This window comes from Streptomyces sp. WAC03905, from assembly GCF_057371075.1.
Genome location: NZ_JBXYDZ010000003.1, coordinates 5,926,131 through 5,981,820, shown reverse-complemented (window position 1 = coordinate 5,981,820; position 55,690 = coordinate 5,926,131). Strand labels below are relative to the sequence as shown.

Genomic DNA, 55,690 nt, shown 5'->3' with positions numbered 1-55,690 from the left:
GGCCGACGTGGGCACCGTGCTGGACCCCGCCGCCCATCTCGACCACGCTCGGCTGATCGAGGCGATCCGGCGCGGGGACGGGGACGCGGCCGCCTCGGAGGCCGCGGGCTACCCCTTCGCCTGCCTCGGCAAGGACGGCGGGGGCGCCGACGGCGCAGGCCCCGACGACGGCGGGAGCGGTCGGGTCACGGGGTCCGGGGGCGGCACGGACGCGCGGGGGGAGCCGGTCACGCCCGTCGGTGGCTGACCCAGGCCGCGCGGACCTCCTTCCAGCAGCGTCCGGTGAGCTCGACCCGGCCGGTCGGGCCGACGGCCACGGCCGCGCCGTCGCCGTCCACGTCCCACCAGCGGTCGCACTCCACGTGCAGGCTGACCAGGTCGGTCTCCGGGTAGACGTTGTGGCAGTGCGCGGTGACCTGGGATCCCTCGATCGAGGTGGCGCAGTCGGCGCCGAAGAGTTCACGCGCGGCGGGCGGCGGGGGCTGTACGGGGGGCTCGGCGGGGATGTCGGAGAAGTCCACGACGGCCGGGCCGGCCACCTCGGGGCCTGAGGCGGCCTCTTCTCCGGAGGGCTGCGCGGCCACGGCCGGGATCAGGAGTCCGGTCACGATCACCGATGTGACCAGTATCGATACCGCTCGGCTCGGCCTGGTGCGCACTCCTGCCTCCTCCCCGCCGGAGCCGGGAAGATCCCGACCTGGCCAGTTTGCAGGCATCTGTCCCGGTTTTCGACTCGGGAAGATCCGGTCAGCCGGTGAACATGCGAGCGAAGCGGCCCCGGGGCGCGGGGGCGGCCGGGGACCACGAGAACGGCGGCGGCCGCGCCTCCCCCGAGGGGAAGCGCGGCCGCCGCCGTACGGGCACGGGGTCCTGACCGGGGGTCAGGCGCCCATCGCGTGCACGCCGCCGTCCACGTGGACGATCTCGCCCGTGGTCTTCGGGAACCAGTCCGACAGCAGGGCGACGACACCGCGGCCGGTCGGCTCCGGGTCGCTCATGTCCCACGACAGCATGGAGCGGGTGTTCCAGACCTCGGCCAGCTCGCCGAAGCCCGGGATGGACTTCGCGGCCATGGAGCCGATCGGACCGGCCGAGACCAGGTTGCAGCGGATGTTCTCCTTGCCCAGGTCGCGGGCGAGGTAGCGGCTGGTGGCCTCCAGGGCGGCCTTGGCCGGGCCCATCCAGTCGTACTGCGGCCAGGCGAACTGCGCGTCGAAGGTGAGGCCGACGACGGCACCGCCCTCCGCCGGGAAGAGCGGCTTGCAGGCCATGGTCAGCGACTTCAGCGAGAAGGCGGAGACGTGCATGGCGGTGGCGACCGACTCGAACGGCGTGTTCAGGAAGTTGCCGCCAAGGGCGTCCTGCGGCGCGAAGCCGATGGAGTGCACGACGCCGTCGAGGCCGCCGAGCTCGTCGCGGACGAGACCCTCCAGGCGGGCCAGGTGCTCGTCGTTGGTGACGTCGAGCTCGATCACCTTGACCGGCTTGGGCAGCTTCTTCGCGATGCGCTCCGTCAGGGACGGGCGCGGCCACGCGGTGAGGATGACCTCGGCGCCCTGCTCCTGGGCCAGCTTGGCCGTGTGGAAGGCGATGGAGGACTCCATCAGCACACCCGTGATGAGGATGCGCTTGCCCTCGAGAATTCCGCTCATGGTGATCAGTGACCCATGCCCAATCCGCCGTCAACGGGAATGACGGCTCCGGTGATGTACGCGGCGTCGTCGGACGCCAGGAAGCGGACGGCTGCCGCGATCTCCTCGGGCTGCGCGTAGCGGGCCAGCGGCACCTGCGCCACGATGCCCGCACGCTGCTCGTCGGTGAGGACCTTCGTCATGTCGGTGTCCACGAAACCGGGCGCGACGACGTTGAAGGTGATGTTGCGGGAGCCCAGCTCGCGGGCGAGCGAGCGGGCGAAGCCGACCAGCGCGGCCTTGGAGGCGGCGTAGTTGGCCTGCCCCGCCGACCCCATGAGCCCGACGACCGAGGAGATCAGGACGACGCGGCCCTTCTTGGCGCGCAGCATGCCGCGGTTCGCGCGCTTGACCACCCGGAAGGTGCCCGTGAGGTTGGTGTCGAGCACCGAGGAGAAGTCCTCCTCGGACATGCGCATCAGCAGGGTGTCCTTGGTGATGCCGGCGTTGGCCACGAGCACCTCGACCGCGCCGTGCGCGTCCTCGACCTGCTTGTAGGCCTGCTCCACCTGCTCGGAGTCGGTGATGTCGCACCGCACCGCCAGGACACCGAGTTCGGTGAGGGCCTGCGGCGGCTCACCCGACCGGTACGTGATCGCGACCTTGTCGCCGGCCTCCGCGAAGGCTCGGGCGATGGCGAGGCCGATGCCCCGGTTTCCTCCGGTGACGAGAACCGAGCGGCTCAACGGATCACCCTTTCGCTAGCGGTCTGAATACCGAAAACCTATAGGTCGCAGCGCTCGTACGGAGAATCGAGCCCCGACAGGGCCTCGCGGCGGGCTCTGTCGAGTCCCTACAGAAAGATGTAGGCACAAGGGCCCCGATCGCGACATGATCGGGGCGACCGTCCCCGACCCCGGGAGGACTTCCGTGCCCCATTCCATCGACGCGGCCTTCACCGCGCTGCCCCTGCGGGCGCTCGCCGACGCGGCGCTCGCCCGGGCCCGCGCGCTGGGCGCCGACCATGCCGACTTCCGGCTGGAGCGGATCCGCAGCGCCTCCTGGCGGCTGCGCGACGCCAAGCCCTCGGGCGGGTCCGACACCACCGACCTCGGCTACGCGGTCCGGGTCGTGCACGGGGGCAGCTGGGGGTTCGCCTCCGGCGTGGACCTGACCATGGACGGCGCCGCCAGGGTGGCCTCGCAGGCCGTCGCCATGGCCAAGCTGTCCGCCCAGGTGATCAGGGCCGCGGGCTCGGACGAGCGCGTGGAGCTCGCCGACGAGCCGGTGCACGCGGACAGGACGTGGATCTCGTCCTACGAGGTGAACCCCTTCGAGGTGCCGGACGCGGAGAAGGCGGCGCTGCTCGCCGACTGGAGCTCCCGGCTGCTGGCGGCCGACGGCGTCGCGCACGTGGACGCCTCGCTGCTCGCCGTGCACGAGAACAAGTTCTACGCCGACACCGCGGGCACCACGACCACGCAGCAGCGGGTCCGGATCCACCCGCAGCTCACGGCGGTCGCCGTCAACGGCACCACCGGCGAGTTCGACTCGATGCGCACGATCGCCCCGCCCGCCGGCCGCGGCTGGGAGTACCTGACGGGCACCGGCTGGGACTGGAACGCCGAGCTGGAGGAGATCCCGGGCCTGCTCGCCGAGAAGATGCGGGCGCCGAGCGTGCAGGCCGGGCGGTACGACCTGGTGGTGGACCCGTCAAACCTGTGGCTCACCATCCACGAGTCCATCGGCCACGCCACCGAGCTGGACCGGGCGCTGGGCTACGAGGCGGCGTACGCGGGGACCTCCTTCGCCACCTTCGACCAGCTGGGCAAGCTCCGGTACGGCTCTCCGATCATGAACGTGACGGGCGACCGGACCGCCGAGCACGGGCTGGCCACCGTCGGTTTCGACGACGAGGGCGTCGAGGCGCAGAGCTGGGACCTGGTCAAGGACGGCACCCTGGTCGGCTACCAGCTGGACCGGCGGATCGCGAAGCTGACCGGTCTCGGACGGTCCAACGGCTGCGCCTTCGCCGACTCCCCCGGGCACGTGCCGGTCCAGCGGATGGCGAACGTGTCCCTCCAGCCGGACCCCGGTGGCCTGTCCACCGAGGACCTGATCGGCGGCGTGGAACGCGGCATCTTCGTGGTCGGCGACCGCTCCTGGTCGATCGACATGCAGCGCTACAACTTCCAGTTCACCGGGCAGCGGTTCTTCCGGATCGAGAACGGCCGGCTGGCCGGGCAGCTGCGCGACGTCGCCTACCAGGCCACCACCACCGACTTCTGGGGCTCGATGGAGAAGGTCGGCGGCCCGCAGACCTACGTCCTGGGCGGCGCCTTCAACTGCGGCAAGGCCCAGCCGGGCCAGGTCGCGGCGGTCTCGCACGGCTGCCCGTCCGCGCTGTTCCGCGACGTGAACATCCTGAACACCACGCAGGAGGCCGGCCGATGAGCCGATCGACCAAGCCGCACGAGATCGTCGAGCGGGCCCTGGAGCTGTCCACCGCCGACGGATGCGTCGTCATCGCCGACGAGGAGTCGAGCGCCAACCTGCGCTGGGCCGGCAACGCCCTGACGACCAACGGCGTCACCCGCGGCCGGACCCTGACGGTCATCGCCACCGTCGACGGCAAGGAGGGCACGGCCTCGGGGGTCGTCTCGCGCGCCGCCGTCACCGCCGAGGAGCTGGAGCCCCTCGTACGGGCCGCCGAGGCGGCCGCACGGGGCGCCGGTCCCGCCGAGGACGCCCAGCCGCTGGTCAGCGGGACCCCGGTGTCGCCGGACTTCACCGACGCCCCCGCCGAGACCACCTCCGCCGTGTTCGCGGACTTCGCCCCGGCCCTCGGCGAGGCCTTCGCCCGGGCCCGGGCGGGCGGCCGGGAGCTGTACGGCTTTGCGCACCACGAGCTGGTCTCCACCTACGTCGGCACCTCCACGGGCCTGCGGCTGCGCCACGACCAGCCCACCGGCACCCTGGAGCTCAACGCGAAGTCCCCGGACCGTCAGCGTTCGGCGTGGGCCGGCCGCTCCACCCGGGACTTCAAGGACGTCGACCCGACCGCGCTGGACGCGGAGCTCGCCGTACGGCTGGGCTGGGCCGAGCGGAAGATCGACCTGCCCGCCGGGCGGTACGAGACGCTGCTGCCGCCGACGGCCGTGGCGGACCTGCTGATCTACCAGATGTGGTCGGCGTCCGCCCGGGACGCGGTGGAGGGCCGTACGGTCTTCTCCAAGCCCGGCGGCGGCACCCGGCTCGGCGAGCGGCTGACCGACCTGCCGCTGACGCTGCGCAGCGACCCGAACGCGCCGGGCCTGGAGTCCGCGCCGTTCGTCATCGCCCACAGCTCCGGCGACGACGTCTCGGCCTTCGACAACGGCTTGCCGGTCCCGGCGACCGAGTGGATCCGCGACGGCGAGCTGGCCCGGCTGTCGACGACCCGGCACACGGCCGGCCTCACCGGCCTGCCGGTCTCCCCCGGCTTCGGGAACCTGATCCTGGACGGCGGCGGCGAGAAGTCCCTCGACGAGATGGTCGCGGACACCGAGCGGGGCCTGCTCCTGACCTGCCTGTGGTACATCCGCGAGGTGGACCCGGCCACGCTGCTGCTGACGGGGCTGACCCGGGACGGCGTCTACCTGGTGGAGAACGGGCAGGTCGTGGGCGAGGTGAACAACTTCCGCTTCAACGAGTCCCCCGTGGACCTGCTGTCGCGAGCGTCGGAGGCGGGCCGTACGGAGAAGACCCTGCCGCGCGAGTGGAGCGACTGGTTCACGCGGGCCGCGATGCCGGCTGTCCGCATCCCGGACTTCAACATGAGTTCGGTGAGCAAGGGCGTCTGACCCACCTAGACTGAGCACGGCATTTCCACAGAACGTAAGGAGTCGAGAGACCGTGACGGACATCGTCGACGAACTGAAGTGGCGCGGGCTCTTCGCCCAGTCCACCGACGAAGAAGCGCTGCGCAAGGCCTTCGCGGACGGTCCGGTCACGTTCTATTGCGGCTACGACCCGACCGCCGCCTCGCTGCACGTCGGCCACCTGGTGCAGGTGCTCACGATGCGGCGGCTCCAGCTGGCGGGCAACCGGCCGCTCGCGCTGGTCGGCGGGGCCACCGGTCAGATCGGTGATCCCCGTCCGACCGCCGAGCGCACCCTGAACGACCCCGCGGTCATCGCGGAGTGGGTGAACCGGCTGCGCTCGCAGATCGAGCCGTTCCTGTCCTTCGAGGGCGAGAACGCCGCGGTCCTGGTCAACAACCTGGACTGGACGGCGGGCATGTCCGCCATCGAGTTCCTGCGTGACATCGGCAAGCACTTCCGCGTCAACAAGATGCTGACGAAGGACTCGGTCGCCAAGCGGCTGGAGTCGGACCAGGGCATCAGCTACACGGAGTTCAGCTACCAGTTGCTCCAGGGCATGGACTTCCTGGAGCTCTACCGGCGCCACGGCTGCACCCTCCAGCAGGGCGGCTCGGACCAGTGGGGCAACCTGACGGCCGGCCTCGACCTGATCCACCGGGTCGAGCCGGACGCCCACGTCCACGCGATGGCGACCCCGCTGATGGTGAAGGCGGACGGCACCAAGTTCGGCAAGACCGAGGGCGGGGCCGTCTGGCTGGACCCGGAGATGACCACCCCGTACGCGTTCTACCAGTTCTGGCTGAACGTGGACGACCGGGACATCTCCACCTACATGCGGATCCTCTCCTTCAAGTCCCGTGAGGAGCTGGAGGAGCTGGAGGCGCAGACCGCCGAGCGGCCGCAGGCGAGGGCCGCCCAGCGGGCGCTGGCGGAGGAGCTGACCACGCTGGTGCACGGCGCGGACCAGTGCACCGCCGTGATCGCGGCGTCGCGGGCGCTGTTCGGCCAGGGCGACCTGGCCGAGCTGGACGAGGCCACGCTGGCCGCGGCCCTGTCCGAGCTGCCGCACGCCAAGGTGTCGGAGCCGGCCCCGGTGGTGGACCTCTTCGCGGAGACGGGTCTGGTCGCGAGCAAGTCGGCCGCCCGCCGGACCGTGAAGGAGGGCGGCGCCTACGTGAACAACGCGAAGGTCACCGCCGAGGACGCGGTCCCGGCCAAGGAGGACCTGCTGCACGGGCGCTGGCTGGTGCTGCGCCGCGGCAAGAAGAACCTGGCCGCGGTCGAGGTCACCGGCGCCTGACGCGCCCGGGCGCGTCACACCCCGGCAGGCGGCGGAGGGGCCGGTTCGGACCGTAGGGTCCGGCCGGCCCCTCCGTCATGCGCCGGGGGTGACGCGGACGGGCTCAGGTCATCTGGCGGCTGCCTCCGCGCATCGCCTTGTAGGCCATCTCGCCGAGGAAGACGAAGAGGACCGCTCCCGCGAGCTGCAGCAGGTGCCGGGTCCAGTCGATGCCGCGGGTGTCGGCGACCCCGATCCAGGCGGCGACGGCGTTGCCGAGGACGCTGCCGATGATGCCCATCAGCGTGGTCAGCCACAGGGGCTGGTGCTGTTTGCCCGGCAGGATGGCCTTGGCTATCAGTCCCAGCACGAAACCGACGATGATCGCCCACAACCAGCTCATGTCCAGCCTCCTCCTGGCGCGGTCTGCGCACGTGCGCCCAGTGTCGGCCCGTGCGGCACAGTGCGCATTTCGGGCGGCACCGATGGGGGTCCCCCCTGTCCCCGCTTCGGCGGAGGCGGCGTACCGTGGAAGGGTCCGGGCCGGGGAAGGCCCGGCGGGCGATCGGGTGGTAGGACGTGGAACGGGTGAACCGACAGAAGCGGAACGGGGCCGAGGTCTTCCGGATCACCGGCGCCCGGATGGGGCTCGCCGAGGACGTACGGGGCCGTCAGCGGCGCTACGTCATCTCGATGACGGTCAGGACCCTGTCGGTCATCGCGACCGTGCTGTTGTGGAACGTGTCCCGCCCCGTGGCGATCGTGACGCTCGTCGCGGGCGCCCTGCTGCCCTACGTGGCCGTGGTCATCGCGAACGCGGGACGGGAGTCGACGCCGTCGCTGCCCTCGCACTTCGTCCCGGCTCCGGTCCGCCCGGCGCTGGACGCGGGAAACCTCAAGAAAAGCTCAGATCAATCATGAAGTTCCGGTGCACTGCACCCGGTCCTGCGTGACATACTGCTCACGCGCTCCGCATCCCCCGTCGGAGCGACGGACCGACGCCGGGCAGCTCCCCCCGTGGCTGCTCGGCGTCGCCTTTCCGTTCGAGACACCCTCTAGGGTGAGGTCGTGACTTCCTCCGACTCCCCCGCTCCCGACGAGATCCCCAGTTGCTCGGCCAAGGGCTGCCGCGACGCGGCCGTCTGGGTCCTCGCGTGGAACAACCCGACGCTGCACACCCCGGAACGGCGCAAGACGTGGCTGGCGTGCGAGGAGCACCGCGAGCACCTGTCCCAGTTCCTGGGGGTCCGCGGCTTCCTCAAGGACGTGGTGAAGCTGGAGGAGTGGGTGCAGCCGGAGGGCTCGGAGCGCCCGCGCTGACCTCCCACCGGGTGGGGCCGGCCCGCATCGGTGAGGGCCGGCCGTGCCGGGCCCGTACAGGGCAGCCGTCGGCCGGTGCGGGTCGGCCGCCGTTCAGCCGCCGATCGCGGACATGGGGCGGTCGGGCTGCAGGAACGAGGGGTCGTCGAGGCCGGAGCCGGCCTTCTTCCCCCACATCGCCACCTTCCACAGCCGGGCGATCTCCTCGTCCGGGGCGCCCGAGCGCAGGGCGGAGCGCAGGTCCGACTCCTCGGTGGCGAACAGGCACGTGCGGATCTGGCCGTCGGCCGTGAGCCGCGTGCGGTCGCAGGCACCGCAGAACGGGCGGGTGACGGAGGCGATGACGCCGACGGTGGCGGGACCGCCGTCGACGACCCAGCGCTCGGCCGGGGCGGAGCCGCGTTCGTCGGCGCCCTCCTCGGTGAGCGTGAAGCGCGTGCGCAGCGACTCCAGGATGTCCCCGGCGGTGATCATGCCGTCGCGCTTCCAGCCGTGCTGGGCGTCGAGGGGCATCTGCTCGATGAAGCGGAGCTCGTACTCGTTCTCGACGGCCCAGGCCAGCAGGTCGGGGGCCTCGTCGTCGTTGAGTCCGGGCATGAGTACGGCATTGACCTTCACGGGGGTCAGGCCGGCCTCGCGGGCCGCGGCCATGCCGTCGATGACGTCCCTGTGCCGGTCGCGGCGGGTGAGGGTCTTGAAGACCTCGGGACGCAGGGTGTCCAGGGAGACGTTGACCCGGTCGAGGCCGGCCGCCTTCAGGGCCTGGGCCGTGCGCTTGAGGCCGATGCCGTTGGTGGTGAGCGACATCTTGGGGCGGGGTTCCAGCGCGGCGCACTGTTCGACGATCCCGACCAGGCCGGGACGGAGCAGCGGTTCGCCGCCGGTGAAGCGGACCTCGGTGATGCCGAGCTGCGTGACCGCGATGCGGATCAGCCGGACGATCTCCTCGTCGGTGAGGAGGTCGGACTTGCCGAGCCACTGCAGACCCTCTTCGGGCATGCAGTAGGTGCAGCGCAGATTGCACCGGTCGGTGAGCGAGACGCGCAGGTCAGTGGCCACGCGGCCATAGGTGTCGAGAAGCACTGTGGGCCCCCTCCCCTGTCCGGAAGTAGACATACGCGCGACCTTGGATCTACTGCACGCGTTCTATTTCGAGACTACGGGACGCGCGTGCCGTTGCGTGATGCCCGAATGAACGAGACGTGACGTGGCCGCGTCGTAGGGAACTACGACACGGCCACGCTGGGTGTTCGGACGATGTCAGTGCGCCCCTGTTCCGGTGAGGGAGCGGACCTCCAGCTCGGCGAACTTCTGCGGGTCCGCCTTCTCCTTGGTGAGGACGGTTCCCAGCCATCCGAGGAGGAAGCCGAGGGGGATGGAGATGATGCCCGGGTTCTCCAGGGGGAACCAGAAGAAGTCCGCGTCCTTGAACATCGAGGTGGGCTTTCCGGACACGACCGGGGAGAACAGCACCAGGCCGACGGCGGAGACCAGGCCGCCGTAGATGGACCAGAGCGCTCCCTGGGTGGTGAAGCGCTTCCAGAACAGGCTGTAGAGGATCGTCGGCAGGTTGGCGGAGGCGGCGACCGCGAAGGCGAGCGCGACGAGTCCGGCCACGTTCAGGTCGCGGGCCAGCGCGCCCAGGCCGATGGCGACGGCGCCGATGACGACGGTGGACCAGCGTGCGGCGCGTACCTCCTCCTGCTCGGTCGCCTTGCCCTTGCGGATCACGTTCACGTACAGGTCGTGGGCGAAGGACGAGGAGGAGGCGAGGGTGAGTCCCGCGACGACGGCGAGGATGGTGGCGAAGGCGACCGCGGAGATCACGGCGAGCAGGACGGCGCCGCCGGTGGAGTCCGCGCCGCCGCCGACCGCCTGGGCGAGCAGGGGGGCGGCGGTGTTGCCGGCCTTGTTGGAGGCGAGGATGTCCGCGCGCTCCAGCAGGGCCGCGGCGCCGAAGCCGAGGGCGATGGTCATGAGGTAGAAGGCGCCGATGATGCCGATCGCCCAGTTCACGGACTTACGGGCGGCCTTCGCGGTGGGCACGGTGTAGAAGCGGATCAGGATGTGCGGGAGGCCGGCGGTGCCGAGGACCAGGGCGAGGCCGAGGGAGAGGAAGTCCAGCTTCGAGGTGGAGTCCTTGCCGTACTTCAGGCCCGGTTCGAGGAACTTCGCCCCCTGTCCGCTGTTCTCGGCGGCCTTGCCCAGCAGGTCGGAGACGTTGAAGTCGAACTTCACCAGCACCAGGAAGGTGATCAGCAGGGCGCCCGCGATCAGCAGGACCGCCTTGATCATCTGCACCCAGGTGGTGCCCTTCATTCCGCCGATGGTCACGTAGACGATCATCAGGACGCCCACGAGTGCGACGACCGCCACCTTGCCGCCGTCGCTGGTGATACCGAGGAGCAGCGAGACCAGGACGCCGGCTCCGGCCATCTGGGCGAGCAGGTAGAAGATCGAGACGACGATGGTGGAGGTGCCGGCGGCGGTGCGGACGGGCCGCTGGCGCATCCGGTAGGCGAGGACGTCGCCCATCGTGTAGCGGCCGGAGTTGCGCAGCGGCTCGGCGACGAGCAGCAGGGCGACCAGCCAGGCCACGAGGAAGCCGATGGAGTAGAGGAAGCCGTCGTAGCCGAAGAGGGCGATGGCTCCGGCGATGCCGAGGAAGGACGCGGCGGACATGTAGTCGCCGGAGATGGCGAGGCCGTTCTGGAAGCCGGTGAACTGGCGGCCGCCCGCGTAGAAGTCCGCGGCGTCCTTGGTCTGGCGGCCGGCCCAGACGGTGATGATCAGGGTGGCGACGACGAACAGCCCGAAGAGCGTGATGATGAGCGGGCGGTGCTCGGAGGCGCCCGCGGCGAGCGTCGTGAGGCCGGGCGTCGCCAGGTGGTGCGTGCCGCTCATTCGGAGCCCTCCATCCGCGCCTTGATCGCCGCCGCCCGGGGGTCGAGCCTGGCCGCGGCGTGGCGCGCGTAGAGCCAGGCGATGAGGAAGGTCGTCGCGAACTGGGCGAGGCCGAGCACGAGGGCGACGTTGATGTTGCCGAAGAGCTTGGTCCCCATGAAGCCGCCCGCGTAGTTGGACAGCAGGACGTAGAGCAGGTACCAGGCGATGAAGGCCACGGTGAGCGGGAAGGCGAAGGAGCGGTAGGAGCGTCGGAGTTCGGCGAACTCGGGGCTCTGCTGGACGCTCACGAACTCTTCGGCCGTGGGGCCCGCCAGGGGCGTTCCCGTGCTGCCCGGAGGCGGCGCTGCTTCGGTGGTCACGGGGGAATCTCCTTGTGACGCAGGTGCGGTGGGGACGACGGACAAAACAACCTCCGTGGGGCGGGGCCGATGGCGCTGACCCCCCTCTGTCAACGGCACGGCCGGCGTGTCGGGACGGTTCAACACCCGTGGATTCTTCGGGAACTGATTTCTCGAACTGATGGCGGAAAGGGGAACGTCGGCACTAGGTTCACTTGTCATGGACCCGTCCGACGCGACCGCGTGCGGACGGCTTTTTCACGATGATCTGGAGAACCCATGGCTCATCTGGGATCCGTCCGCCGGCGCGCCCTGGCCGTACCGGTCGGCCTGGCGCTCACCGCCTCGCTCGCCCTGCTGCCCTCGGTGTCGGCCTCCGCCGCCCCGCTCGGCACCACCGCGGACGCGGCGACGGCTGCGAAGGCCTCGACCACCGGCCCCAAGCTGTCGTACGTGGCGAACCTGAACGCCTACGCCACGATGAAGGCGGCGAAGAAGGCCGTCGAGCGGGCCGGCGGAACGGTGGTGACGGCCTATGAGCAGATCGGGGTCGTCGTCGCACACTCCCAGAACCCGGACTTCGCCAAGCAGCTGCGCGCCCAGCGTGGGCTGTTCGTGTCGGTCGGTGCCACCCGGACGGCCCCGATGCAGGCCGTGCAGACCACCGACGAGGGCGCGACCCAGCTGCTGAGCGGGGCGGACGCCGCCAAGGCGGCGGCGCGGGCACAGGAGGGTCAGGAGCCGCTCGAACCCAACCAGTGGGACCTGCGGACGATCAAGGCCGACGAGGCTCACAAGATCAACGATGGCAGCCCGGACGTCACCGTGGGCATCATCGACACGGGCGTGGACGACACCCACCCCGATCTCGCCCCGAACTTCTCCAAGGGCCAGTCGGCCAACTGCGTCGGCGGGGTCGCCGACACCACGGACGGCGCCTGGCGCCCGTACCCCGACGGCAGCGACCACGGCACGCACGTCGCCGGCACCATCGGCGCCCCGCGCAACGGCGTCGGCATCAGCGGTGTGGCGCCCGGCGTGAAGATCGCCGCGATCAAGGTGAGCGAGCCCGGAACCAGCCTCTTCTACACCGAGGCGGTCGTCTGCGGCTTCATGTTCGCCGCCGAGAAGGGGATCGAGGTGACCAACAACAGCTACTACGTCGACCCGTGGCTCTTCAACTGCAAGTCCGACGACGACCAGAAGGCGCTGGTGGAGGCCATCGGCCGGGCCACCAAGTACGCCGAGCGCAAGGGCACCCTGCACGTGGCGTCGGCCGGCAACTCCAACCAGGACCTGGCGGCCGACTCCCTGGAGGACACCACCAGCCCGAACGACACCACCCCGGTGACGCGCACCATCGACCCGAAGGTCTGCCTGGACCTGCCCACCCAGCTGCCGGGCGTGGTCACCGTCTCGGCGACCGGTGACAAGGGCCTGCGCTCGTACTACTCCAGCTACGGCCTCGGGGTCGTGGACGTCGCGGCCCCCGGCGGCGACAAGTGGCAGGTCCCGGCCACGCCGGACGCCAACGGCCGGGTGCTGTCGACCGTCCCGGGCGGCGGCTACGGGTACAAGCAGGGCACCTCGATGGCCGCCCCGCACGTCGCGGGCGTCGCGGCGCTGCTCAAGAGCGCCCACCCGGGGGCCACGCCCTCGCAGCTCCAGGCGATGCTCAAGGCGCAGTCCACCAAGGCGGCCTGCCCGACGCAGATCTACGACGCCGCGGGCACCCTGGTCGACGCCACCACCTGCCAGGCCAAGTGGGGGCAGACGGGCTACTACGGCTACGGCGTCGTGGACGCCCTCAAGGCCGTGAAGTAGGGCATGAAGCAGGCCGTGCAGTAGCAGAGGCAGCGCGGCGTACGGGCCGGGCGGGGTGCTCCCCGCCCGGCCCGTCCGTGGTTCCGGCGGCTCCGGTCAGGGCTTGATCAGCACCTTGAGCGCGCTGCGGTCGTCCATCGCGCGGTAGCCGTCCGGGACCTCGTCCAGGGACACGGCGCGGTCGAAGACCGGCGCCGGGTCGATCGCCCCGCTGAGCACGTCCTCCAGCAGCTCGGGAATGTAGGCGCGGACGGGTGCAACACCACCGCGCAGGGTGATGTTGCGGTCGAACATCACGCCGAGGTCGAGGCCGGTGCCGCTGCCGTGCGGGACGCCGACGTAGCCGATGGCGCCGCCGTCACGGGTGATGTTCACCGCCGTGCGCATGGACTGCTCGGTGCCGACCGCCTCGATGACGCACGTCGCGCCGCGGCCGCCGGTGAGCTCGCGCACCGCCGCCTCGGCCGCCTCGCCGCGCTCGGCGACGACGTCGGTGGCCCCGAAGAGCTTGGCGATGTCCGTACGGACGGTGTGGCGGCCCAGTGCGATGATCCGCTCGGCGCCGAGGCGCCGGGCGGCGAGGACGCCGCACAGGCCGACCGCGCCGTCACCGACGACGGCGACGGTGGAGCCCGGGCGCACGCCCGCGCCCAGGGCCGCGTGGTGGCCGGTGCCCATCACGTCGGACAGCGCGAGCAGGCCGGTCAGCAGGTGGTCGTCGGAGACGGCCTCGGCGGGCAGCTTGACCAGGGTGCCGTCGGCGTGCGGGACGCGCACGGCCTCGCCCTGGCCGCCGTCGTGGCCGACCGAGCCCCAGAAGCCGCCGTGCTCGCAGGAGGTGAACAGGCCTTCCTTGCAGTACTCACAGGTGCCGTCCGACCACATGAAGGGCGCGACGACGAGGTCGCCGGCGCTGAGGCCGGAGACGGCGGAGCCGGTCTCCTCGACGACGCCCAGGAACTCGTGGCCGATGCGCTGGCCGGGCCGGCGCGCGGCCTCGCCGCGGTAGGCCCACAGGTCGCTGCCGCAGATACAGGCACGCAGGACGCGGACGACGGCGTCCTCGGGGCGCTGGATCGCAGCGTCGGGCACCTCCTCCACGCGGATGTCGTGCGGGGCGTGGATGACGGTGGCGCGCATGGTGGTGCAGTCCTCCGGTTCGGGATCGTCCAGTCTTGTACGACTGTGGAACCGTCCTACCGTACGCCTGCTTCCCGGGAGGTCGCGCCGGTTGCCAGCAGGTACTGGGCGGCCAGGTAGGTGGCCATGATCCAGAAGTCGGGTCGGGGCGGCTGCGGCCATTCGGCGACGCCGGTGGCGATGAGGGTGTCGGACAGCAGGAACAGCGCGCCGCCGATGCCGGCCCGCAGGCCGAGGGCGCTGGAGCGGAAGGCCATGGCGGTGAGCAGCAGGCTGTAGCCGGCCACGGGGATCCGCAGGTCCGCGGGCAGGTCGGCCCACAGGAGGGCGACCGTGCCCAGGAGGGCCAGCGCGTAGCCGCCGCCGAGCAGCGGGTTCGCGGGCCGCTTGCCGAAGAGGACGAGGTAGCAGACGTGCCCGACGGCGAAGGATCCCATGCCGACCAGGAAGGCCGCCTCGGCGTCGAAGAGCAGGGCCAGGTCCCCGCCCCAGCCGAACAGCAGGGCGGCGACCAGCAGGCGGGGCGCGCCGCGCGTGACGGCGTGGGCGACCAGCAGCGGCATCAGCAGCGGCTTGGCGAGGACGTGCCCCAGGTGCCAGCCGGCCAGCAGGGAGGCGAGGTCGAAGGCGGTGGCGGCGGCGAAGCCGTAGAGGGCGAGGCGGCCCAGGCGCTCCCGGCCGGCCGCCGCCCGCGGGGCGGCCCAGGAGGGTGCGGGGCGGCCGGGGGACTCCGTGCTCACGCGGTGGACTCCTGTACGGCGGCCGGGTCGGCGGCGGGTGCGGCGGCCCGGGCGGGCACGGCCTCGGGGGCGGTCGCCGCAGCGGGGGCGGGGGCCGCGGCAGCCGGGGCCGCGACCGCGGCGGGGGCCGGCTGCCAGCCGGGGCCGCGGAAGACCCGGCCGGCGCGCTCGCTCCAGCTCCGGGCGGCGCGGACGTCGCGGGCGATGGCGGCGTACTCGTGGGTGGCGACGCGCAGCGGGTTGTAGGTGGAGATGTTCTTGGTGAGCCCGTAGACGGGCCGGTCGGTCTCGCCCACCCAGGAGCCGAACATCCGGTCCCAGATGATCAGGATGCCGCCGTAGTTCCGGTCGAGGTAGCCGCCCTGGGACGCGTGGTGCACGCGGTGGTGGGAGGGGGTGTTGAAGACGTACTCGTAGGCGCGCGGCAGCTTGCCGATGCGCTCGGTGTGGACCCAGAACTGGTAGAGCAGGTTGATGCCGTAGCAGAACGGGATCACGGCCGGGTGCACGCCGACGGCCACCATCGGCAGGTAGAACCAGTACGTCGTGGCACTGGTCCAGGGCTGCCGCAGGGCGGTGGTGAGGTTGAACTTCCGGCTGCTGTGGTGGACCACGTGGCAGGCCCACAGGATGCGGATGACGTGGTGGCCGCGGTGCTGCCAGTAGTAGAGGAAGTCCTGGGCGAGCAGCATCAGCGGGAGGGTCCACCACAGCAACGGCACCCTCAGCGGGGTGAGTTCGTACACGGCGGTGAAGACCGCAACCACCGGGATCTTCCACAGCAGGTCGAAGCCGATGCTGCCGAGCCCCATGCTGATGCTGGTGGCGGCGTCCTTGGCGTCGTAGCCCTCCGCGTCATCGTCGGGATGGAGGCGGTAGCTCACCAGCTCGATGACGGTGAGCAGCACGAAGGCGGGTATGGACCACAGCACGACATCGGGCAGGTTCGGCATGTCCGCACCATAGAGGCGCCCTCGGGGGTGCCGCTAGGGGTTGTTACCGATCGGTATCCAGCGAGGTTACCGACGGTTCGGGGAGGGCGGGGAATGACGGGATTCGAGACGGTTCTCCTACGGGTGGCGGGCACGGCGGCGAGCACCTTGGTGAGGTCCCTCCTGACGCCCGCCCCCGGATCCGGCCCCACCCCGCCCCGCCGGAGCGGATCACGTACGTCTGACGTACCGCCCCGGCGGGAACGTCGTGGCTACCAGACGCGGACCGAGCCGCCCCTGGCGAAGGCCGGGCTGGTGACGGCCGCGGGGACCGTCGAGAGGGGTTCGGCGATCTCCGAGACCAGGGGGCCGTGCTTGGCCGCGAGGGCGTCGAGCAGGGGGAGGTCGAAGCCGTAGACGCGGGCCGCGTTGCCGCCGACCATCGCGGCGACCTCCGGCCGCGGGAGGCCCGCGTAGGCGATGCGGAGGCCTTCGCGGGAGTACGGGGTGGTGCCCTCGTCGTGGGGGTAGTCGCTGCCCCACATGATCTTGTCGAGGCCGATCCGGTCCCGCAGCGGGACCTCGTGGGGGCGCATGAAGCTCGCCCCCACGAAGCAGTTGTCCCGCCAGACCTCGCTCGGGCCGCGGCCCATGGACTCCGCCAGGCCCGCCCCGAACTTGGACTCGGCCGTGGCCGACGCCGCGACCAGGCGGCCGTGGTAGTAGTCCAGCATCTCCAGCACGCCCGGGATCCAGCCGGAGCCCTGCTCCGTCAGGACCAGCTTCAGCCCCGGGTGGCGGCGGAACGCCCCGCCGAACACCAGGTGCCACAGCGCGCGGTGCGAGAACCAGGTGGTCTCCACCATGAAGACCGCCCGGGCCGCCGGCTCGTCGCCCAGCGGCGGTGACGCCGAGCCGCCGTGGTGGTTGACGGGGACGTCGAGCTCGTCGCACACCGCCCAGATGGGGTCGTACGCGGCCGAGTACAGCTCGGGGACCGTCGAGCCGGGCGGTACGCCGGGCAGCAGGATGCCGCCCGTCAGGCCGGCCTCCCGGACGCGGCGAATCTCCGCCACCGCCGCGTCCACGTCGTTCAGCAGGATCTGCGCGACGCCCGCCCGACGCCCGGGGGCGTCCGCGCAGAAGTCCGCCAGCCAGCGGTTGTGCGCCTGCAGGCCGGCCCAGCGCAGGGCGTACTCCGCGGCGGTCGGGGGCTGCGCCATCAAGGATGCCTTGGGGAAGAACGGCGGGATGGTGTTGGGGAAGACGACCTCGGCGACGATGCCGTCGGCCTCCAGTTCCGCCAGCCGCCGCGCCGAGTTCCAGTTGCGGTCCGCGGTGTCCGCGAGGAGGTCCTCGTACGGGTTGACGTACGTGGCGGCCCAGGCGTCGAACTCCTCGTGGTACCGCTTCTCCAGGTACGGCCTGTAGTCCAGCAGGTCGGCGCCCGCGTGGCAGTCCGCCGAGATCACCGTGTAGCGGTCGTCGCCGGTCACCGCGACACCCCCAGGACGGGGAAGTCGTGGTCCGTCAGCCAGTGCCGGCCGACCTCGCGCGAGCGTGCCCAGGAGGCCGCCACCGCCGCCTGGTCCGGGGACTGGCCCAGGTCGGCCGGGGTGGGGCCGATCCGGCGGGCGAGCGGGGCCAGCTTCTCGGTGTCGAAGCCGAACACCTCCGCCGCGGCGAGCCCGAGCATCCGCCGGGTCTCGTCGACCGGGATGTCGTGGAAGGTCCTGCGCAGCCAGGTGCGGGTGTCCGGCCAGGTGCCCTCGGGGTGCGGGAAGTCCGACCCCCACAGGATGTTGTCCACGCCGATCTCGTAGCGCTGGGCCAGTTCGCGCCGTTTGGTGTTGGTCGCGCAGACGAACACCTGGCGGTCCAGGTACTCGCTCGGCGGCCGCTTCAGCTCCTCGAAGGGCGAGAGCTTCTTCCCGCCGTGCGCGCCGAGGTAGAGCCGGTCCATGAACCACAGCTGGTTCGGCAGCCACCAGCAGCCCGACTCGGCGATGCCGAACCGCAGGCCCGGGTGCCGCTCGAACACCCCCGACCAGAGCAGGAACCACAGCGGGCGGGCGGGCCACCAGGTGACCTCGGAGACGAAGATGCCCAGGTGGTCGCCGTACTCGTGGCGCGGTGAGGAACCGGAGTGGGTCACGATCGGCATCCGCGTCTCGGCCGCCGCCGCCCAGACGGGGTCGTAGCGGCGGTCGTGGTAGGGCGCCTTGTCCACCCACATGGCCGGGATCATCAGCGCGCCCAGCCCGGACTCCTTGGCCCGGTGGATCTCGGCGACGACCCGGGCCGGTTCGCCGGTGATGGGCAGCAGGGCGACGCCGCAGTGGCGTTCGGGGTTCTGCGAGACGAACTCGGCCAGCCAGCGGTTGTGCGCCTGCGCGCCCGCCATGCCCAGCTCGGGGTCCTGGTCGCCGGAGAGCCCGAGGCCCACCCCGAAGGGCGCCGCGGTCTGGCTGTCGACGGCGTCCGCGTCGGGGAAGACGACCTCGGCCGCGACGCCGTCGCCGTCGAGTTCCTTCAGCCGCCGGCCGGTGTCCCAGCCCCCGCGCAGGCCCTCCTCGTGATCGTGGAACCACTTCTCGGCGAAGGCCTCGTTGCGGATGCCCAGGCGGGTGGCCTCCGCACGGCGTGCGTCGCGCTGGCCGAGGAACTCGTCGAACTGCGGGTGGAAACGGGAGTCGAGGTAGGGACGGTACGACTCGGTGGGCAGGCCGGCATGACAGTCGGAAGAGATGATCAGATACGGGTCTTCGTACGGTGTGTCAGTCGTGGGCTCGCTCGTGGGTTCGCTCGTGGGGTCGCTCATGGCGGACGCTCCTCAGTCGAGGATGAAGCTCTCCAGGTAGGCGGGGGCGGCGCGGTCGAGCATCGACTGCGACCGGGCGCGGATCTGCCGGTCGCTGTGCTCGCTCGGCGGCAGCATCCAGAAGCGGCCGGCGCGGATGCCGTCGACGACGTGCTCGGCGACCTCCTCGACCGGGGTGAAGTGCACCTCCTGGCCGGCCCGCTTCATCGCGGCCTCGTACTGGTCGAGGCTGCGGTACGGGGTCCTGCGCGGGCGCTGCTTGGCGTACCGCTCGGGCCGGTTGCGGTGGGACTCCCACAGCCCGGTGCGCAGCATGTGCGGGCCGGGGAAGAGCACGGAGGCTCCGACGGCGGCGCCCTCCGCCTTGAGGTGGGCGTAGAGGGACTCGGTCATGGTGACCACGGCGGCCTTGGTGACGGCGTACACGGAGGCGGTGGGCAGCGGGGCGATGCCGCCGTCGCCGGAGGAGGTGTTGACGACGTGGCCGGGGGCGCCCCCGGCGATCATGCGGGGGACGAAGGCCTGGATGCCGTGGAAGACGCCCCAGACGTTGACGGAGAAGGCCCACTTCCAGTCGTTGGGCTCGTGCTCCCACATCCTGCCCTCGGCGCCGGAGCCGACGCCCGCGTTGTTGCAGAGCACGTGGACGGCGCCGAAGGCGTCGTACGCGGCGTCGGCGAGGGCGAGGACGCTGTCGCGGTCGCCGACGTCGACGACCCGGGCGAGGACCCGGGCGCCGTCGGCGGCGAGTTCGTCGGCGGCCTTGCGCAGGGCGGGCTCCTCGACGTCGGCGAGGACCACCTTCAGGCCCTCGGCCGCGAAGCGCCGGGCCATGGCGAGGCCGATGCCGCCGGCGGCTCCGGTGACGACGGCCACCTGTCCGGGTTCGAGCCGCATCTCACACGCTCCCTTCGGGGGGTCCGTCGAGGATCTGCATCGGGTCGTCGTAGCGCTGGTGGAGGTACGGGAGGAGGGCCCGGGCGCTGACCCGTTCGACGACACGGCCCGTCTGGTCGGTGGTCTTCTCGCCGATGGTGATCTCCACGGTCCGGCGGACGGGGAGGTCGGCGACGGGATCGAACATCGACTCGCGCAGGACGACGTCGCCCGTGATGTGCTCCAGCCTGCGGACCTTCTCGTTGCGGACGCAGTGCACGAGGACCGGGTCCGCGTCGAAGCCCGAACCGTCGACGGCGGGCAGGAACTTGAAGTAGAAGTCGGTCTTACGGGTGGGCTCGGGCAGCGGGAGCGGGCGGTCCACGGCGCCGCGCACCTCGACGAAGGCGATGCCGTGCCGGGCGAGGGCCGCCCGGACGACGAGGCCGTCGCGCTCGACGGTGACCTCGCCCAGCTTCTTCGGCTCGCCGAAGACCTCGCGGCCGCCGGTCAGGGCGCGTTCGTGGGTCATCGGCATGACCAGCGGGTACCAGCCCTCGACACCGTCGTGCCGGGCGGCGACGGCCACCGAGCCGGCGCCGAGGGGGTAGCCGGGCAGGTCGACCTTGCTGATGTTCGCCCGTACCAGGGGCCGCTCGGCCGGCTTGAGCGGCGGCGGGAGGACCGCGGCGACCACGTCCGGATCGGTCTCCCAGACGGCCACCACGCCGGTGGACCAGATGTCGGGGAGCTTGGAACTCTTCTCGCGCGACGCGGCGATCTCGGCCTCGGTCCGCGCTCCGTACCGTACGCGTGCCATGGGTCGCACCCTCTCTCGTCCGGGGAGGAGTCGGTTCTGTAACACAGTTACACCGGCGCCGATGAAGGGTAAAGGCCCTTGCACGCAACAGAACTGACGGCTCGCCAGTTCTTTCTGACAGATCGGCGGACCGCAGACATGGCCAGATCCTCGCTGACCCGCGACGAGGTGCTGGACGCCGCCGCGTCCCTGGTCAAGCAGCGCGGTCCGGCCGCCCTCACGATGCGGGGGCTGGCCGCCGAGCTGGGCACCGCCGTGACGTCCATCTACTGGCACGTGGGCAACCGCGAGTCGCTGCTCGACGCGCTCGTGGAGCGGACCGTGCAGGAGATGGGCGCGATCCGCCCGGCCGGCCGCACCCCGGCCGAGCGGATCCTGTCGGTCGCCCGGATCCTGCGCCGCGAGCTGCGCGAGCGCCCGCACCTGATCGCGATGGTCCACGAACGCGGGCTCACGGAGCGGATGTTCCTGCCGGCCCAGCAGGCGCTGGTCCACGAGGTGCACGCCGCGGGCCTGCGCGGCGCCCGGGCGGCGGACGCGGTGCGCGCCGTGCAGTTCCAGGTCGTCGGCCACCTGCTCGTCGAGCGCAACCGCGAGCGCTCCCCCGCCCAGTCGCCGGCCGAGAGCGAGCTCTGGGACCCGGCCGCGGCGCCCCACGACCCGGCGCTCGCCCGGGCGCTGGCCCGGCCCGCCGACCCGGAGCGGCTCTTCCTGCTGTCCGTACGGGCCCTGGTGACGGCCCTGCTGGCGAAGCCGCCCGCCCCGGGCTGACCCAGGGTGGGCCGGCGGTGTCGGTGCGTGCCGATATCCTCTGTGACCATGCTCGACGACCGTACGACCGCAGAGACGACGTGGCCGACCGCGTACCCACAGGGGTACGCGGTCGTCGACGTGGAGACCACCGGGCTCGCTCGCGACGACCGGATAGTCTCCGCCGCCGTCTACCGGCTCGACGCGCAGGGCAACGTGGAGGACCACTGGTACACGCTGGTCAACCCGCAGCGCGACCCGGGGCCGGTGTGGATCCACGGCCTGACGAGTGACGTGCTCGCCGGTGCTCCCCTCTTCAAGGACATCGCCGAGGAGTTCGCCGGCAGGCTCGCGGACCGCGTGCTGGTCGCGCACAACGCGATCTTCGACTGGCAGATGATCGCCCGGGAGTACGCGCGCGCCGAGACGACCGCGCCGGTCCGTCAGCGGCTGTGCACCATCGCTCTGTCGAAGGAGCTGGCCCTCCCGCTGCCCAACCACAAGCTGGAGTCGCTCGCCGCGCACTTCGGTGTGGTCCAGCAGCGCGCCCACCACGCCCTCGACGACGCCCGGGTGCTCGCGGAGGCCTTCCGTCCGTCGCTGCACGCGGCCGCGCAGGGCGGGGTGCGGCTGCCCCTGCTGGAGTGCCGGCCGCTGACGGAGTGGTCGGACTCCGCCGCCACCCCGCGCGTGGGCCACCAGGCGTCGTACCGCGGCGGCGGGAGCTGGCGGCCCTCGCGCAAGCGGCCGCCGTGCCCGCACCCCAACCCGGGACGGTTCGAGGACGGCAAGCCCCTGCGGCAGGGAATGCGGGTCGCGTTCTCCGGCGACACCTCGGTGGAGCGGGAGCTGTTGGAGGACCGTGCGGTCGAGGCGGGCCTGCACGTCGCGACGAGTGTGTCGCGGCTCACCAGTCTGCTGGTGACGAACGACCCCGACTCGGCGACCTCCAAGACGGTCAAGGCGAAGTCCCTCGGCACCCCCGTCGTGGACGAGGCCGCCTTCACGCAGCTGCTGCGGGACGTGGCCCCGGCCGAGGACTGAGCGCACCGGCCGGCGCCGCCCGTTGGGCCGGGCGGGTGTCCGCGCGGCGACTCACCAGGGTGGATCTTGTTCCGCCGCTCCGCCCTGCGCAGCATGCGGCGCATGGCACGTTGCGAGGTCTGCGGAAACGACTACGGCATGTCCTTCGAGGTGCACGCGCAGGGCGCGGTGCACGTCTTCGACTGCTTCTCCTGCGCCATCCACCGCATGGCGCCCATCTGCGAGCACTGCCGCGTCCAGATCATCGGACAGGGCGTCGAGGTCGAGGGCCAGTGGTTCTGCGGCGGGCACTGTGCCCGCGCGGAAGGGAAGGTGGGCATCGTCGACCACGTCTGACCGCCGCCTTCTCCCCCCAGCGACCCCGGAGGGCCACCCGGCCGCCGGGGTCCTCGTCGGCCGGGGTACCGTCGTGGGCGTGTACCGCTTTGTGCTGACCCGGCAGTGGGTGTGCCTCACCCTCGTCGCCCTCGTCCTCATCCCCGTGATGATCAAGCTGGGGTTCTGGCAGTACCACCGCCATGTGCACCGGGTCGCGCAGAACCAGCTGATCGAGGCGAACCTGCGGGCGGAGCCCGTCCCCATGGCCGAGGTCACCTCCCCCGGCCACGAGGTCCCCCGCGCCGACTTCTGGCGCGCGGTCACCGCGACCGGCACCTACGACTCCGCGCACGAGGTGGTCGTACGGATGCGCACCTCGAACGACGACAAGGTCGGCTTCCACGTCCTGACGCCGCTCGTCCTCGGCGACGGCCGGGTGGTACTGGTCGACCGCGGCTGGGTGCCGGGCGGTGACGACCCGCGCGCCTATCCGCCGGTACCGGCCGCGCCCGCGGGCGAGGTCACGGTCACCGGGCGGCTGAAGGCCGACGAGACGAGCGGCGGCAGCGGCATCAAGGACCGCAAGGGCCTGCCGGACCGTCAGGTGATGCTGATCAACAGCGGGCAGCAGGCGGAGTACCTGGGCCGGCCGGTCCTCGGCGGGTATCTGGAGCTGACCGAACCGGATCCGGGGGACGGCGGTCCGGAGACCGTCGCCGACCCCGACCACGACTCGATCGGCGCGCACATGGCGTACGCCGTCCAGTGGTGGCTGTTCGCCGCCGCGGTGCCGGTGGGCTGGCTGGTCCTCGTGCGGCGCGAACGGCGCGACCGCGAGGAGGCGGCGGCCCGGGCCGAAGCCGCCGAGGAGGAGCCCGCGACCGCGTAGCGTGTCGGGCATGGATCTTGGACTGAAAGACCGTGCCTACATCGTCACCGGCGCCACGCGCGGCCTCGGCCTGGCCTCCGCCCGGGAACTGATCGCCGACGGCGCGAAGGTCGTCGTGACGGGCCGGGACGAGCAGCGGGCGGCCGACGCCGCGGCGGCCCTCGGCCCGGGCGCCGTGGGCGTCGCGGCGGACAACGCGGACCCGGAGGCGGCCGCCCGTCTCATCGCCACCGCGCACGAGCACTTCGGCCGCTTCGACGGCATCCTCATCAGCGTCGGCGGCCCGGTCCCGGGCTTCGCCGTCGACAGCACCGACGAGCAGTGGTCGGCGGCCTTCGAGTCGGTCTTCCTCGGCGCGGTGCGCCTGGCCCGGGCGGCCGCCGCGGTGCTGGGCGACGGCGGGGTCATCGGCTTCGTCCTGTCGGGCTCGGTCCACGAGCCGATCCCCGGCCTGACCATCTCCAACGGCCTGCGGCCGGGCCTGGCCGGCTTCGCGAAGTCCCTCTCGGTGGAGCTCGGTCCGCGCGGCATCCGCGTCATCGGGCTGCTCCCGGCCCGCATCGACACCGACCGGGTACGGGAGCTGGACGAGCTGTCCGGGGACGCCGCGGCGACGCGCGCGGGCAACGAGTCCCGCATCCCGCTGCGCCGGTACGGCTCCCCGGAGGAGTTCGGCCGCACGGCGGCGTTCCTGCTCTCGCCGGCCGCCTCGTACCTGACGGGTGTGATGCTCCCGGTCGACGGCGGTTCCCGGCACGGCTTCTGACCCCGCGCCCACGCCTTCCGGCTCCGCGCCCACGCCGGCCGGCCCCCGCCTGCGGCAGCCGCCCGCCCGGCGGCTGCCGCGGCCCGTCCTCCGATGGTCAGCTGACGCGGCGGGCGCGGTGTGACGTGACCTTGAAGCGGGCGTCCGCCGGCAGGTCCGGCAGGCCCGCCGAGGTCCGGGCGTGGGTCAGCACCGGCCCCGCCAGGGCGGCCAGGGTGTCGGCCGGCACGGCGTGCGGCTCCAGTTCGACCGCCACCCGCAGGGCGGGAGAGCCGCGCCGTCCGCGCAGGGCGACCCGGCAGCCGGCGACCCCGTCCAGGGTGGCGGCCTCCGCGGCGACGGCGTCCGCGAGGGCACGTCCGCGCAGCACGGCGAAGGCGCCGTCGTGGGTGTCCACGGCGACCGTCCGCAGCCGGGCGCGCTTGAGCTGGGCGAGCAGCCACCACAGGGCCAGCAGCAGGCACACGACGAGCGCGGCGATCAGCACCCACCACCACCAGCCGTCGGCGTGCAGGTACCGGCGCCGGTCGGCGGCGGTCAGCAGGGGCGCGGCGCGGCCCTTCAACGGCCGCACGGCCGTCAGCAGGACGACCCCGGCCGCCAGCAGCACCGCGCCGGCCACCGCCAGCAGGATCCGGTTCAGCGTCCCGATCAATCCGCTCGCCTCCTGACCCGTAGGCGGGGCCGCGGCGGGTGCACGAGGCCCAGTTCGTCGATGCCGACGGCGATCACCGCGTCCAGGTCGGCCCGTACCTCGTCCAGTTCGCGGAAGTGCGAGGTGGCCCGCACCCGGACGCGGGAGCGGCCCATCCGGACCCGGGCGGACCGTACGCCGGGCACCTCCATGGCCCGGTCGCGCAGCACCTGGGCGGCGTCCTTGCGGCCGATCCCGGCCCGCAGCCGGGACCCGGCGTCGTGGTCGCCGTCCTCCTCGTCGGGGGTCCTCATCATCAGGATCCGGCGGATCCCGGGGGTGAAGGCCAGCAGCAGGAGCACCACTCCGACCAGGGCCAGGGCCCCGCCGACCAGTTGCACGGGCAGGTCGGACGGGGTGTGCGCCTCCAGCCGGTGGGCGAGTTCGCGGCGCCAGGCCATGGCGGGCCGGTCGGCGCGTACGGCGGCCAGGTCGTAGAGGAACAGACCCACCACCGCCGCCACGAGCAGCGCCACCAGGGCCGCGGGGATGCGGCGGGCGGAGCGGAAGCGGCGTGCCGTCACCGCAGCCGCCGGTCCCGCCCGGTGTGGGCGGAGTGCAGGTGCTCGATGTCGACGTCCACCTCGGGCACGGTCATGTTCGCGTACTCCTCGACGCGGCGTACGACGCTGCTGCGCACGGCGGCGCACTGGGCGGCGAGGTCGGAGGGGTAGCCGAGTTCCAGGCTCACCCGGACCCGTGCGATGTCGTGGTGCACGGTGACGGTGGCGTGCGGGGGCGCGCCGGGGCTTCCGGCGAGTGCCTCCCGGGCGGCCTGCGCGGCGATCTTGGCGACGACCCGGTCGGCGATCCGGGTGGCCCCGCGGTCGCCGGCGGCCACCGCGGCCGGGGTGGCCCGTGCGCCGGACGGCGGCGCGTCGGGGCCCGGCGGGGTGGGACCGGGCGGGCCGTCCTGCGGCAGGGTGCTCACCGCGGGTCACCTCCGCCGGTCGCGGCTGCGGAACAGGTCCCCGGGATCCAGGTCCCCGTCGAGGAAGCGGCCGGCGACGAAGCCGACGGCTCCGAGGGCCGCGACCAGCAGGAAGGCTCCGAATCCGCCGAAGTAGCCGGCGAACCCGAGGGCCATGCCGGCCAACATGCCGGCGACAGCCATGCTCATGTACGGCTCCTCTCGGCTACTGGAGTCGGGACTCCGGCTCGTCGTCGGGCTCGTCGGGCAGCTTGACGTCGCCCACGGCGATGTTGACCTCGACGACTTCCAGGCCGGTCATGCGCTCGACCGCGGAGACGACGTTCTCACGGACCGCCCGTGCCACCTCCCGGATCGACACGCCGTAGTCGACGACGATGTCCAGGTCGAGAGCGGTCTGGACCTCGCCCACCTCGGCCTTGACGCCCCGGGTGACCGCGGCCTTGTCGCCGCCGGGAACGCGGTCGCGGACGGCTCCGAAGGTACGGGAGAAGCCACTGCCCAGCGCGTGCACGCCGACCACTTCACGGGCGGCGAGGCCGGCGATCTTCTCGACCACCCCGTCCGCGATGGTCGTGCGCCCCCGGTCGCCGGGTGCCTTGCGGGAGCCCCCTGATGCGGTGTCGGTCATCGGCGTGTCCCTTCACGTGTACGGACTCACTCCGCACCACGTTAGGCCCGCGGAGGCAGGAAGGCGCCCCGGGGCTACGCCGGTCGGCGTGCTCCCGGGGCGCCTTCGTGGCTTCCGCGGTGGGTTCGGGTCAGTCCGAGAGGCCCGCCAGGTCCCGCAGGCGGCGGGCCTGGGCCGCGCGCTCGGCGGCACGCTGGTCGTCGTAGGGACGGGACTGCGCCGAGCGCAGCAGGGTCTTCGTCTCGATCACGGCGTCCCGCGGCGGGGCCAGCAGGGCGGTGGTGAGGTCCTGGACGGCGGCGTCGAGCTCGTCCGCCGGAACCACCAGGTTGGCGAGGCCGACCCGCTCCGCCTCCTCGGCGTGCACGAAGCGGCCCGTCGCGCAGATCTCCAGCGCGCGGGCGTAGCCGACCAGGGAGGCCAGCGGCTGGGTGCCGGCCAGGTCGGGAACCAGGCCCAGGCTCGTCTCGCGCATGGCGAACTGCACGTCGTCGGCGACAACGCGCAGGTCGCAGGCGAGTGCGAGCTGGAAGCCGGCGCCGATCGCGTGCCCCTGCACGGCGGCGACGGAGATGATGTCGTTACGCCTCCACCAGGTGAACGCCTCCTGGTACTCGGAGATCGTGGCGTCGAGCCGTTCGTCCGAACCGCGCGCCAGATCGAGGAAGGACGGCTCGCCCTCGAAGCCTTCGGGGGTGAACGCCTGCCGGTCGAGCCCGGCGGAGAAGGACTTGCCCTCACCGCGCAGCACGACGACCCGGACGGTGCCCGGCAACGACCTTCCCGCCTCGGCCAAAGCCCGCCAGAGCGCGGGGGATTGGGCATTTCGCTTGGCCGGATTGGTCAGTGTCACCGTGGCGACCGTGTCGTCGACGGTGAGTCGTACGCCGTCCTTGTCGAGCAGAGCCATCTGTGTGCCTCCGGTGTGCAGTCGGCCGCAGCTCGGCCTAAGTGACTGCACAGTAACCACCCAGCCGGCCGGGGGGCCGACCGGGGGTCACCGGAGGGAACGTCGGATCATGTGAGCCTTGGAGCGGTTGGAGCGTCGGAACCGTTGGACCCGGGGTCAGGCCGTAGCCGCCTTCTTGCCGCGCGTCGCGCCACCGCGGCCGCGCAGCGAAACCCCGGACTCACTGAGCATCCGGTGGACGAATCCGTAGGACCGGCCGGTCTCTTCGGCCAGCGCCCGGATACTCGCACCGGAGTCGTACTTCTTCTTCAGGTCTGCCGCGAGCTTGTCGCGCGCGGCGCCGGTCACCCGGCTGCCCTTCTTCAGAGTCTCGGCCACCCGTGCCTCCTCGTGGGAAGTGCGCTCTGGACTTCTCATGATCACCCCTCCCCGGCTTCCTGGCCACCCATTCAGCAAGGTCGGTACGACGGCATTTCCCGAGCCGTGGACACCCGAGCAGAACGGAATCCCCTCTTCCGCTGCATGACTTCCGTCACACTTACCCGACCGCCCTAGAAATCTCCAGGTCAGAGGCGGGACAGCGAAAAACCGACGGCCCCGGCAGTGCACCTTCACGGGTGCGGCCGGGGCCGTCGCAGGACGCGCAACGGTACGAGACCGTCTCACTCAGATGATGGATCACCCCTGAGCCGAATGATCCATAAGGAACTGGATCAGTGCCGGGACGGCATCCCGGCACCATCCGGCACCGCCGGGGCGCCGCTCAGGCGAGGGCCACCAGGTCCCGGTAGTCCGGGCCCCACAGGTCCTCCACACCGTCCGGGAGCAGGATGATCCGCTCCGGTTCGAGGGCCTCGACGGCGCCCTCGTCGTGGGTGACGAGGATGACGGCGCCCTTGTACGTGCGCAGGGCGCCCAGGATCTCCTCGCGGCTGGCCGGGTCGAGGTTGTTCGTGGGCTCGTCGAGGAGCAGCACGTTCGCCGAGGAGACGACCAGCGTGGCCAGGGCCAGACGGGTCTTCTCGCCGCCGGAGAGCACGCCCGCGGGCTTGTCGACGTCGTCGCCGGAGAAGAGGAAGGAGCCGAGCGTCTTGCGCACGGCGACCAGGTCCAGGTCGGGCGCGGAGGAGCGCATGTTCTCCAGGACGGTGCGGTCCGGGTCCAGGGTCTCGTGCTCCTGGGCGTAGTAGCCGAGCTTGAGGCCGTGGCCCGGGACGACCGTGCCGGTGTCGGGCTTCTCGGTGCCCGACAGCAGGCGGAGCAGGGTGGTCTTGCCGGCGCCGTTGAGGCCGAGGATGACGACGCGGGAACCCTTGTCGATGGCCAGGTCGACGTCGGTGAAGATCTCCAGGGAGCCGTACGACTTCGACAGGCCCTCGGCGGTCAGCGGCGTCTTGCCGCAGGGTGCGGGGTCCGGGAAGCGCAGCTTGGCGACCTTGTCGGAGACGCGGACGGCCTCCAGGCCGGACAGCAGCCGCTCGGCGCGCTTGGCCATGTTCTGCGCGGCGACCGTCTTGGTGGCCTTGGCGCGCATCTTGTCGGCCTGCGAGTTCAGGGCCGCGGCCTTCTTCTCGGCGTTCTGGCGCTCGCGCTTGCGGCGCTTCTCGTCGGCCTCGCGCTGCTGCTGGTAGAGCTTCCAGCCCATGTTGTAGACGTCGATCTGGGCGCGGTTGGCGTCCAGGTAGAACACCTTGTTCACGACGGTCTCGACGAGGTCGACGTCGTGGGAGATCACGACGAAGCCGCCGCGGTAGTTCTTGAGGTAGTCCCGCAGCCAGACGATCGAGTCGGCGTCGAGGTGGTTGGTGGGCTCGTCGAGGAGCAGGGTGTCGGCGTCCGAGAAGAGGATCCGGGCCAGCTCCACGCGGCGGCGCTGACCACCGGAAAGGGTGTGCAGCGGCTGGCCGAGGACCCGGTCGGGCAGGCTGAGCGCGGCCGAGATCGTCGCGGCCTCGGACTCGGCGGCGTACCCGCCCTTGGTGAGGAACTCGGTCTCCTGGCGCTCGTACTGCTTGAGCGCCTTCTCGCGGGTGGCGCCGGAGCCGGTCGCGATGCGCTCCTCGTTCATCCGCATCTTCTTGATGAGGACGTCGAGGCCGCGGGCGGAGAGGATCCGGTCGCGGGCGAGGACGTCGAGGTCGCCGGTGCGCGGGTCCTGCGGCAGGTAGCCGACCTCGCCCGAACGGGTGATGGAGCCGGCGGCGGGCTGGCCCTCCCCCGCGAGGCACTTGGTGAGGGTGGTCTTGCCGGCGCCGTTGCGGCCGACCAGGCCGATGCGGTCGCCCTTGGCGATGCGGAAGGAGGCGGACTCGATGAGGACGCGTGCGCCGGCGCGCAGCTCTACGCCGGTGGCGGTGATCACGGAAATACTCCAGGGCGGGTGGGGACGGCGGAAGGGGGCGGGACGCGAGGCTTCGACGCCGCTAATCCGCGAGGAGATTTGCCATGGGAGACATTCTACCGGGGGTGTGCAACTGGTTTCCGGGGCGGCGGCCGGGGCGCGGGCCGCACGGAATGGGTCGATACTCGCCGCAGGGGCGGTCACCCGGCCGCACCGGCTTCACGGCGGGACGGATGGAGGGCGGTGCGGGATGCAGTTCGACGACAACGCCGATCTGGACACGTCCGAGGTCAAGGACGTGCGCGGCAGTCGCATCCCGGGCGGCAGGGCCACGATCGGCGGCGGCCTCGTCGGCATCATCGCGCTGATCATGGGGCTGCTCTTCGGGGTGGGGCCGGAGCAGCTGGGGCTGTCCTCCGGTGACGAGGAGCCCGCTCCGGCGGCGTCCTCCGTCAACCAGGTGCAGCAGGCGTGCAGGACGGGCCAGGACGCCAACGCCCGCGAGGACTGCCGGCTGGTCGCCGTGGTGAACAGCACACAGGACTTCTGGCGGCAGGAGTTCGCGCGGCGCAGGGGCCAGTACGGTCCGGCGTCGACGGTCTTCTTCACCGGCCGGGTGAACACCGCGTGCGGGGCCGCCACGGCGGCCGTCGGCCCCTTCTACTGTCCGGCGGACCGGCAGGTCTACCTGGACCTGGGCTTCTTCGACGAGCTGCGCACGAAGTTCGGGGCGAGCGGCGGCCCCTTCGCCCAGGCGTACGTGGTCGCCCACGAGTACGGGCACCACATCCAGAACCAGCTGGGGACCCTCCAGCGGGCCCAGGACGGCCGGCAGGGCGCGAACAGCAACGCGGTCAAAGTCGAACTGCAGGCGGACTGCTACGCGGGCGTGTGGGCGCACAACGCGACGCGGACCCCGGACGAGTCGACCGGGCGACCCCTGATCACGAACCTCACCGACGCGGACATCCGGGACGGGCTGGACGCGGCGGCCGCGGTCGGCGACGACCGCATCCAGGAGAAGTTCCAGGGCCGGGTGACGCCGGAGTCCTGGACGCACGGTTCGGCCGAGCAGCGCCAGCAGTGGTTCTACCAGGGCTACCGGACCGGTGACATGGCCCAGTGCAACACCTTCCGCTGACCGTCGGCGGCGCCTGCCATGCTGTGTGACGCGGGTCACCGTCACGAGAGGGAGTGATCGTCATGGCAGGCGTTCCGTCCATCTGTCCCACGCTGGTCTACCGCGACGCGAAGGCGGCGATCAAGCTGCTGACCGAGGCCTTCGGCTTCAGCCAGGTCGCGGTGTACGAGGGGGACGACGGCTCGGTGATGCACGCGGAGCTGGCGTACGGCAACGGCGTGGTGATGCTGGGCAGCACGGGCAGGGGCGGGGTCTTCGACAAGGCGATGGAGGGCGGTGGTCCCTCGGGGGTGTACGTCGTGGTCGACGACGTGGACGCCCATCACGGGCGGGCCGTCGAGCACGGCGTGGAGATCCTGATGGGCCCCACCGACCAGGACTACGGCTCCCGTGACTACATGGCCCGGGACGGTGAGGGCAACATCTGGAGCTTCGGCACCTACGCGCCGCAGGTCTGAGACGTGCGGTGCGTCCGCGCCGCGGGGCCGGCCGGACCGGATCCGCGGCGCGGACGCGCGTAGCGCCGCGTCATGCCCCGCCGGTGTGCACCTGGAAGGCGGCCCGCCGGACCGCCTTGGCCAGCGCCGGGTCCGGGTGGGCGGCGGCGAGCGCGACCAGCACCTGCACGGTGCGCGGATGCCCGACGGCGCGTACCTCGTCCAGCAGCCGGGGCACGGTGGTGCGGACGGCCGAGTCCAGGTGGCGGGCCAGCAGCTCGGCCTCGCCGTGGTCGGCGATGGCGGCGGCGGTGTCCACCCAGAGCCAGGTCGACTCCTCGGCGGTGAGCACGTCCTGCGCATCGTCCGGGTCGATGCCGTCGTGCTCGGCCAGCCAGAGCAGCGCGTACGGGCGCAGCGCGGGCTCCCGGACGGTGGCGCGGACCTCGGGCTCGGCGGGGGCGCCGACCACGCGCAGTGCCTCGAAGGCGAGGCCGCGCAGCAGGGCGTCCTCGCCGCGGGCGGCCTGGATGAGCTCGGCCACGGCGTGGCCGACGGGCCGGGCGGCCAGCCAGGCCCGGTACTCGGCGCGGGCCGGTCCGGGGGTGAGCCGGGCGCAGCCGTGCAGCATGGCGGCGGCGGACTGCTCGATGTTCCCGGCGGGGCTCTGCGCCGCGACGCAGATCTGCTCCAGCTTGACCCAGACGGCCCAGCTGCCGAGCGGGGTGAGGGTGGCCCGGGCGGGTCCGAGGGTGACGGCGTCCACGGCGGCGAGACCACCGAGCGCCCAGCGCAGCAGCCGGGCGAGCGGGACGGGCCGGGCCTCGGCGGAGGCGGGGGCGGCGGTCAGCGCCGTGGCGGGCCCGGCCTCGTAGGGGATCTCGCAGCGTTCGTCGCGCAGTTCGGTGACGCGCTGCCCGAGCAGGTCCAGCAGGTCGGGGACGGTCACGGGGCCGGCGGACAGCTGCAGCAGGGAGAGGAGCTGGGGCATGGCCTCGACGACCTCGGCGACGGCCGCGGGGGCGATGTCGGCGGGGGCCGGGTGGACCAGCGACCAGGCGTCGAAGAGGGCGACCCAGCCGCGCAGCACGGCCGTGTCGTCCCGGTCCCAGGCGCGCAGCCGCCAGCCGGGGCGGGCGTGGCCGCCGTGCACCTCGACCAGACCGGCGAGGCGGGCGCGGTCCCAGCCGACGCGGATCTGGCCGTGCGTCAGGCCCAGCTCGTCGGCGGCGCGTTCGACGTCGGCGGCGGGCAGGGCTCCCGTGGGGGCCGCCGGCCGCCGTCCGCGGCGCCGAGGTTGCGCTCGGCCCAGCGGGTCAGGCGTACGGCGTCCGCCAGGGAGGCGCGGGCCCGGTTCGCGAGGTCGGCGGTGGCCGGGGTGCCCGCCGGGGGCCGCGGTGCGGGGCGGGTCCGGCGGTCGGTCACCGCTTTGCGCGCCGCGGCGACGGAGCGCGGGGAGACGAGTCGGAGTCTGGAGTCGCGAGCCAACTGCTCATCAGGCTTTCGGGACGTCACGGAAGCAGTCTCGCCCGTCACTGGCCGAAAGCCCAAACGGAATCGGCTCCTTCCCTCGCCCCGCGCGGGTCAGACCGGGACAACCCGCCCGCAGGTGCCGGTCCGTCACACGGCCTTCACATCAGCGGGGTGAGGAAGCGGCGCAGGGCTTCCTCGTAGCCGGCGGGATCGGCGTTCCACATCGCGCCGTGTCCGGCCTCCCGCACCGTGTGCAGGGTGATCAGGTCGGGTCGGGCCGCGGCGAGCCTGCGGGAGGGTTCCCACGGAGCGAGCGTGTCGTCCGGACCGTGGAAGATCAGTACGGGGATCCGCAGCGCTCCGGGGTCGGCGCCGGGCGGCAGCCGGTCGGCGCGCAGCCCCGCGCGGCCCTCGGCGGCCCGGACCGCCAGCGGGAGCACGGGGGCCGGGGTGCCGCGCGCGGCGGCGAGTGCGCGCAGGGTGGTGTGCCAGTCGAGCACGGGCGAGTCCAGTACCAGCCCGGCGACGCGGTCGGCCAGGGCGGAGCGCTCGACGGCGTGCAGGGCCATGGTGGCGCCGGTGGACCAGCCGTGCAGGATCACGCGCCGGGCGCCGTAGCGCAGCGCGTAGCGGATGGCGGCGTCCAGGTCCCGCCATTCGGATTCGCCGAGGTGGCCGAGGCCGTCGGGGGGTTCGGGGGCGCCGAGGTCGCCGCGGTAGCCGAGGTCGAGGACGGGCAGCCGGTGGCGGTGCAGGAAAGGCATGACCACCATCGGGTGCTCGCGGCCGGCGCCGAGTCCGTGGACGGTGATCACCCAGGTGTCCCGGGCGGCCGGCACGAACCATGCCGGAAGGGCGCCGAGCTCTCCGGGGACGTCCACGTCGGCGTGGTCGAGCCCGAGGGCGGAGCGCGGGTTCCCGAGGAACACCTGGGGGGTGAGGGTGACCCGGGTGCCGGGGTCGAGGCTGCCGTGGGTGACGGTCAGGAGCCTGCGCACGACGGTGTCCGGGTCGTGGTCGGCGTCCGGGAGCACGGGCCCGACGACGGCGTGCAGCCCGGGTGCGGAGAGGCCGTACGTACCGGGGCGCAGGGAGGCGAGGGAGCGGGTCAGCGCGATCCGGCCGTCCCCGGCGGAGTGCACGCTCAGGCGGGTGCCGCCGGGGAGCGGTGCGCCGGGGCGGGGTCGCAGCGCGGAGTCGGCGGCGTACCGGCCGGCCGCCACGGCGGCCACCCCCGCGCCGATGAGGGTCGTGGTGACGGCCGCTGCCGTCGCTGTAACGGTACGCACCGTTCCAGTGTGGTCGCGCAGCGTCGGACAGGCCACCGGAAGGAGTTGCTCCGGGTCTACGCGGGGAGAGTGATCCGGGTCACTTTCGAGGGGTCGCGGGGATGGCCGGGGGCACTTCGGGGGACGTGCGGAGGGGTTCATTCACCCAGCTTTGACGTGCATTAATGCGGAAATCTACGTAAGAATCAGGACGAATGTCCCGATGGCGCCCCGTGCCCGTACACCGCTCCGCCGGAGCCAGTTCACCTTCCGTTCATCCAGGTTGCCTACGTTCGCCGAGCCACTGACGCCAAACAGAAGCCTGGGTAAATGGAGCACATAACGCTTCTCCTCGGGATCGTGATCATCACCGCTCTCGTGTTCGACTTCACGAACGGTTTTCACGACACGGCCAACGCGATGGCCACCACCATCTCGACCGGCGCCCTCAAGCCCAAGACCGCGGTGGCCATGTCCGCCGTCCTCAACCTCGTCGGCGCCTTCATGTCCGTGGAGGTCGCCAAGACGATCTCCAAGGGCCTGGTCAACGAGGAAGGCATCCAGCCAGAGGTGATCTTCGCCGCGCTGGTCGGCGCCATCCTCTGGAACCTCGTCACCTGGCTGGTCGGACTCCCCTCGAGCTCCTCCCACGCCCTGATGGGCGGCCTGATCGGCGCCGCGGTCGCCTCCGCCGGCATCGGCGCGGTCAACGGCAGCGTCATCGTCACCAAGGTGCTCATCCCCGCGATCGCCGCCCCGCTGGTGGCCGGCATCGCCGCGTACCTGGCCGCCAAGGTCACCTACAAGCTGGGGGACAAGGTCGGCGGGCAGACCGCGAAGAAGGGCTACCGCGCCGGTCAGATCGCCTCGGCCGGTCTGGTCTCCCTCGCGCACGGCACCAACGACGCGCAGAAGACGATGGGCATCATCACGCTGGCCCTCATCGCCGGCGGCGCGATCGCGCCCGACGCGAACCCGCCGGTCTGGGTCATCGTCTCCGCCGGTCTGGCCATCGCCATGGGCACCTACCTGGGCGGCTGGCGCATCATCCGCACCATGGGCAGCGGCCTGACCGACCTGCAGCCGCAGCAGGGCTTCGCCGCCCAGACCTCGGCCGCGTCCGTCATCCTCGCCTCCTCCAACCTGGGCTTCTCGCTCTCCACCACCCACTCGTGCTCCGGTGCGGTCATGGGGGCGGGCCTGGGCCGCAAGGGCGGTGTGGTCCGCTGGTCCACCGCGACCCGCATGTTCGTCGCCTGGGGCCTGACCCTGCCGGCCGCCGCGCTGGTCTCGGCCGGTGCCGAGCTGGTCATGCGCGCCGGTGACATCGGCATCGCCGCCGTCACCGTCTTCCTGGTCGGCTCCTGCCTGGCCATCTGGCTCATCTCGCGCCGCCAGGTCGTCGACCACAACAACGTCAACGACGTCGAGCAGACGGACGACGAGGCGCCCGGTGTCGTCACCACGGCCATCGCGGCCGTCACCGTCCCGCCGACCGTCGCCGCCGCCGGTACCACCGCGGCGGTCACGGACGAGGACCTCAGGGCCACCATCCCGGCCGCGGCGCAGACCCCGGCGGCTCCGGCCGCCACGGTCTGACCGGAACCGAAGACACAAGAGGAATCGGCAGTATGAAGATCGACTGGGAAGCACTCGGCTCCGTTTTCGGCGTCAGCCTCTTCGCCACCGTCGCCCTCGTGGCCCTCTTCACCCTGGGTCTGGTGGGCCTGTCCAAGCACGAGGCGGCCACCGAGCAGGGCGGCAGCGCCACCCTGGCCCGCAGCGGCGCGTACCTCTGCTTCGGGCTCGTCGCGGTGGCCGTGACGTACGGGATCTACCTGATCGTCGCCTGATCGGCGCCCGGTCCCCCGCGACCGCGCCGCTCAGGTGTGAAAGATCGTGCAAGCTCCCTCCGGGTTCGTCCCGGAGGGAGCTTTCGCATCTCCCGACCCGGCCGCGCCGCAGGTCAACGGCGAGTTGACGGGCCTTCCGGGTGCGTGGTGGACTGCCCGAGCCAATACGGCGGCATGGAGAGGAAGTCCGGTGCGATTCCGGCGCGGTCCCGCCACTGTCACCGGGAGGCGCACGCCGCGCGTGCGCCCCGGGAGCCAGGAACTCTCGCCGCCGGACACGTCGAACCAGGGCGCGGACCCTGAGTGAGGACATACCTGCCACCATGCGTGCCGATCGCGTCTTCGCGTACGGCGCCACGGCGGGCCTGATCGGCGACCGGATCCTCGGTGATCCGCGCCGAGGGCACCCCGTGGCCGCCTTCGGACGGGCCGCCGCCGCCGTCGAGCGTTCCCTGTGGCGTGACGACCGCGGCCGGGGGGCCCTGCACACCCTCCTGTGCGTCGGGGGCGCGGCCGCCGTCGGCGCACTGGCCGCCCGGTCCGTGCGCTCCCGGCCCGCGGCCGCCCGTATCGCCCTGACCGCCGCCGCCACCTGGGCCGTCGTGGGCGGCACCTCGCTGGGCCGGGAGGCCCGCGCCATCGGCGGCGCGCTCGCCGCCGGGGACGTCGAGGTGGCCCGTGAGCGGCTGCCGCACCTGTGCGGCCGCGACCCGCAGGCCCTGGACGGGCAGCAGATGGCCCGGGCCGTCGTGGAGTCCGTGGCCGAGAACACCTCCGACGCGGTGGTGGGGGCCCTGGTGTGGGGTGCCGTCGCCGGGGTCCCCGGGCTGCTGGCCTTCCGCGCCGTCAACACCCTGGACGCGATGGTCGGCCACAAGTCCCCCCGACACCTGCGCTACGGCTGGGCCTCGGCCCGGCTCGACGACCTCGCCGGCTGGCCGGGGGCCCGGCTGACGGCCCTGGCCGCCGTCGTGGCCGGCCCCGACCGGCGCGGTGCCGTACGCGCGTGGCGGGCGGACGCCGCCGCGCACCCGAGCCCGAACGCCGGTCCCGTCGAGGCCTCCTTCGCCGGGGCGCTCGGCGTCAGACTGGGCGGGACCCTGGCCTACGGCGGCCGGGTCGAGCACCGGGCCGTGCTGAACGGCGGCTCCGGACGCCCGGTGCGGGTCGCGGACATCGAGCGGGCGGTACGGCTGTCACGGCAGGTCACATGGCTGGCCCTGGGCGCCTGCGTGGCCGTCCGGGCCCTGGGGACACGAATGCGGAGGGGACGCGCATGAGCGGCGCGAAGCGCGGCGGCGGACTGCTGGTCGCGGGGACGACGTCGGACGCGGGCAAGAGCGTGGTCACCGCGGGCATCTGCCGCTGGCTGGCCCGCCAGGGTGTGAAGGTGGCGCCCTTCAAGGCGCAGAACATGTCGCTGAACTCCTTCGTCACCCGGGAGGGCGCCGAGATCGGGCGCGCCCAGGCGATGCAGGCCCAGGCGGCCCGCGTGGAGCCGACCGCACTGATGAACCCCGTGCTCCTCAAGCCCGGCAGCGACCGCACCAGCCAGGTGGTGCTGCTCGGCAGGCCCGTGGGCGAGATGAGCGCGCGCGGCTACCACGGCGGGCGGCAGGAGCAGCTGCTCGGCGTCGTCACGGACTGCCTGGAGCAGCTCCGGGGCACGTATGACGCCGTGATCTGCGAGGGGGCGGGCAGTCCGGCCGAGATCAACCTGCGCCGGACCGACATCGTGAACATGGGCATCGCGCGGGCCGCGCGCTTCCCGGTGGTCGTGGTCGGCGACATCGACCGGGGCGGGGTGTTCGCGTCGTTCTTCGGGACGACGGCGCTGCTCTCCCCGCAGGACCAGGAGCTGATCGCCGGGTACCTGGTGAACAAGTTCCGCGGCGACGTCTCGCTGCTGGAGCCCGGCATGGAGATGCTGCGGGGGCTGACCGGCCGGGCGACGTACGGGGCGCTGCCCTTCCGGCACGGGCTGGGCATCGACGAGGAGGACGGCCTGCGGGTCTCGCTGCGGGGCGCCGTACGGGAGTCCGTGGTGGCTCCGCCCGTGGGCGAGGACGTCCTGCGGGTCGCGGTCTGCGCGGTGCCGCTGATGTCGAACTTCACGGACGTCGACGCGCTCGCGGCCGAACCCGGCGTCGTGGTGCGCTTCGTGGACCGCGCGGAGGAACTGGCCGACGCGGACCTGGTCGTCGTACCGGGCACCCGCGGCACGGTGAAGGCGCTGGCGTGGCTGCGCGAGCGCGGCCTGGCGGACGCGCTCGCCCGGCGGGCCGCCGAGGGCCGGCCGGTGCTGGGCATCTGCGGCGGTTTCCAGGCACTGGGCGAGCGGATCTCGGACGACGTCGAGTCCAAGGCGGGCGAGGTCGACGGCCTCGGGTTGCTGCCGGTACGGGTGCGCTTCGCGCCCGAGAAGACCTTGGCCCGGCCGTCCGGGACGGCTCTCGGCGAGCCGGTGGACGGGTACGAGATCCATCACGGGGTGGCCGAGGTCCTGGGCGGGGAACCGTTCCTGGACGGCTGCCGGGTGGGCTCGGTGTGGGGCACGCACTGGCACGGCTCGCTGGAGTCCGACGGTTTCCGCCGGGCGTTCCTGCGGGAGGTGGCGGCGGCCGCGGGCCGGCGCTTCGTCCCGGCCCCCGACACCTCGTTCGCCACGCTGCGCGAGGATCAGCTGGACCTGCTGGGCGATCTGATCGAACAGCACGCGGACACGGACGCCCTGCTGAAGCTGATCGAAGCGGGGGCCCCGGCCGGGCTCCCCTTCCTCCCGCCGGGCGCACCGTGACCGGCGGGGCCCGGCGCCTTCAGCCCCGCCGGTGTTCGAGGCGCGGGGGTCCGGGGGCGGGGCCCCCGGCACGGCGCCGCACCTGCACGGGGAACAGCCCGCGCACGCACACCCGAGTCCGCCCAGAGAGAGGTATCGCATGAGCACGCCCTATCCGTTCACCGCGGTGGTCGGCCAGACCGACCTGCGGCTGGCGCTCCTGCTGAACGCCGTGAGCCCGGCGGTCGGCGGTGTGCTCGTGCGCGGGGAGAAGGGGACCGCGAAGTCCACCGCCGTGCGCGCGTTGTCGGCGCTGCTGCCGCAGGTCGACGTCGTCCCCGGCTGCCGGTTCTCGTGCGCGCCCGCCGCGCCGGATCCGGACTGCCCCGACGGTCCGCACGCGGCGGGCCCCGGCGGCGCCCGCCCGGCCCGCATGGTGGAACTGCCCGTCGGTGCCTCCGAGGACCGCCTCGTCGGCGCCCTCGACATCGAACGGGCCCTCGCCGACGGCGTGAAGGCCTTCGAGCCGGGCCTGCTCGCCGACGCCCACCGCGGGATCCTCTACGTGGACGAGGTCAACCTCCTCCACGACCACCTGATCGACCTGCTGCTGGACGCCGCGGCGATGGGCGCCTCGTACGTCGAGCGCGAGGGCGTCTCCGTGCGCCACGCGGCCCGCTTCCTGCTCGTCGGCACCATGAACCCGGAGGAGGGCGAGCTGCGCCCGCAGCTCCTCGACCGCTTCGGGCTGACCGTGGAGGTCGCCGCCTCCCGCGAGCCCGCCCAGCGGGTCGAGGTGGTCCGCCGCCGGCTCGCCTACGAGGACGACCCCGCGGGCTTCGCCGCCGGCTGGTCGCGGGACGAGAGCGAGGTCCGGGCCCGGGTCGTGGCCGCGCGGGCCCTGCTGCCGCAGGTCCGCCTCGGGGACACCGCGCTGCTCCGGATCGCCGCGGCCTGCGCCGGCTTCGAGGTCGACGGCATGCGCGCCGACATCGTGATGGCACGGACCGCGACCGCGCTGGCCGCCTGGGCGGGGCGTACGGAGGTGCTGAAGGAGGACGTGCGGCAGGCCGCGCTGCTCGCGCTCCCCCACCGGCGGCGCCGCAACCCCTTCGACGCGCCGGGGCTCGACGAGGACAAGCTGGACGAGATCCTCGACGGGTTCCCCGACGAGGAGCCGGAGCCCGAGCCGGAGCCCGGCACCGACCCGGAGCCCGACCCGGACGGCGGTCCCGAGAACCCGCAGGGCCCGGGCGACGGCGGCGGCCCCGACGGGGGCGGCGGAGTACCCCCGCAGGGCAGCGGCCCCCAGGACGCGCAGCCCCCGGCGGAGCCCGCCGAGGCCCCCGCGGACTCCCCCGAGGCGCCCCGGCAGCCCTCCGCCCAGGAGGCGGGCGGGCCCGAGCAGGCGGCCGTACGGGCCGCCGAGCCCTTCCGGACGAAGATGCTGAGCGTGCCGGGGCTGGGAGAGGGCGCCGCCGGGCGGCGTTCGCGCGCCCGGACCGCCCACGGCCGGACCACCGGCGCCCAGCGCCCGCGCGGCCAGCTCACGAAGCTGCACCTGGCGGCCACCGTGCACGCGGCGGCCCCGCACCAGAAGGCGCGCGGCCGCGCCGGGCGCGGCCTGGTGATCCGCAAGGACGACCTGCGCCAGGCCACCCGGGAGGGCCGCGAGGGCAACCTCGTCCTCTTCGTCGTCGACGCCTCCGGCTCCATGGCCGCCCGGCAGCGGATGAGCGCGGTCAAGGGCGCCGTGCTGTCGCTCCTCCTGGACGCCTACCAGCGCCGCGACAAGGTCGGCCTGATCACCTTCCGCGGCGCCGCCGCCGAGCTGGCGCTGCCGCCCACCTCCTCGGTGGACGCGGCGGCCGCCCGGCTGGAGAAGCTGCCCACCGGCGGCCGCACCCCGCTCGGTTCCGGACTGCTCAAGGCCCACGAGGTCCTGCGGATCGAACGGCTGCGGGATCCGAGCCGGCGTCCGCTGCTGGTCGTGGTCACCGACGGGCGGGCCACCTCGGCCGGGACCGTCGGCGGCGACCCGCGCGAGCTGACGGCGCGCAGCGCCCGGCTGCTGGCCGGCGACGGGGTCGCGTCGGTGGTCGTGGACTGCGAGTCGGGGCCGGTCCGGCTGGGGCTGGCCGGGGTGCTCGCGGCCGACCTCGGCGGCCCGGCCGTCACCCTCGACGGGCTGCGGGCCGACTCGCTGGCCGGGCTCGTGAAGGACGTACGTACCGCAGTGACCGCTCCCGCTCCCCACACCACCAGGAGGGCCGCGTAATGCCCCAGGGACAGCCGTCCGTCGTTCCGGACGACGGACTCACCACCCGCCAGCGGCGCAACCGCCCGCTCGTCCTCGTCCACACCGGGCCCGGCAAGGGCAAGTCCACGGCGGCCTTCGGGCTGGCGCTGCGCGCCTGGAACCAGGGCTGGCCGATCGGGGTGTTCCAGTTCGTCAAGTCGGCGAAGTGGAAGGTCGGCGAGGAGAACGCGCTCAAGGTGCTCGGTGCCTCCGGCGAGGGCGGCAGCGTGGTCTGGCACAAGATGGGCGAGGGCTGGTCCTGGGTCCAGCGGGACGCGCAGCTCGACAACGAGCAGGCGGCCAAGGAGGGCTGGGAGCAGGTCAAGCGGGATCTGGCCGCCGAGACGCACAAGCTGTACGTGCTGGACGAGTTCGCGTACCCGATGCACTGGGGCTGGATCGACGTCGACGAGGTCATCGAGGTGCTGCGCGGCCGGCCCGGGACCCAGCACGTGGTGATCACCGGCCGCAACGCGCCGGAGAAATTGCTGGAGTTCGCGGACCTGGTCACCGAGATGACGAAGGTGAAGCACCCGATGGACGCCGGCCAGAAGGGCCAGAAGGGCATCGAGTGGTGACTGCGTTCGACATGCCCCGGCTGGTCATGGCCGCTCCGTCGTCCGGCAGCGGCAAGACCACCGTGGCCACGGGCCTGATGGCGGCCTTCGCGGAGCGCGGCCTCGCCGTGTCCCCGCACAAGGCCGGGCCCGACTACATCGACCCCGGCTACCACGCGCTGGCCACCGGCCGGCCGGGGCGCAACCTCGACGCCTTCATGTGCGGGCCGGAGCTGGTCGCTCCACTGTTCGCGCACGGGGCGGCCGGGTGCGACCTCGCCGTGGTCGAAGGCGTGATGGGGCTCTACGACGGGGCCGCGGGCCGGGGCGAGCTGGCGTCGACGGCGCAGGTGGCGAAGCTGCTGCGGGCACCGGTGGTGCTGGTGGTCGACGCGTCCTCGCAGTCGCGGTCGGTGGCGGCGCTGGTGCACGGCTTCGCGTCCTTCGACCCGCAGGTGCGCCTGGGCGGCGTGATCCTGAACAAGGTCGGCTCGGACCGGCACGAGGTGATGCTGCGGGAGGCACTGGAGGAGGCGGGGATGCCGGTGCTCGGCGTCCTGCGGCGGGCTCCGCAGGTGGCCACGCCCTCGCGTCACCTGGGGCTGGTGCCCGTGGCCGAGCGGCACTCCGACGCGCTGGCCGCGGTGGCGGCGCTGGCCGAGCAGGTCAGGGCTGGCTGTGACCTGGACGCGCTGATGGCGCTGGCCCGGACGGCGCCGCCGCTGTCCTGCGAGCCGTGGTCGCCGGCCGTCGAGGCGGCGGAATCGGGGCAGGACACCGGCACCGGCACCGGCGGTGCACCGTACGGCCGGCCCGTCGTCGCGGTCGCCGGCGGTCCCGCGTTCACGTTCTCCTACGCCGAGCACGCGGAGCTGCTCAGCGCGGCCGGGGCGGAGGTCGTCACCTTCGACCCGCTCCGGGACGAGGCGCTGCCCGAGGGGACCGGCGGTCTGGTGATCGGCGGCGGGTTCCCCGAGGTCTACGCGCCCGAGCTGTCCGCCAACGAACCGCTGCGGGCGGCCGTGTCGGCCTTCGCTGCGGCGGGCGGCCCGGTGGCGGCCGAGTGCGCCGGGCTGCTGTACCTGGCGCGGTCGCTGGACGGGAAGCCCATGTGCGGGGTCCTCGACGCGGACGCGCGGATGTCGGAGCGGCTGACCCTCGGCTACCGCGAGGCGGTGGCGGTGTCCGACAGCTCGCTCGCGGCGGCCGGGACCCGGCTGCGCGGGCACGAGTTCCACCGGACGGTGATCGAGCCGGGCGCCGGTACGGCACCGGCATGGGGGTTCACGCACCCGGAACGCCGGGTCGAGGGCTTCGTCCGGCAGGGCGTGCACGCCAGTTACCTGCACACGCACTGGGCGGCGGAGCCGTCCGTCGCCCGCCGCTTCGCCCGCGCCGCGGCCGCGCGGACGGCAGCCGTACGGGACGCCGCGGCAGCGCGGCGGTGAACCCCGTCGGCTCACTCCGCGATGCCCACCACGAGCCAGATCCCGGCCACCCCGCCCACCGTGCACATCAGCGTGGACAGGGCGGGGTGCTTGTGGTGCGCCTCGGGCAGGATCTCGGCGGCCGCCAGGTAGAGCAGGAGGCCGCCGAAGAAGCCGAGGTACGCACCGAGGGGTTCCTCCGGAAGGGTGAACAGCACGGTGGACGCGGCGCCCACCACCGGGGCCGCCGCGTCCGCGAACAGCATCATCAGGGCCTTGCGGCGGTCGTTCCCGTAGAGGCTGGTGAGGGTGTAGGTGTTGAACCCGTCGGCGAAGTCGTGGGTGATGACGGCCAGCGCCACGGCCACGCCCATCCCGCCGCCGACCTGGAAGGCCGCGCCCAGCGCCACCCCGTCGGCGAGGCTGTGGCCGACCATCGCACCGGCAGCGGTGAGCCCGACCTCGGGGACGCGCGCGCCGTCCTCGGCGCCGTGCGCGGCCTGACGCACGGCCAGGAGCCGCTCGACGACGTGGGCGACGAGGAAGCCGGCCACGAAGAGCAGCAGGGCGAGCGGGACGCCGAAGACCTCGTCGCCCGCCGCGTGCAGGGCCTCGGGGAGCAGGTCCAGGCCGACGACGCCGAGCATCAGCCCGCCGGCCAGGCCCAGCACGAGGTGGCGGCGGTCGGTGACGCGTTGCGCCGTCCAACCGCCCAGCAGGGTCATCAGGAACGCGCCCAGCGCCACGATCACGGCCATGTGCCCTTGGATACAGACTCCTCGTCCCGCGCGCACGTCCGCGCCCGGGTGGCGGGGGTCGCGGAGTTGACGACCGACCGGTGTCCGGTGAGCTGCCGGTGACCGTGACTACGGAGGGAGGCCCCCCGGTGGGCGAGGACACGACGCGGCTGGTGGTCGGGGTCGGCGGGCGCGCGGGAGTCTCCGTGGAGGAGGTCTGCGCCCTGGTCGAGGAGACGCTGCGGGGCGCCGGGCTGGCCGCGGAGACGGTGACGGCGCTGGCCACGGTGGACTCGAAGGCGGGCGAGGCGGGGATCGTCGGCGCGGCGGAACGTTTCGGCGTGCCCGTCCTCGGCTATCCCGCGGACCGGCTGGCGGGCGTCGACGTACCGCATCCCTCGGAGGCGGCGCGGGCCGCGACCGGGACCCCCTCGGTGGCGGAGGCCGCGGCCCTCGTGACGGGCGGGGAACTCCTCGTGCCCAAGCGGCGTTCGCTCTCGGCGACCTGTGCGGTCGCCACGGCGCAGGCTCACGACCTGCGCCACCACGGGGACGCCGAGGTGGTGGACGCGGGCGCGGAGCTGGAGGACCTCGCGGTCAACGTACGGGCGCACACGCCCCCGGAGTGGCTCAGGCGACGGATCGCCGCCTCCCTCACGGACCTCGCCGCGTACCCCGACGGGCGCGCCGCCCGCGCGGCGGTGGCGGCCCGGCACCGCCTGCCGGTGGAGCGGGTGCTGCTGACGGCGGGTGCGGCGGAGGCCTTCGTGCTCATCGCGCGGGCCCTCGGCGCCCGACGGCCGGTCGTGGTGCATCCGCAGTTCACCGAGCCGGAGGCGGCCCTGCGGGACGCCGGTCACCGGGTCGAGCGGGTGGTGCTGCGGGCCGAGGACGGCTTCCGGCTGGATCCGGCGGCCGTGCCGGAGGAAGCGGACCTGGTGGTCGTCGGCAATCCGACCAACCCGACGTCCGTCCTCCACCCGGCGGCCGTCCTGGCGCGACTGGCCCGGCCGGGCCGGATCCTGGTGGTGGACGAGGCGTTCATGGACGCCGTCCCGGGCGAGCGGGAGGCCCTCGCGGGCAGGACGGACCTGCCGGGGCTGGTGGTGCTGCGCAGCCTGACCAAGACGTGGGGCCTGGCGGGGCTGCGGATCGGGTACGTCCTGGCCGAGCCCGGCGTGATCGCGAAGCTGGCCGCGGCGCAGCCGCTGTGGCCGGTGTCGACGCCCGCCCTGGTGGCGGCCGAGGCCTGCGTGGCTCCGGCGGCGCTGGCCGAGGCGGAGGAGGCGGCGCGCCGGATCGCGGTGGACCGGGAGCACCTGCTGGCCGGGCTCGCGGAGTTCGACGAGGTGACGGTCGTGGGGGTGGCGCAGGGGCCGTTCGTGCTGATCCGGGTCGAGGACGGCGCGCAGGTCCGTACCCGGCTGCGGGCCCTCGGTTTCGCCGTCCGGCGCGGGGACACCTTCCCCGGGCTGGACCGGACCTGGCTGCGGCTGGCGGTGCGCGACCGGGCGACGACGGGCCGGCTGCTGCAGGCCCTGGACCGCGCCCTCGCGCTGACGTCGCGCTGATGTCGCGCTGACGCCGCACCGCGCCCGCGCCGCGCCCGCGCGGACGTGCCGCCGGGGCCGCGCCGACCTCGGACGGAGCCCGTGCGCGCCTGCCTGACTTGCGTGTTCCGGAATGCTCCGCCGGGGGGTTCACTCGAACGGCCCACCTACGATGGCCGCGGGGGCGGGGCCGTTCGAGGATCCCCGCATCGGGTGCGGCACACGCGGGGGGTCGGGACATGAAGAAATCCACGGCGGCAGGCGCGGCGCTGGCCGGGCTCGTGGTCGCGGGCTGCGCGCTGTACGCCGTACCGCGGCTGCTCGACGGGGACGGCGGGCCGGCCGCACGGCAGCGGCTGGGGAGCGAGCCGGGCGGAGGGACGCCGTCGCGGCCCGCTGCTCCGGCCGCCCCGGCGGGACGGCCGTTCACGCTCGTGGCGACGGGGGACATCATCCCGTACCCGTCGATCATCCAGCGGGCGGGGGACGACGCCGACGAGGCCGGGGAGTACGACTTCCGGAAGATACTCGCGGGGGTCAAACCCCTGGTGTCCGCCGCCGACCTGGCGATATGCCACCACGAGATACCGTACGGGCGTCCCGGCGGCCCCTACACCGGTTATCCCACCTTCAAGGCCCCGCACCAGCTGGCGGACGCCCTCAAGGACGCCGGGTACGACAGCTGCTCCACCGCCTCGAACCACACGCTGGACGACGGTTACGAGGGCCTGGCCCGCACCCTGGAGCACCTGGACCGGGTCGGCATCCCGCACGTCGGTTCGGCCCGCAGCGCGGAGGAGGCGAAGGCGCCCGCCCTGCTGTCGGCTGGCGGCGCGAAGGTCGCCCAGCTGTCGTACACGTACGGAACGAACGGCATCCCGCTCCCCCGGGACAGGCCGTGGGCCGTGAACCTGATCGACAAGGACCGGATCGTCGCCGACGCCCGGGCGGCCCGGGCGGGCGGCGCGAACGTCGTCGTGCTCAGCGTCCACTGGGGCACCGAGTGGCAGACGGCCCCCGACGAGCAGCAGGAGGAGCTGGCGCAGGCGCTGACCGCGTCCCGCTCGGCCGACGGTCTCCCCGACATCGACCTGATCATCGGGACGCACAACCACGTGCCGCAGCCCTACGAGAAGATCAACGGCACCTGGGTGGTCTTCGGCATGGGCGACCAGGTCGCCAGCTTCGTCCCCGCCGACAAGCTGCGCGGCAACCAGTCCTCGGTCCCCCGCTTCACCTTCGCCCCGGTGGCGGACCGTCCGGGCCGCTGGGAGGTGGTCAAGGCGGAGTACCTCACGCAGTACTCGGACATGGGCCCGCCGTTCCGCGTCGTCTGCGCCTCCTGCGCGGCCTCGGACGAGGCGCTGCCGGCCGCGAAGCGCGACGCGTACGCGCGGATCGACCGGCAGGTCACCGAAGCGGTGATGGCGCGGGGCGCGGGCGACCAGGGGCTGGCCCACGCCACCCGATGAGCACTCCCCTCCGATGTGCTCGCCGGGCGGCGTGACCCGCGGCGCCCCGGCGGTCCTACTGGGCCCTGCCGCGCCGGGTCAGGAAGAGCGCGCCGCCGCCGAGGGCGAGCAGCGTCAGCGCGCCGCCCGTGATGAAGGGGGTGAGCGAACCGCCGCCGGTCTCGGCCAGGTTGGCGTCGGTGGTGCCGGGGCCGGTGCCGGGGCCGGCCGTGGTGCCGGTGCCCGTGCCGGTCTGGGTCTTGATGTCGGGCTGTCCGGGCGCCTTCGCCGTGGGCGCCGGGGCCGCCGGGGACTCGCAGTGCGCCTCGGCCAGCACGATCTCGCCGTCCACCTGCGCCACGTTGAGGTTGAGGGGGTTCACCGCCACCTTCAGCCGGAGCGCCGCCGCGGCGGCGGTGGTGGAGGTGGTCTGCGTGCCGGACAGCTCCAGGCTGACCATGCCGACCCCGGGGACCTCGACCTTGGTGGGGCCGCCCGCGGACAGGGTGACCCTCTTGCCGAGCGCGGTCACCGTGCCGAGGACGTTCGCGCTGGCCACCGGCTTCTTGCCGGCTTCGCAGACGGCCTTGGAGGTGACCTTCTCCACCTCGATCAGCGAGAGCAGCGGCAGGCCGGGGACGTGCACGCGGGCCTTGGCGAGATTCGCCTCGGCCTCCGCCCGGGTCTTGTCCGCCGTGGCCTTGGAGGTGGCGACGTCGGCCCGCAGGACGCTGACCGGCTGGTTCCCCTCGACCCCGTCCAGGGTGACGGTGAGCGCCGTCTTCTCGGCGGTCGCGGGGGCGCTGACCTCGTTGAGGGTGGCCTTCATCGGGACGTGCACGGTCTTGTTGAGCAGGCCCACGTCCAGTCCGGTGCGCAGGACCACGGCACCGGCCTTGCCCTCTCCTCCGCCGCCGGGGGTGCCTCCCGTGGCGGAGGCGGGCGGCGCCGCGAGCAGGGCCACCGCTCCCGTGGCGAGCAGAACGGCCGCGGGCATGCGGAAGGTGTTGCTGTTCAAGGTGGTGGAACCCCCGGGGAGATGGGTGCCGTCGCGCGGCCAATGGGGGACATCGCGCGCGCCGACGGCTTCGACCCTGGGAATCCTTACTCAATGTGGGTGATGGGACAGCTACCTGACGTCACTTCACCCCAACGGGTGGTTTCCGTGCGGGGATTCGATTTGCGGCGGGGCTCACGGGCCGCGCTCAGGCCCTGACCCTCCCGTCGACGACCACGCGCCGCGGCTGCGCCAGGACCCGTACGTCGGCCCGCGGGTCGGCGTCGTAGACCACCAGGTCCGCCGGGGCGCCCTCGGTGAGGCCGGGCCGGCCGAGCCACTCGCGCGCCGCCCAGGCCGTGGCCGAGAGGGCGTCCAGAGCCGGGATCCCGGCGGTCACGAGCTCGGCGACCTCCGCCGCGACCAGGCCGTGCGGCAGCGAACCGCCCGCGTCGGTGCCTACGAAGACTTGGATGCCCGCGTCGTGGGCGGCCCGGACGGTGTCGTAGCGCCGCTCGTGGAGCCTGCGCATGTGCGCCGACCAGCGGGGGAACTTCGCGTCTCCGCCGGCCGCCAGCTTCGGGAAGGTCGCGATGTTGACGAGGGTGGGGACGATCGCGACGCCGCGCTCCGCGAACAGCGGGATGGTGTCCTCGGTGAGGCCGGTGGCGTGTTCGATGCAGTCGATGCCCGCCTCGACGAGGTCGCGCAGCGCGTCCTCGGCGAAGCAGTGGGCGGTGACCCGGGCGCCCAGCCGGTGCGCCTCGGCGATGGCCGCCTCGACCTCGGCGCGCGGCCAGCAGGCCGTCAGGTCTCCTGCGTCGCGGTCGATCCAGTCGCCGACGAGCTTCACCCAGCCGTCGCCGCGCCGCGCCTCGCGGCCGACGTACTCGACGAGGTCGGCCGGCTCGATCTCGTGGGCGTAGTTGCGGATGTAGCGGCGGGTGCGCGCGATGTGCCGGCCCGCCCGGATGATCTTCGGCAGGTCCTCGCGGTCGTCGATCCAGCGGGTGTCGGACGGCGACCCGGCGTCGCGGATCAGCAGGGTGCCCGCGTCGCGGTCGGTGAGGGCCTGCCGCTCTGCGGTGCCGGCGTCGACCGGGCCGTGGGCGTCCAGCCCCACGTGGCAGTGCGCGTCGACCAGTCCGGGCAGGACCCAGCCGGTCACGGTGGTGACCTCGCGGGCGCCGGGCGGGCGCTCGTAGGAGACGCGGCCGCCGACGACCCACAGTTCGTCGCGGACCTCGTCGGGCCCGACCAGCACCCGCCCCTTCACGTGCAGCACGTCGCTCACATCGCTCATGGCGGCACTGTACGCGCGGCTCCCGTCGGGTCAGGAGGCGGAGAGCACGTCCAGCAGCCGGTCCACCTCGGCCTCGGTGTTGTACAGGTGGAACGAGGCCCGGAGCAGGCCGGCCCGGGCGGACGTCATGATGCCCGCCGCCTGCAGGTCGGTCTGCCGGTCCGCCAGGCCCGGCACGGAGACGATGGCGGAGTCACCGGGCACGGGCTCGTGGCCCAGGCTCGCGAGCCCGGCGCGGTAGCGGGCGGCCAGGGCGGTGTCGTGGGCGTGCACGGCCTCGATGCCGATCCGCTCGATCAGGGCCAGTGAGACTTCGGCCGCGTGGTAGGCGAGGAAGGCCGGGGACTCGTCGAACCGCCTCGCGGAGCCGGCCAGTTTCGGCATCGGGCCGTAGACGGCGTCCCACACGGACTCCGCCGCCACCCAGCCGGCGTGCAGCGGGGTCAGGGCCTCCTGGGCCTCCCGCGACACGGTCATGAACGAGGCCCCGCGGACACCGAGCAGCCACTTGAAGCCGACGGCGACCGTGTAGTCGTACGGCGAGGCGTCGAAGGGGAGCCAGCCCACCGCCTGGGAGGCGTCCACGAGCATCCGGGCGCCGTGCGCCGACGTCGCCGCGCGCACCGCCCGCAGGTCGGCCTTGCGCCCGTCCGCGGACTGTACGGCGCTCAGCGAGACCAGGGCGGTGTCCGGGCCGACGGCGTCGGCGAGGCACTCCAGGGGCGCGAAGCGCACCTTGAGGTCGTCCCGGACCACGAAGGGGTTGATGACGGAGGCGAACTCCCTCTCCGGGCACAGCACTTCGGCGCCGGAGGGCAGCGAGGCGGCGACGAGGCCGACGTGGGTGGACACGGCCGCGCCGACCGCCACCCGGTCGGCGTCCACACCGACCAGGCGGCCGAAGGCGGCGCGGGAGCGGTTCACGCGCTCGAAGTCGCCGAATCCGGCGGGGATCCCGGCTCCCGCGGCCTCGGCGAGACTCCGTGACCGCCGCGACGGCGGAGCGCGGTACGACGCCGCAGTTGGCGGAGTTGAGGTAGGTGGTGGAGTGGGCGAACTCGGCACGGGTCGCTTCGGTGATCGAGAGATCCATGGCGTCAACTCTGCGCCAGGACGGACCCAAAGTCCATTGCCGAGTTCCACTCGCCCCATCCAAGTATTACTTATACTTGCGGGTCACCCCTGCGGGACGGCGCAGGCTCCGTCGGGCTCGCAGGCGTCGGCCGCGGCGGTCGGCTCCTCCACCTCGCGCCCGGCCCAGGCCTGCTCCAGGGCGCGGGTGAACACCTCCGCCGGCTGCCCGCCGGAGATCCCGTAGCGGCGGTCGAGGACGAAGAACGGCACGGCGTTCACCCCCAGCTCGGCGGCCTCGCGCTCGTCGGCGCGGACCTCGTCGGCGTAGGCGGAACCGTCGGCGAGGACGGCGCGGGCCTCCGCCTCGTCCAGGCCGGCCTCGACGGCGAGCGCGAGCAGCACCTCGGGATCGAAGACGGAGCGCTCCTCGCCGAAGTTGGCGCGGAAGGCGAGGTCCAGCAGCTCCCCCTGACGACCCCGGGCGTCGGCCAGGTGCAGCAGGCGGTGGATGTCGAAGGTGTTGCCGTGGTCGCGGCCCTCGGTCCGGTACGTCAGCCCCTCGGCGCGGGCGCCGGCCGCGACGTGCTCCTCCATGCCGCGCGCCTCGTCCAGGGTGCGGCCGTACTTCTTGGCGAGCATCTCCACGACGGGGACGGTCTCGCCCTTGGGGCCGTTCGGGTCGAGCTCGAAGGACCGGAAGACGACCTCCACCTCGTCGCGGTGCGCGAACGCGGCCAGGCCCTTGGTGAAGCGGGCCTTTCCGATGTAGCACCAGGGGCAGGCGATGTCGCTCCAGATCTCGACGCGCATGGTCCTTCTTCTCTCCGGGGTCGGGTGACGGGACGGTTTGCTGTTCAACCATCCGTGGTCTGAACCGATCGCCCGCCCGTCTCATTCCCCGGACGCGGACACCGCGGGCGGCGGGGGGGGCGCGGTCCTGATCACGGACGGGGGAACGCGCCGGGAACCGGGGCGGTTCCCGGCGCGCCGGGTGCGGATGCCGCGTGCCTACTTCTTCAGCCAGGCCTGCATCATCTTCTGCGCGATGGGCGCGGCCAGCTTGCCGCCGCCGATCTCGGAGCGGTCGGTGTCGGAGTTCTCGATCACCACGGCGACGGCGATCTGCTTGCCGTTCGCCTTGCCGTACGAGGTGAACCAGGCCAGCGGCGCGAGACTGTTGTTGACGCCGCGCTGGGCGGTGCCGGTCTTGCCGCCCACCTCGGCGCCCGGCACCTGGGCCGGCTTGCCGCCGCCCTCGGTGGCGACCGTGCGCATGGCGTCGCGGATCATCGAGGCGGTCCGCTCCTTCATGACCTGCTCGGACTTCGGGTCCTTGAAGCTCTCCAGCACGTTGCCGCCCGCGTCGGTGACCTCGGAGACCATGTGCGGGGCGACGAGCTTGCCGCCGTTCTCGATCGCGGCGGTGACCATCGCCATCTGGAGCGGGGTGGCCTGGACGTCGAACTGGCCGATACCCGTCTGCGCGACCTGGTCGACCGACATCTTCTTCGACGGGTACTTGCTCGGCGGGTTGGTGCGGACCGGGGTGTCGATCTGCGCGTTGAAGCCGAGCTTCTCCGCCGTCGCGCGCATCTTGTCCTGGCCGAGCCGGGAGGCGAGCTCGGCGAAGACGTTGTTGCAGGACAGGCGCAGGGCGGTGCGCACCGAGACGTTGTTGCAGGCCGCGGAGCCGGCCTCGCTGGGCAGCGCGGTGCGGGTGCCGGGGATCGTGTACGGGTCGGGGATGCCGGTCTGCCGGTCGATGTCGGTGACCAGGCCGTTCTCGATCGCCGCGGTGAGGGTGACCAGCTTGAAGGTGGAGCCGGGCGCCTGGGGCTTGCGCAGCGCCACGTTCTCCATGCCCTTGCCGTTGTCGGCGGAGAGCGCGTCCCATGCCTTCTGGTCGTTGGAGCCGGCGATGCTCCCCGGGTCGAAGGAGGGGTTGTTCACGACGGCGAGGATCTCGCCGGTGACGGGGTCGAGGGCCACGGCGGCGCCCTGCTTGCCCTGGAGCGCGTCGTAGGCGGCCTTCTGCACGTCCCTGTCGATCGTGGTGAGGACGTTGCCGGGGTCGGCCCGCTTGTTGGTGAGCATGTCCATCACCGTCTTCAGCCGGCTGTCGGATCCGTTGAGGACGTTCTTGTAGATGCCCTCCAGCATGCTGGTGCCGAAGACCTGGGAGCTGTAGCCGGTCACGGGTGCGTAGAGCGGACCGTCGGCGTAGGTCCGCTTGTAGCCGAAGTCCTTCCCGCCCGTCTTCTCCGAGCCGGTGATCGCCTCCCCGCCCACGATGATGTTGCCCAGCGGGTTCTCGTACTGCCCGATGAGATTGCGGCGGTTGTGCTTGTCGTCTGCGAGGGCCTGGCCTTGGTACGCCTGCACCCAGGTGACGCGGACCAGCAGGGCCAGCACCAGGAGCAGACAGAAGACCGACGCACGCCTGATCGTCTTGTTCATCCCCCGGAAGGACGTCCGGGGGGCCTCGGACGTTCCGCTCTGCCCCGATTGTGGCCGAGTTCTCAGCCTTTCCTCATGATGCGGTCCCGCCCCGTCACATGCGGCGGGTCACCACCGACAGGCGGTCGCGCGCCTCGAACAGGGCCGCCTTGATGAGCTGCTCGTGCCCCGGCGTCAGCCGGGCCACCGGTACCGAGCAGCTCACCGCGTCCCGGGCCGGCGTCCGGTACGGCACGGCCACGCCGAAGCAGCGCAGCCCCAGGGTGTTCTCCTCCCGGTCCACCGCGTACCCCTGCTCCCGTACCAGCTCCAGCTCCTCGATGAGCTGCTCCCGGTCGGTGATGGTGTGCTCGGTGACCGCCTCCAGCCGCCGCGGCAGCAGCGCCCGTACCTCCGCGTCCGAGTGCGTGGCGAGGAGCGCCTTGCCGAGCGCCGTCGAGTGCACGGGCAGCCGCCGCCCGACCCGGGTGAAGGGCCGCAGGTAGTGCTGGGACTGGCGGGTCGCGAGGTACACCACGCTCGTGCCGTCGAGCCGCGCCAGGTGGATGGTCTCCGTCGTGTCGTCGGAGAGCCGGTCCAGGGTCGGGCGGGCCGCGGCGACCACCTCGTCGCCGTCGATGTACGAGCTGCCGACCAGCAGGGCCCGTACGCCGATGCCGTACCGGGTGCCCGTGGCGTCCGTCTCCACCCAGCCCAGGTTCACGAGCGTGCGCAGCAGCATGTACAGGCTGGACTTGGGCAGGGAGAGGTCGTTCTGGATGTCGGCCAGGCTGTGCAGCCCCGGCCGGGCCGCGAAGTGTTCCAGCAACAGGACGGTCCGGACCGCCGATTTCACCGGCGCCGCCGCAACCGGAATCCCCGGCTCGGTCGTCGTCATACGCCCGCTTCCCCTCTGGTCGCCTCTTGTCACGCGGAGGACCCCGGAAATAGAGTCCGCAGCAGATGTGATCATTCATCCACCGGAACCGCGTTCAGAATACTGAACGATCCAGGAGGCAGTGGGCCATGACAACGACACCAGTCTGGAGTGTGGACCCCCGCACCGGGAAGCAGCGCGAGCAGGTTGCGGTGGAGGCCACATCCCACGAGGTGGACGAAGCCGTACGGGCCGCCCATGCCGCCCGCGGCGCCCTCGCGGACGCCGCCGTCCGCGCCGCCTTCCTGCGCACCGCCGCCGAGCTGCTCGACGAGGCCGCCGCCCACGTCATCGAGGCCGCCGACGCCGAGACCGCGCTCGGCCCGGGCCGGCTCACCGGCGAACTCTCCCGCACCACCGGCCAGCTGCGCGCCTTCGCCGACGCCGTCGACGAGGGGGCCTACCTCGACGTCCGCATCGACCGCGCCGACCCCTCCCTCAGCCCGCCGCGCCCCGAGCTGCGCCGCTACAAGGTCCCGCTGGGCGTGGTCGCGGTCTACGCCGCCTCCAACTTCCCGCTGGCCTTCTCCGTCCCCGGCGGTGACACCGCGAGCGCGCTCGCCGCGGGCTGCCCCGTCGTGGTCAAGGCGCACCCCGACCACCCCGCCACCTCCGAACTGTGCGCCTCGCTGCTGCGCCGGGCGGCCGTCGCGAACGGGCTTCCGCCCGAAGTGGTGTCCGTGGTCCACGGGTTCGACGCCGGCCTGGAGCTGATCCGCCACCCGCTGGTCGCCGCCGCCGGATTCACCGGTTCCGTCCGGGGCGGGCGGGCGCTGTTCGACGCCGCCGCCGCCCGGCCCGTCCCCATTCCCTTCCACGGTGAACTGGGCTCCCTCAACCCCGTCGTGGTCACCCCTGCCGCGGCCGCCGAGCGCGCCGAGGAGATCGGCGCCGGTCTCGCGGCCTCGGTCACCCTCGGCGTCGGCCAGTTCTGCGTGAAGCCCGGCCTGGTCCTGGTGCCCGACGGCGCGGACGGCGACCGGCTCACCGGTGAGCTGACCAAGGCGCTCGGCGAGACCGAGCCCGGGGTGCTGCTCGACCACCGGATGCGGGAGAACTTCGTCACCGGTGTGCGCGAGCGGGCGGCGCTGCCCGGCGTCGAGGCCCCGGTCACCCCCGGCTCGGGCGGCGACCACACGGTGGGTGCGGGCTACCTGACCGTGCGGGCCGCGGACCTCCTCGCCGGCGACGGGCACGCCGTCCTGCTGGAGGAGTGCTTCGGCCCGGTCACCGTCGTCGTCCGGTACGCCGGCCAGGACGAGGCGGGCGCGGTCCTCGGGCGGCTCGGCGGGAACCTGAGCGCCACCCTCCAGCTGTCCGCCGCCGAGACCGAGGGCGCCCCGGGCCCGGCCGCCGAGCTGATCGAACGGGTCACGGCACTGGCGGGGCGGATCGTGGTCAACGGCTGGCCCACCGGGGTCGCGGTGGCCCCGGCCCAGCACCACGGCGGCCCCTACCCGGCCGCCACCTCCCACTCCACCTCGGTGGGCGGCACGGCGATCGAGCGCTGGCTGCGGCCGGTGGCCTACCAGTCCGTACCCGACGCGCTCCTCCCGCCCGCACTGCGCGACGCCAATCCCCTGGGCCTCCCCCGCCGGGTGACGGGCGAGGCACCCCGCCGGTAAATCCCGTTGCCCGCCCCGCGTCCCGCGGGGCAGGCTGCCGGGCATGCCGAGACCACACGGATTCACCTACGACCGCCGGGGCGACGACTGCGTCGTCATCACCCACCACGGCCGCTCCGCGGCCACCCTGCGCGGTGGGCGGGCCGCCGCCTTCCTCACCGAGGTGGAGTCCGGTGATCCGCAGCTCGTGATGGCCCGGTGGACCGGCTCGTACAAGTTCGGCAACGAGCGCACCGCGAAGAACCACCCCCGCAACCGGCGCGGAAATATCCCCCGAGGGTAAGGGAACGGCAAAGCGCCTCCGGTCGTTCTCCGGGCATGACCGCTATGACCCCTGGATCCAACCTGCCGCTCAACGCCGTCCGTGTCACGGTCGACGTGGCTGCCCCGGTGCGGCTCGACGTGTCCGCGCTGCTCCTCACGGCGGACGGCAAGGTGCGCTCCGACGCCGACTTCATCTTCTTCAACCAGCCCAGCGGGCCCGGTGTCACCTACCGGTCCGGCGGGGGCGCGGCACCGGACTCGGTCACCGTGGACACCTCCGCGGTGCCCCCGGGCATCGAGCGGATCGTGGTCACGGCCAG

At 73.0% G+C, this 55,690-nt stretch carries 55 protein-coding genes, 2 pseudogenes and 1 riboswitch (2 of these 58 only partly in view); of the genes and pseudogenes, 26 read left to right on the top strand and 31 right to left on the bottom strand.

Annotated features, from left to right (window positions below):
• Positions 1-247 carry the 3' end of a FadR/GntR family transcriptional regulator gene (locus tag AC2RP6_RS29550; RefSeq protein ID WP_486448935.1) on the top strand. Its footprint begins 533 nt before the window's first position, so the window shows 247 of its 780 coding nt (coding positions 534-780); its start codon lies beyond the left edge, outside the window; the stop codon is at positions 245-247.
• On the opposite strand, the gene AC2RP6_RS29545 is transcribed toward AC2RP6_RS29550, so the two are convergent.
• The 3 genes from AC2RP6_RS29545 to fabG all read right to left on the bottom strand — a co-directional run bounded on the left by AC2RP6_RS29545 (position 228) and on the right by fabG (position 2,377).
• Positions 228-659, bottom strand: coding sequence for a hypothetical protein (locus tag AC2RP6_RS29545; protein ID WP_486448934.1), 432 nt, complete (start codon positions 657-659; stop codon positions 228-230). The genes AC2RP6_RS29550 and AC2RP6_RS29545 overlap by 20 nt on opposite strands.
• Before the next feature lie 222 nt (positions 660-881).
• On the bottom strand, positions 882-1,652 hold the full coding sequence (gene fabI / locus AC2RP6_RS29540; protein ID WP_030849743.1) for an enoyl-ACP reductase FabI: 771 nt from the start codon (positions 1,650-1,652) through the stop codon (positions 882-884).
• Between the two features lie 5 nt (positions 1,653-1,657).
• Complete coding sequence (fabG, locus tag AC2RP6_RS29535; RefSeq protein WP_366680531.1) at positions 1,658-2,377, bottom strand: 3-oxoacyl-[acyl-carrier-protein] reductase; 720 nt, start codon at positions 2,375-2,377, stop codon at positions 1,658-1,660.
• 184 nt (positions 2,378-2,561) lie between these two features.
• Between fabG and AC2RP6_RS29530 the strand changes: the two genes are divergently transcribed.
• Genes AC2RP6_RS29530 through tyrS form a run of 3 tightly spaced genes read left to right on the top strand, consistent with a single transcriptional unit; the run spans position 2,562 to position 6,794 of the window.
• Positions 2,562-4,085: a TldD/PmbA family protein gene (locus AC2RP6_RS29530; protein WP_486448933.1), complete on the top strand. Its 1,524-nt coding sequence runs from the start codon at positions 2,562-2,564 to the stop codon at positions 4,083-4,085.
• The gene (locus AC2RP6_RS29525; RefSeq protein ID WP_486448932.1) at positions 4,082-5,473 is read left to right on the top strand and encodes a metallopeptidase TldD-related protein; all 1,392 of its coding nucleotides are present in this window, start codon (positions 4,082-4,084) and stop codon (positions 5,471-5,473) included. Before AC2RP6_RS29530 ends, AC2RP6_RS29525 begins: the two co-directional genes overlap by 4 nt.
• A 52-nt stretch (positions 5,474-5,525) precedes the next feature.
• Positions 5,526-6,794, top strand: a complete 1,269-nt coding sequence (gene tyrS / locus AC2RP6_RS29520; RefSeq protein ID WP_486448931.1) for a tyrosine--tRNA ligase — start codon at positions 5,526-5,528, stop codon at positions 6,792-6,794.
• Between the two features lie 103 nt (positions 6,795-6,897).
• Here tyrS and AC2RP6_RS29515 read toward each other — a convergent pair whose 3' ends face one another.
• Entirely contained in the window at positions 6,898-7,176 is a 279-nt protein-coding gene (locus AC2RP6_RS29515; RefSeq protein ID WP_030665494.1) for a GlsB/YeaQ/YmgE family stress response membrane protein, read from the bottom strand.
• 185 nt (positions 7,177-7,361) lie between these two features.
• Between AC2RP6_RS29515 and AC2RP6_RS29510 the strand changes: the two genes are divergently transcribed.
• Both AC2RP6_RS29510 and AC2RP6_RS29505 read left to right on the top strand, forming a co-directional pair.
• Complete coding sequence (locus tag AC2RP6_RS29510) at positions 7,362-7,694, top strand: DUF3099 domain-containing protein (protein ID WP_486448930.1); 333 nt, start codon at positions 7,362-7,364, stop codon at positions 7,692-7,694.
• A gap of 147 nt (positions 7,695-7,841) precedes the next feature.
• The gene (locus AC2RP6_RS29505) at positions 7,842-8,093 is read left to right on the top strand and encodes a hypothetical protein (RefSeq protein ID WP_486448929.1); all 252 of its coding nucleotides are present in this window, start codon (positions 7,842-7,844) and stop codon (positions 8,091-8,093) included.
• A 93-nt stretch (positions 8,094-8,186) separates the two neighbouring features.
• Here the strand turns inward: AC2RP6_RS29505 and moaA are convergent, their stop codons facing one another.
• From moaA to AC2RP6_RS29490, 3 genes are all read right to left on the bottom strand, one after another.
• Positions 8,187-9,176 (bottom strand): GTP 3',8-cyclase MoaA, encoded by a 990-nt coding sequence (gene moaA / locus AC2RP6_RS29500; RefSeq protein ID WP_486448928.1) that lies wholly within the window; start codon positions 9,174-9,176, stop codon positions 8,187-8,189.
• Positions 9,177-9,353: 177 nt separating this feature from the next.
• Complete coding sequence (locus tag AC2RP6_RS29495) at positions 9,354-10,997, bottom strand: solute symporter family protein (RefSeq protein WP_486448927.1); 1,644 nt, start codon at positions 10,995-10,997, stop codon at positions 9,354-9,356.
• Positions 10,994-11,359 (bottom strand): DUF485 domain-containing protein, encoded by a 366-nt coding sequence (locus tag AC2RP6_RS29490; protein WP_486448926.1) that lies wholly within the window; start codon positions 11,357-11,359, stop codon positions 10,994-10,996. The genes AC2RP6_RS29495 and AC2RP6_RS29490 overlap by 4 nt, the downstream gene beginning before the upstream one ends.
• A gap of 258 nt (positions 11,360-11,617) precedes the next feature.
• Between AC2RP6_RS29490 and AC2RP6_RS29485 the strand changes: the two genes are divergently transcribed.
• Positions 11,618-13,162, top strand: a complete 1,545-nt coding sequence (locus tag AC2RP6_RS29485) for a S8 family serine peptidase (protein WP_486448925.1) — start codon at positions 11,618-11,620, stop codon at positions 13,160-13,162.
• A 96-nt stretch (positions 13,163-13,258) separates the two neighbouring features.
• Here AC2RP6_RS29485 and AC2RP6_RS29480 read toward each other — a convergent pair whose 3' ends face one another.
• The 7 genes from AC2RP6_RS29480 to AC2RP6_RS29450 form a co-directional block, all read right to left on the bottom strand.
• Positions 13,259-14,302 (bottom strand): zinc-dependent alcohol dehydrogenase family protein, encoded by a 1,044-nt coding sequence (locus tag AC2RP6_RS29480; RefSeq protein ID WP_486448924.1) that lies wholly within the window; start codon positions 14,300-14,302, stop codon positions 13,259-13,261.
• A 56-nt stretch (positions 14,303-14,358) separates the two neighbouring features.
• Positions 14,359-15,042 (bottom strand): lysoplasmalogenase, encoded by a 684-nt coding sequence (locus AC2RP6_RS29475; protein WP_486448923.1) that lies wholly within the window; start codon positions 15,040-15,042, stop codon positions 14,359-14,361.
• Entirely contained in the window at positions 15,039-15,995 is a 957-nt protein-coding gene (locus AC2RP6_RS29470; RefSeq protein ID WP_486448922.1) for a sterol desaturase family protein, read from the bottom strand. The genes AC2RP6_RS29475 and AC2RP6_RS29470 overlap by 4 nt, the downstream gene beginning before the upstream one ends.
• Positions 15,996-16,246: 251 nt before the next feature.
• Positions 16,247-17,470 carry an amidohydrolase family protein gene (locus AC2RP6_RS29465; protein ID WP_486448921.1) on the bottom strand — a complete coding sequence of 408 codons (1,224 nt, stop codon included), beginning with the start codon at positions 17,468-17,470 and terminating at the stop codon, positions 16,247-16,249.
• The gene (locus AC2RP6_RS29460; RefSeq protein ID WP_486448920.1) at positions 17,467-18,795 is read right to left on the bottom strand and encodes an amidohydrolase family protein; all 1,329 of its coding nucleotides are present in this window, start codon (positions 18,793-18,795) and stop codon (positions 17,467-17,469) included. The genes AC2RP6_RS29465 and AC2RP6_RS29460 overlap by 4 nt, the downstream gene beginning before the upstream one ends.
• 12 nt (positions 18,796-18,807) lie before the next feature.
• A complete protein-coding gene (locus tag AC2RP6_RS29455; RefSeq protein WP_486448919.1) occupies positions 18,808-19,692 on the bottom strand; it encodes an SDR family NAD(P)-dependent oxidoreductase in 885 nt (294 codons plus the stop codon).
• 1 nt (position 19,693) lies between these two features.
• Complete coding sequence (locus AC2RP6_RS29450; RefSeq protein WP_486448918.1) at positions 19,694-20,491, bottom strand: acetoacetate decarboxylase family protein; 798 nt, start codon at positions 20,489-20,491, stop codon at positions 19,694-19,696.
• Between the two features lie 138 nt (positions 20,492-20,629).
• Between AC2RP6_RS29450 and AC2RP6_RS29445 the strand changes: the two genes are divergently transcribed.
• The 5 genes from AC2RP6_RS29445 to AC2RP6_RS29425 all read left to right on the top strand — a co-directional run bounded on the left by AC2RP6_RS29445 (position 20,630) and on the right by AC2RP6_RS29425 (position 24,258).
• A complete protein-coding gene (locus AC2RP6_RS29445; RefSeq protein WP_486448917.1) occupies positions 20,630-21,262 on the top strand; it encodes a TetR/AcrR family transcriptional regulator in 633 nt (210 codons plus the stop codon).
• A gap of 42 nt (positions 21,263-21,304) precedes the next feature.
• The gene (locus tag AC2RP6_RS29440; RefSeq protein ID WP_486450493.1) at positions 21,305-22,285 is read left to right on the top strand and encodes a DEDDh family exonuclease; all 981 of its coding nucleotides are present in this window, start codon (positions 21,305-21,307) and stop codon (positions 22,283-22,285) included.
• A gap of 102 nt (positions 22,286-22,387) precedes the next feature.
• Positions 22,388-22,621, top strand: a complete 234-nt coding sequence (locus AC2RP6_RS29435) for a hypothetical protein (RefSeq protein ID WP_075972011.1) — start codon at positions 22,388-22,390, stop codon at positions 22,619-22,621.
• Positions 22,622-22,700: 79 nt separating this feature from the next.
• Positions 22,701-23,492 (top strand): SURF1 family cytochrome oxidase biogenesis protein, encoded by a 792-nt coding sequence (locus AC2RP6_RS29430; protein WP_486448916.1) that lies wholly within the window; start codon positions 22,701-22,703, stop codon positions 23,490-23,492.
• A gap of 10 nt (positions 23,493-23,502) precedes the next feature.
• Positions 23,503-24,258, top strand: a complete 756-nt coding sequence (locus AC2RP6_RS29425; protein ID WP_486448915.1) for an SDR family oxidoreductase — start codon at positions 23,503-23,505, stop codon at positions 24,256-24,258.
• 97 nt (positions 24,259-24,355) lie between these two features.
• On the opposite strand, the gene amaP is transcribed toward AC2RP6_RS29425, so the two are convergent.
• The 8 genes from amaP to AC2RP6_RS29385 form a co-directional block, all read right to left on the bottom strand.
• On the bottom strand, positions 24,356-24,913 hold the full coding sequence (gene amaP / locus AC2RP6_RS29420; RefSeq protein ID WP_486448914.1) for an alkaline shock response membrane anchor protein AmaP: 558 nt from the start codon (positions 24,911-24,913) through the stop codon (positions 24,356-24,358).
• Complete coding sequence (locus AC2RP6_RS29415; protein WP_486448913.1) at positions 24,910-25,476, bottom strand: DUF6286 domain-containing protein; 567 nt, start codon at positions 25,474-25,476, stop codon at positions 24,910-24,912. The genes amaP and AC2RP6_RS29415 overlap by 4 nt, the downstream gene beginning before the upstream one ends.
• On the bottom strand, positions 25,473-25,874 hold the full coding sequence (locus AC2RP6_RS29410) for an Asp23/Gls24 family envelope stress response protein (RefSeq protein WP_486450492.1): 402 nt from the start codon (positions 25,872-25,874) through the stop codon (positions 25,473-25,475). Before AC2RP6_RS29410 ends, AC2RP6_RS29415 begins: the two co-directional genes overlap by 4 nt.
• Before the next feature lie 15 nt (positions 25,875-25,889).
• Positions 25,890-26,072: a hypothetical protein gene (locus AC2RP6_RS29405; protein ID WP_486448912.1), complete on the bottom strand. Its 183-nt coding sequence runs from the start codon at positions 26,070-26,072 to the stop codon at positions 25,890-25,892.
• Positions 26,073-26,088: 16 nt separating this feature from the next.
• Positions 26,089-26,514, bottom strand: a complete 426-nt coding sequence (locus AC2RP6_RS29400) for an Asp23/Gls24 family envelope stress response protein (RefSeq protein WP_486448911.1) — start codon at positions 26,512-26,514, stop codon at positions 26,089-26,091.
• Between the two features lie 130 nt (positions 26,515-26,644).
• On the bottom strand, positions 26,645-27,424 hold the full coding sequence (locus tag AC2RP6_RS29395) for an enoyl-CoA hydratase/isomerase family protein (protein ID WP_486448910.1): 780 nt from the start codon (positions 27,422-27,424) through the stop codon (positions 26,645-26,647).
• Between the two features lie 156 nt (positions 27,425-27,580).
• On the bottom strand, positions 27,581-27,802 hold the full coding sequence (locus AC2RP6_RS29390; protein ID WP_030010789.1) for a helix-turn-helix domain-containing protein: 222 nt from the start codon (positions 27,800-27,802) through the stop codon (positions 27,581-27,583).
• A 385-nt stretch (positions 27,803-28,187) separates the two neighbouring features.
• Positions 28,188-29,786 carry an ABC-F family ATP-binding cassette domain-containing protein gene (locus AC2RP6_RS29385; RefSeq protein ID WP_486448909.1) on the bottom strand — a complete coding sequence of 533 codons (1,599 nt, stop codon included), beginning with the start codon at positions 29,784-29,786 and terminating at the stop codon, positions 28,188-28,190.
• 229 nt (positions 29,787-30,015) lie between these two features.
• On the opposite strand from AC2RP6_RS29385, the gene ypfJ reads away from it, so the two are divergent.
• Positions 30,016-30,906: a KPN_02809 family neutral zinc metallopeptidase gene (gene ypfJ / locus AC2RP6_RS29380; protein WP_486448908.1), complete on the top strand. Its 891-nt coding sequence runs from the start codon at positions 30,016-30,018 to the stop codon at positions 30,904-30,906.
• 62 nt (positions 30,907-30,968) lie between these two features.
• Positions 30,969-31,364, top strand: a complete 396-nt coding sequence (locus AC2RP6_RS29375; protein WP_486448907.1) for a VOC family protein — start codon at positions 30,969-30,971, stop codon at positions 31,362-31,364.
• 70 nt (positions 31,365-31,434) lie between these two features.
• Here AC2RP6_RS29375 and AC2RP6_RS29370 read toward each other — a convergent pair.
• Together AC2RP6_RS29370 and AC2RP6_RS29365 are read right to left on the bottom strand one after the other, a co-directional pair.
• Positions 31,435-32,858: pseudogene (locus AC2RP6_RS29370) on the bottom strand (hypothetical protein).
• Between the two features lie 116 nt (positions 32,859-32,974).
• The gene (locus tag AC2RP6_RS29365; protein WP_486448906.1) at positions 32,975-34,105 is read right to left on the bottom strand and encodes an alpha/beta hydrolase; all 1,131 of its coding nucleotides are present in this window, start codon (positions 34,103-34,105) and stop codon (positions 32,975-32,977) included.
• Positions 34,106-34,414: 309 nt separating this feature from the next.
• Here AC2RP6_RS29365 and AC2RP6_RS29360 point away from each other — a divergent pair, with 309 nt between their 5' ends.
• The 7 genes from AC2RP6_RS29360 (at position 34,415) to AC2RP6_RS29330 (ending at position 43,017) form a co-directional block, all read left to right on the top strand.
• A complete protein-coding gene (locus AC2RP6_RS29360; protein ID WP_486448905.1) occupies positions 34,415-35,683 on the top strand; it encodes an inorganic phosphate transporter in 1,269 nt (422 codons plus the stop codon).
• 32 nt (positions 35,684-35,715) lie between these two features.
• Positions 35,716-35,937 (top strand): hypothetical protein, encoded by a 222-nt coding sequence (locus tag AC2RP6_RS29355; RefSeq protein ID WP_486448904.1) that lies wholly within the window; start codon positions 35,716-35,718, stop codon positions 35,935-35,937.
• A gap of 179 nt (positions 35,938-36,116) precedes the next feature.
• Positions 36,117-36,202, top strand: a riboswitch (cobalamin riboswitch).
• Positions 36,203-36,260: 58 nt separating this feature from the next.
• On the top strand, positions 36,261-37,217 hold the full coding sequence (locus AC2RP6_RS29350; protein ID WP_486448903.1) for a cobalamin biosynthesis protein: 957 nt from the start codon (positions 36,261-36,263) through the stop codon (positions 37,215-37,217).
• On the top strand, positions 37,214-38,734 hold the full coding sequence (locus tag AC2RP6_RS29345; RefSeq protein ID WP_486448902.1) for a cobyric acid synthase: 1,521 nt from the start codon (positions 37,214-37,216) through the stop codon (positions 38,732-38,734). The genes AC2RP6_RS29350 and AC2RP6_RS29345 overlap by 4 nt, the downstream gene beginning before the upstream one ends.
• Before the next feature lie 139 nt (positions 38,735-38,873).
• Complete coding sequence (locus AC2RP6_RS29340) at positions 38,874-40,991, top strand: putative cobaltochelatase (RefSeq protein ID WP_486448901.1); 2,118 nt, start codon at positions 38,874-38,876, stop codon at positions 40,989-40,991.
• On the top strand, positions 40,991-41,590 hold the full coding sequence (gene cobO, locus AC2RP6_RS29335; RefSeq protein WP_486448900.1) for a cob(I)yrinic acid a,c-diamide adenosyltransferase: 600 nt from the start codon (positions 40,991-40,993) through the stop codon (positions 41,588-41,590). Before AC2RP6_RS29340 ends, cobO begins: the two co-directional genes overlap by 1 nt.
• 11 nt (positions 41,591-41,601) lie before the next feature.
• On the top strand, positions 41,602-43,017 hold the full coding sequence (locus tag AC2RP6_RS29330) for a cobyrinic acid a,c-diamide synthase CobB (RefSeq protein WP_486450491.1): 1,416 nt from the start codon (positions 41,602-41,604) through the stop codon (positions 43,015-43,017).
• Positions 43,018-43,028: 11 nt separating this feature from the next.
• Here AC2RP6_RS29330 and AC2RP6_RS29325 read toward each other — a convergent pair whose 3' ends face one another.
• Positions 43,029-43,754 (bottom strand): ZIP family metal transporter, encoded by a 726-nt coding sequence (locus AC2RP6_RS29325; protein WP_486448899.1) that lies wholly within the window; start codon positions 43,752-43,754, stop codon positions 43,029-43,031.
• 128 nt (positions 43,755-43,882) lie between these two features.
• On the opposite strand from AC2RP6_RS29325, the gene cobC reads away from it, so the two are divergent.
• Together cobC and AC2RP6_RS29315 are read left to right on the top strand one after the other, a co-directional pair.
• Positions 43,883-45,304: an Rv2231c family histidinol phosphate aminotransferase CobC gene (cobC, locus tag AC2RP6_RS29320; RefSeq protein WP_486448898.1), complete on the top strand. Its 1,422-nt coding sequence runs from the start codon at positions 43,883-43,885 to the stop codon at positions 45,302-45,304.
• Between the two features lie 218 nt (positions 45,305-45,522).
• Positions 45,523-46,755: a CapA family protein gene (locus tag AC2RP6_RS29315; RefSeq protein WP_486448897.1), complete on the top strand. Its 1,233-nt coding sequence runs from the start codon at positions 45,523-45,525 to the stop codon at positions 46,753-46,755.
• Positions 46,756-46,810: 55 nt separating this feature from the next.
• On the opposite strand, the gene AC2RP6_RS29310 is transcribed toward AC2RP6_RS29315, so the two are convergent.
• From AC2RP6_RS29310 to AC2RP6_RS29285, 6 genes and pseudogenes are all read right to left on the bottom strand, one after another.
• On the bottom strand, positions 46,811-47,752 hold the full coding sequence (locus AC2RP6_RS29310) for an SCO1860 family LAETG-anchored protein (protein ID WP_486448896.1): 942 nt from the start codon (positions 47,750-47,752) through the stop codon (positions 46,811-46,813).
• A gap of 187 nt (positions 47,753-47,939) precedes the next feature.
• On the bottom strand, positions 47,940-49,034 hold the full coding sequence (locus AC2RP6_RS29305; RefSeq protein ID WP_486448895.1) for an amidohydrolase family protein: 1,095 nt from the start codon (positions 49,032-49,034) through the stop codon (positions 47,940-47,942).
• A 30-nt stretch (positions 49,035-49,064) separates the two neighbouring features.
• A pseudogene (locus AC2RP6_RS29300) lies at positions 49,065-50,127 on the bottom strand (aminotransferase class V-fold PLP-dependent enzyme).
• Positions 50,128-50,210: 83 nt separating this feature from the next.
• Positions 50,211-50,918 (bottom strand): DsbA family oxidoreductase, encoded by a 708-nt coding sequence (locus tag AC2RP6_RS29295; RefSeq protein ID WP_486448894.1) that lies wholly within the window; start codon positions 50,916-50,918, stop codon positions 50,211-50,213.
• A gap of 198 nt (positions 50,919-51,116) precedes the next feature.
• On the bottom strand, positions 51,117-52,565 hold the full coding sequence (locus tag AC2RP6_RS29290) for a peptidoglycan D,D-transpeptidase FtsI family protein (RefSeq protein ID WP_486448893.1): 1,449 nt from the start codon (positions 52,563-52,565) through the stop codon (positions 51,117-51,119).
• A gap of 94 nt (positions 52,566-52,659) precedes the next feature.
• Positions 52,660-53,442, bottom strand: a complete 783-nt coding sequence (locus AC2RP6_RS29285; RefSeq protein ID WP_486448892.1) for an IclR family transcriptional regulator — start codon at positions 53,440-53,442, stop codon at positions 52,660-52,662.
• 128 nt (positions 53,443-53,570) lie between these two features.
• Between AC2RP6_RS29285 and AC2RP6_RS29280 the strand changes: the two genes are divergently transcribed.
• The 3 genes in view from AC2RP6_RS29280 to AC2RP6_RS29270 are tightly spaced (at most 43 nt apart) and all read left to right on the top strand, a layout consistent with a single transcriptional unit that may run on beyond the window.
• Positions 53,571-55,106, top strand: a complete 1,536-nt coding sequence (locus AC2RP6_RS29280; protein ID WP_486448891.1) for an aldehyde dehydrogenase (NADP(+)) — start codon at positions 53,571-53,573, stop codon at positions 55,104-55,106.
• 43 nt (positions 55,107-55,149) lie between these two features.
• Positions 55,150-55,389: a hypothetical protein gene (locus AC2RP6_RS29275; RefSeq protein WP_486448890.1), complete on the top strand. Its 240-nt coding sequence runs from the start codon at positions 55,150-55,152 to the stop codon at positions 55,387-55,389.
• A gap of 35 nt (positions 55,390-55,424) precedes the next feature.
• Positions 55,425-55,690: the start of a TerD family protein gene (locus tag AC2RP6_RS29270; protein WP_486448889.1), read on the top strand. 1,021 nt of this gene lie beyond the right edge of the window; the window shows 266 of its 1,287 coding nt (coding positions 1-266); the start codon lies at positions 55,425-55,427; its stop codon lies off the right edge, out of view.

Coding starts and splice junctions, on each gene's coding strand:
- fabI (WP_030849743.1), bottom strand. CDS start 1,652: ATGAGCGGAATTCTCGAGGGCAAGCGCATCCTCATCACGGGTGTGCTG.
- AC2RP6_RS29525 (WP_486448932.1), top strand. CDS start 4,082: ATGAGCCGATCGACCAAGCCGCACGAGATCGTCGAGCGGGCCCTGGAG.
- AC2RP6_RS29515 (WP_030665494.1), bottom strand. CDS start 7,176: ATGAGCTGGTTGTGGGCGATCATCGTCGGTTTCGTGCTGGGACTGATA.
- AC2RP6_RS29495 (WP_486448927.1), bottom strand. CDS start 10,997: ATGAGCGGCACGCACCACCTGGCGACGCCCGGCCTCACGACGCTCGCC.
- AC2RP6_RS29485 (WP_486448925.1), top strand. CDS start 11,618: ATGGCTCATCTGGGATCCGTCCGCCGGCGCGCCCTGGCCGTACCGGTC.
- AC2RP6_RS29480 (WP_486448924.1), bottom strand. CDS start 14,302: ATGCGCGCCACCGTCATCCACGCCCCGCACGACATCCGCGTGGAGGAG.
- AC2RP6_RS29470 (WP_486448922.1), bottom strand. CDS start 15,995: ATGCCGAACCTGCCCGATGTCGTGCTGTGGTCCATACCCGCCTTCGTG.
- AC2RP6_RS29460 (WP_486448920.1), bottom strand. CDS start 18,795: ATGAGCGACCCCACGAGCGAACCCACGAGCGAGCCCACGACTGACACA.
- AC2RP6_RS29455 (WP_486448919.1), bottom strand. CDS start 19,692: ATGCGGCTCGAACCCGGACAGGTGGCCGTCGTCACCGGAGCCGCCGGC.
- AC2RP6_RS29450 (WP_486448918.1), bottom strand. CDS start 20,491: ATGGCACGCGTACGGTACGGAGCGCGGACCGAGGCCGAGATCGCCGCG.
- AC2RP6_RS29445 (WP_486448917.1), top strand. CDS start 20,630: ATGGCCAGATCCTCGCTGACCCGCGACGAGGTGCTGGACGCCGCCGCG.
- AC2RP6_RS29435 (WP_075972011.1), top strand. CDS start 22,388: ATGGCACGTTGCGAGGTCTGCGGAAACGACTACGGCATGTCCTTCGAG.
- AC2RP6_RS29425 (WP_486448915.1), top strand. CDS start 23,503: ATGGATCTTGGACTGAAAGACCGTGCCTACATCGTCACCGGCGCCACG.
- AC2RP6_RS29405 (WP_486448912.1), bottom strand. CDS start 26,072: ATGAGCATGGCTGTCGCCGGCATGTTGGCCGGCATGGCCCTCGGGTTC.
- AC2RP6_RS29400 (WP_486448911.1), bottom strand. CDS start 26,514: ATGACCGACACCGCATCAGGGGGCTCCCGCAAGGCACCCGGCGACCGG.
- AC2RP6_RS29395 (WP_486448910.1), bottom strand. CDS start 27,424: ATGGCTCTGCTCGACAAGGACGGCGTACGACTCACCGTCGACGACACG.
- ypfJ (WP_486448908.1), top strand. CDS start 30,016: ATGCAGTTCGACGACAACGCCGATCTGGACACGTCCGAGGTCAAGGAC.
- AC2RP6_RS29375 (WP_486448907.1), top strand. CDS start 30,969: ATGGCAGGCGTTCCGTCCATCTGTCCCACGCTGGTCTACCGCGACGCG.
- AC2RP6_RS29360 (WP_486448905.1), top strand. CDS start 34,415: ATGGAGCACATAACGCTTCTCCTCGGGATCGTGATCATCACCGCTCTC.
- AC2RP6_RS29355 (WP_486448904.1), top strand. CDS start 35,716: ATGAAGATCGACTGGGAAGCACTCGGCTCCGTTTTCGGCGTCAGCCTC.
- AC2RP6_RS29350 (WP_486448903.1), top strand. CDS start 36,261: ATGCGTGCCGATCGCGTCTTCGCGTACGGCGCCACGGCGGGCCTGATC.
- AC2RP6_RS29345 (WP_486448902.1), top strand. CDS start 37,214: ATGAGCGGCGCGAAGCGCGGCGGCGGACTGCTGGTCGCGGGGACGACG.
- AC2RP6_RS29340 (WP_486448901.1), top strand. CDS start 38,874: ATGAGCACGCCCTATCCGTTCACCGCGGTGGTCGGCCAGACCGACCTG.
- cobO (WP_486448900.1), top strand. CDS start 40,991: ATGCCCCAGGGACAGCCGTCCGTCGTTCCGGACGACGGACTCACCACC.
- AC2RP6_RS29330 (WP_486450491.1), top strand. CDS start 41,602: ATGCCCCGGCTGGTCATGGCCGCTCCGTCGTCCGGCAGCGGCAAGACC.
- AC2RP6_RS29325 (WP_486448899.1), bottom strand. CDS start 43,754: ATGGCCGTGATCGTGGCGCTGGGCGCGTTCCTGATGACCCTGCTGGGC.
- AC2RP6_RS29315 (WP_486448897.1), top strand. CDS start 45,523: ATGAAGAAATCCACGGCGGCAGGCGCGGCGCTGGCCGGGCTCGTGGTC.
- AC2RP6_RS29305 (WP_486448895.1), bottom strand. CDS start 49,034: ATGAGCGATGTGAGCGACGTGCTGCACGTGAAGGGGCGGGTGCTGGTC.
- AC2RP6_RS29295 (WP_486448894.1), bottom strand. CDS start 50,918: ATGCGCGTCGAGATCTGGAGCGACATCGCCTGCCCCTGGTGCTACATC.
- AC2RP6_RS29290 (WP_486448893.1), bottom strand. CDS start 52,565: ATGAACAAGACGATCAGGCGTGCGTCGGTCTTCTGTCTGCTCCTGGTG.
- AC2RP6_RS29285 (WP_486448892.1), bottom strand. CDS start 53,442: ATGACGACGACCGAGCCGGGGATTCCGGTTGCGGCGGCGCCGGTGAAA.
- AC2RP6_RS29280 (WP_486448891.1), top strand. CDS start 53,571: ATGACAACGACACCAGTCTGGAGTGTGGACCCCCGCACCGGGAAGCAG.
- AC2RP6_RS29275 (WP_486448890.1), top strand. CDS start 55,150: ATGCCGAGACCACACGGATTCACCTACGACCGCCGGGGCGACGACTGC.